Source organism: Massilia sp. TWP1-3-3 (genome assembly GCF_049897805.1).
Classification (GTDB): Bacteria; Pseudomonadota; Gammaproteobacteria; order Burkholderiales; family Burkholderiaceae_D; genus Telluria_A.
In genome coordinates this window covers 1-47,197 of sequence record NZ_JAFCWX010000037.1, presented here as the reverse complement: position 1 = coordinate 47,197, position 47,197 = coordinate 1, and the positions used below count along the sequence as shown (strand labels likewise).

40 protein-coding genes are annotated in these 47,197 nt (G+C 62.3%); 23 read left to right on the top strand and 17 right to left on the bottom strand.

What is annotated here, in order from left to right; genetic code table 11:
* Positions 1-215: 215 nt before the first annotated feature.
* Both ACP7D4_RS24840 and ACP7D4_RS24835 read left to right on the top strand, forming a co-directional pair.
* A complete protein-coding gene (locus tag ACP7D4_RS24840; protein WP_426211915.1) occupies positions 216-2,270 on the top strand; it encodes a putative bifunctional diguanylate cyclase/phosphodiesterase in 2,055 nt (684 codons plus the stop codon).
* A gap of 204 nt (positions 2,271-2,474) precedes the next feature.
* The gene (locus ACP7D4_RS24835) at positions 2,475-3,905 is read left to right on the top strand and encodes an ATPase domain-containing protein (RefSeq protein WP_426211913.1); all 1,431 of its coding nucleotides are present in this window, start codon (positions 2,475-2,477) and stop codon (positions 3,903-3,905) included.
* Positions 3,906-4,002: 97 nt separating this feature from the next.
* Here ACP7D4_RS24835 and ACP7D4_RS24830 read toward each other — a convergent pair whose 3' ends face one another.
* Positions 4,003-4,305: a hypothetical protein gene (locus tag ACP7D4_RS24830; protein WP_426211911.1), complete on the bottom strand. Its 303-nt coding sequence runs from the start codon at positions 4,303-4,305 to the stop codon at positions 4,003-4,005.
* Between the two features lie 8 nt (positions 4,306-4,313).
* Here ACP7D4_RS24830 and ACP7D4_RS24825 point away from each other — a divergent pair, with 8 nt between their 5' ends.
* From ACP7D4_RS24825 to tal, 5 genes are all read left to right on the top strand, one after another.
* Positions 4,314-5,108, top strand: a complete 795-nt coding sequence (locus tag ACP7D4_RS24825) for a sensor histidine kinase (protein ID WP_426211909.1) — start codon at positions 4,314-4,316, stop codon at positions 5,106-5,108.
* Positions 5,109-5,228: 120 nt separating this feature from the next.
* On the top strand, positions 5,229-6,698 hold the full coding sequence (zwf, locus tag ACP7D4_RS24820) for a glucose-6-phosphate dehydrogenase (RefSeq protein WP_426211907.1): 1,470 nt from the start codon (positions 5,229-5,231) through the stop codon (positions 6,696-6,698).
* A gap of 4 nt (positions 6,699-6,702) precedes the next feature.
* Complete coding sequence (locus ACP7D4_RS24815; protein WP_426104582.1) at positions 6,703-7,557, top strand: SIS domain-containing protein; 855 nt, start codon at positions 6,703-6,705, stop codon at positions 7,555-7,557.
* A 48-nt stretch (positions 7,558-7,605) separates the two neighbouring features.
* Positions 7,606-8,106 carry a GAF domain-containing protein gene (locus ACP7D4_RS24810; protein ID WP_426104584.1) on the top strand — a complete coding sequence of 167 codons (501 nt, stop codon included), beginning with the start codon at positions 7,606-7,608 and terminating at the stop codon, positions 8,104-8,106.
* 235 nt (positions 8,107-8,341) lie between these two features.
* Positions 8,342-9,274, top strand: a complete 933-nt coding sequence (gene tal / locus ACP7D4_RS24805; protein ID WP_426104586.1) for a transaldolase — start codon at positions 8,342-8,344, stop codon at positions 9,272-9,274.
* Between the two features lie 418 nt (positions 9,275-9,692).
* On the opposite strand, the gene ACP7D4_RS24800 is transcribed toward tal, so the two are convergent.
* Positions 9,693-10,304 (bottom strand): TetR family transcriptional regulator, encoded by a 612-nt coding sequence (locus ACP7D4_RS24800; RefSeq protein ID WP_426104587.1) that lies wholly within the window; start codon positions 10,302-10,304, stop codon positions 9,693-9,695.
* A gap of 156 nt (positions 10,305-10,460) precedes the next feature.
* Between ACP7D4_RS24800 and ACP7D4_RS24795 the strand changes: the two genes are divergently transcribed.
* From ACP7D4_RS24795 to ACP7D4_RS24780, 4 genes are all read left to right on the top strand, one after another.
* Positions 10,461-11,705 carry an efflux RND transporter periplasmic adaptor subunit gene (locus ACP7D4_RS24795; RefSeq protein ID WP_426211905.1) on the top strand — a complete coding sequence of 415 codons (1,245 nt, stop codon included), beginning with the start codon at positions 10,461-10,463 and terminating at the stop codon, positions 11,703-11,705.
* Positions 11,706-11,720: 15 nt separating this feature from the next.
* Complete coding sequence (locus ACP7D4_RS24790) at positions 11,721-14,882, top strand: efflux RND transporter permease subunit (protein WP_426211904.1); 3,162 nt, start codon at positions 11,721-11,723, stop codon at positions 14,880-14,882.
* Positions 14,875-16,263 carry an efflux transporter outer membrane subunit gene (locus tag ACP7D4_RS24785; RefSeq protein ID WP_426104591.1) on the top strand — a complete coding sequence of 463 codons (1,389 nt, stop codon included), beginning with the start codon at positions 14,875-14,877 and terminating at the stop codon, positions 16,261-16,263. The genes ACP7D4_RS24790 and ACP7D4_RS24785 overlap by 8 nt, the downstream gene beginning before the upstream one ends.
* A gap of 84 nt (positions 16,264-16,347) precedes the next feature.
* Positions 16,348-17,313, top strand: a complete 966-nt coding sequence (locus tag ACP7D4_RS24780) for a M28 family peptidase (protein WP_426211902.1) — start codon at positions 16,348-16,350, stop codon at positions 17,311-17,313.
* Between the two features lie 269 nt (positions 17,314-17,582).
* Here the strand turns inward: ACP7D4_RS24780 and hemW are convergent, their stop codons facing one another.
* Both hemW and rdgB read right to left on the bottom strand, forming a co-directional pair.
* Positions 17,583-18,821, bottom strand: a complete 1,239-nt coding sequence (hemW, locus tag ACP7D4_RS24775) for a radical SAM family heme chaperone HemW (protein WP_426104594.1) — start codon at positions 18,819-18,821, stop codon at positions 17,583-17,585.
* Positions 18,818-19,402, bottom strand: coding sequence for an RdgB/HAM1 family non-canonical purine NTP pyrophosphatase (gene rdgB, locus ACP7D4_RS24770; protein WP_426104596.1), 585 nt, complete (start codon positions 19,400-19,402; stop codon positions 18,818-18,820). The genes hemW and rdgB overlap by 4 nt, the downstream gene beginning before the upstream one ends.
* A gap of 162 nt (positions 19,403-19,564) precedes the next feature.
* Here rdgB and ACP7D4_RS24765 point away from each other — a divergent pair, with 162 nt between their 5' ends.
* Positions 19,565-20,494, top strand: a complete 930-nt coding sequence (locus tag ACP7D4_RS24765; protein ID WP_426211901.1) for a DUF3616 domain-containing protein — start codon at positions 19,565-19,567, stop codon at positions 20,492-20,494.
* A gap of 20 nt (positions 20,495-20,514) precedes the next feature.
* Here the strand turns inward: ACP7D4_RS24765 and ACP7D4_RS24760 are convergent, their stop codons facing one another.
* Positions 20,515-20,841, bottom strand: a complete 327-nt coding sequence (locus ACP7D4_RS24760) for a hypothetical protein (protein ID WP_426104599.1) — start codon at positions 20,839-20,841, stop codon at positions 20,515-20,517.
* Between the two features lie 3 nt (positions 20,842-20,844).
* The gene (locus ACP7D4_RS24755) at positions 20,845-21,087 is read right to left on the bottom strand and encodes a hypothetical protein (RefSeq protein ID WP_426104600.1); all 243 of its coding nucleotides are present in this window, start codon (positions 21,085-21,087) and stop codon (positions 20,845-20,847) included.
* A 92-nt stretch (positions 21,088-21,179) separates the two neighbouring features.
* Here ACP7D4_RS24755 and ACP7D4_RS24750 point away from each other — a divergent pair, with 92 nt between their 5' ends.
* Positions 21,180-21,554, top strand: coding sequence for a winged helix-turn-helix transcriptional regulator (locus tag ACP7D4_RS24750; protein ID WP_426104601.1), 375 nt, complete (start codon positions 21,180-21,182; stop codon positions 21,552-21,554).
* 131 nt (positions 21,555-21,685) lie between these two features.
* Here ACP7D4_RS24750 and ACP7D4_RS24745 read toward each other — a convergent pair whose 3' ends face one another.
* The 5 genes from ACP7D4_RS24745 to ACP7D4_RS24725 form a co-directional block, all read right to left on the bottom strand.
* Positions 21,686-22,726 (bottom strand): hypothetical protein, encoded by a 1,041-nt coding sequence (locus tag ACP7D4_RS24745; RefSeq protein WP_426104602.1) that lies wholly within the window; start codon positions 22,724-22,726, stop codon positions 21,686-21,688.
* A 110-nt stretch (positions 22,727-22,836) separates the two neighbouring features.
* Positions 22,837-23,340: a hypothetical protein gene (locus ACP7D4_RS24740; protein WP_426211899.1), complete on the bottom strand. Its 504-nt coding sequence runs from the start codon at positions 23,338-23,340 to the stop codon at positions 22,837-22,839.
* A gap of 34 nt (positions 23,341-23,374) precedes the next feature.
* Complete coding sequence (gene rph, locus ACP7D4_RS24735) at positions 23,375-24,103, bottom strand: ribonuclease PH (protein WP_426104605.1); 729 nt, start codon at positions 24,101-24,103, stop codon at positions 23,375-23,377.
* A 16-nt stretch (positions 24,104-24,119) separates the two neighbouring features.
* Complete coding sequence (locus ACP7D4_RS24730) at positions 24,120-25,070, bottom strand: PP2C family protein-serine/threonine phosphatase (protein WP_426104606.1); 951 nt, start codon at positions 25,068-25,070, stop codon at positions 24,120-24,122.
* Between the two features lie 16 nt (positions 25,071-25,086).
* Complete coding sequence (locus tag ACP7D4_RS24725; protein ID WP_426104607.1) at positions 25,087-26,079, bottom strand: serine/threonine protein kinase; 993 nt, start codon at positions 26,077-26,079, stop codon at positions 25,087-25,089.
* A 107-nt stretch (positions 26,080-26,186) separates the two neighbouring features.
* On the opposite strand from ACP7D4_RS24725, the gene ACP7D4_RS24720 reads away from it, so the two are divergent.
* From ACP7D4_RS24720 to ACP7D4_RS24695, 6 genes are all read left to right on the top strand, one after another.
* Positions 26,187-27,074 (top strand): YicC/YloC family endoribonuclease, encoded by an 888-nt coding sequence (locus tag ACP7D4_RS24720; protein ID WP_426104608.1) that lies wholly within the window; start codon positions 26,187-26,189, stop codon positions 27,072-27,074.
* Positions 27,075-27,323: 249 nt separating this feature from the next.
* A complete protein-coding gene (locus ACP7D4_RS24715) occupies positions 27,324-28,862 on the top strand; it encodes a M64 family metallopeptidase (RefSeq protein WP_426211897.1) in 1,539 nt (512 codons plus the stop codon).
* Between the two features lie 130 nt (positions 28,863-28,992).
* A complete protein-coding gene (locus tag ACP7D4_RS24710) occupies positions 28,993-30,480 on the top strand; it encodes a family 43 glycosylhydrolase (RefSeq protein ID WP_426211895.1) in 1,488 nt (495 codons plus the stop codon).
* A gap of 87 nt (positions 30,481-30,567) precedes the next feature.
* A complete protein-coding gene (gmk, locus tag ACP7D4_RS24705; protein ID WP_426211893.1) occupies positions 30,568-31,212 on the top strand; it encodes a guanylate kinase in 645 nt (214 codons plus the stop codon).
* Between the two features lie 32 nt (positions 31,213-31,244).
* Positions 31,245-31,448: a DNA-directed RNA polymerase subunit omega gene (gene rpoZ / locus ACP7D4_RS24700; protein ID WP_295997292.1), complete on the top strand. Its 204-nt coding sequence runs from the start codon at positions 31,245-31,247 to the stop codon at positions 31,446-31,448.
* Between the two features lie 52 nt (positions 31,449-31,500).
* Entirely contained in the window at positions 31,501-33,741 is a 2,241-nt protein-coding gene (locus tag ACP7D4_RS24695) for a RelA/SpoT family protein (protein ID WP_426104614.1), read from the top strand.
* A gap of 188 nt (positions 33,742-33,929) precedes the next feature.
* On the opposite strand, the gene ACP7D4_RS24690 is transcribed toward ACP7D4_RS24695, so the two are convergent.
* From ACP7D4_RS24690 to greB, 3 genes are all read right to left on the bottom strand, one after another.
* Positions 33,930-35,978, bottom strand: a complete 2,049-nt coding sequence (locus ACP7D4_RS24690) for a TonB-dependent receptor (protein ID WP_426211891.1) — start codon at positions 35,976-35,978, stop codon at positions 33,930-33,932.
* 62 nt (positions 35,979-36,040) lie between these two features.
* Entirely contained in the window at positions 36,041-37,390 is a 1,350-nt protein-coding gene (locus tag ACP7D4_RS24685; RefSeq protein ID WP_426211889.1) for a DUF3422 family protein, read from the bottom strand.
* 27 nt (positions 37,391-37,417) lie between these two features.
* A complete protein-coding gene (gene greB, locus ACP7D4_RS24680) occupies positions 37,418-37,984 on the bottom strand; it encodes a transcription elongation factor GreB (protein ID WP_426104620.1) in 567 nt (188 codons plus the stop codon).
* A gap of 87 nt (positions 37,985-38,071) precedes the next feature.
* Here greB and ACP7D4_RS24675 point away from each other — a divergent pair, with 87 nt between their 5' ends.
* From ACP7D4_RS24675 to ACP7D4_RS24660, 4 genes are all read left to right on the top strand, one after another.
* A complete protein-coding gene (locus ACP7D4_RS24675) occupies positions 38,072-38,668 on the top strand; it encodes a hypothetical protein (protein ID WP_426211887.1) in 597 nt (198 codons plus the stop codon).
* A gap of 193 nt (positions 38,669-38,861) precedes the next feature.
* The gene (locus ACP7D4_RS24670) at positions 38,862-39,992 is read left to right on the top strand and encodes an ATP-binding protein (RefSeq protein WP_426211885.1); all 1,131 of its coding nucleotides are present in this window, start codon (positions 38,862-38,864) and stop codon (positions 39,990-39,992) included.
* On the top strand, positions 39,989-40,636 hold the full coding sequence (locus ACP7D4_RS24665; protein ID WP_426211884.1) for a response regulator: 648 nt from the start codon (positions 39,989-39,991) through the stop codon (positions 40,634-40,636). The genes ACP7D4_RS24670 and ACP7D4_RS24665 overlap by 4 nt, the downstream gene beginning before the upstream one ends.
* A gap of 88 nt (positions 40,637-40,724) precedes the next feature.
* A complete protein-coding gene (locus ACP7D4_RS24660) occupies positions 40,725-42,311 on the top strand; it encodes a GGDEF domain-containing protein (RefSeq protein ID WP_426211882.1) in 1,587 nt (528 codons plus the stop codon).
* A 447-nt stretch (positions 42,312-42,758) separates the two neighbouring features.
* Here ACP7D4_RS24660 and ACP7D4_RS24655 read toward each other — a convergent pair whose 3' ends face one another.
* The 3 genes from ACP7D4_RS24655 to ACP7D4_RS24645 form a co-directional block, all read right to left on the bottom strand.
* Entirely contained in the window at positions 42,759-45,020 is a 2,262-nt protein-coding gene (locus ACP7D4_RS24655) for a TonB-dependent receptor (RefSeq protein ID WP_426211881.1), read from the bottom strand.
* A 138-nt stretch (positions 45,021-45,158) separates the two neighbouring features.
* Positions 45,159-45,527: a DUF2946 domain-containing protein gene (locus tag ACP7D4_RS24650; protein WP_426104632.1), complete on the bottom strand. Its 369-nt coding sequence runs from the start codon at positions 45,525-45,527 to the stop codon at positions 45,159-45,161.
* A gap of 53 nt (positions 45,528-45,580) precedes the next feature.
* Positions 45,581-46,978, bottom strand: a complete 1,398-nt coding sequence (locus tag ACP7D4_RS24645) for a PQQ-dependent sugar dehydrogenase (RefSeq protein ID WP_426211879.1) — start codon at positions 46,976-46,978, stop codon at positions 45,581-45,583.
* Positions 46,979-47,197: the final 219 nt, after the last annotated feature.

Sequence of the window (47,197 nt, the reverse complement as noted above, 5' to 3'; positions counted from 1 at the left end):
GCCGGGAAGACCTATCGCCATCGAGAGAATCGTTCGAAGCCCAGGAAGCCCGGCGTAAAACCACACAAGAAGATGACTCAGAAAAACTGTTGAAATGTCTTAACTTGGGTGGATTGGGCGCAAACCCCACGCTTTCGACCTTGCGCGCTACAATGTTTTGCAGCAGCGCACAATCCCGAGGAGTTGCCAATGAGCGCGTCACGTCGCAACCCGTCATGAGCACCAGCCCACGCCTTCCCGATGAGACGCTGGTGCATATCGCCGGGCGCATCGCTCACCTGGGCGGCTGGATTGTGGATTTGCTGAGCGACCGAATGTTCTGGTCCAACGAAGTGTGCGATATCCTCGAGGTCCCGCATGGCGCCTCGCCCACCGTGGCTGAGGCGATCGCCTACCACCCGCCCGAGTGGCGCGCGCGTGCCAGACAATTGTTTGACGGCTGCGCCAACGATGGCATTGGTTTTGACGAAGAGATGCAGGTCATCAGCGCAAGCGGCGTACGAAAATGGGTACGGATAACGGCGGAAGCCGTCTCTGGCGCCGAGGGCGCGGTCACCCGCGTGCAGGGTGGGTTCCAGGACATCACCGAGGCCAAACACGCCGACAGCGACCGCCGCATTCTTGCCACGCGCCTGACCACGACGCTCGAGAGCATCACCGACGCCGTCGTCATGCTCGACCGCGAATGGCGCTTCACGTTCATCAACGGTACCGCTGAACGGCTGTTGCAATGCACGCGCGAGGAAGTGCTGGGCATGAACATCTGGGACCGCTTCCCGGAGGCGGTGGACGGTCCCTACTTCATTCAATACCACCGCGCCATGCGCGAGAACTGCTCGGTCGCCTTTGTCGAACACTACGCTCCGCTCAAGCTGTGGACCGAAATCCGCGCCTATCCGTCCGAGGAAGGCCTGGCCGTCTACATCCTCGATATCAGCGAGCGCAAGGCGAGCGAAGCGAAAATCCACACGCTGGCCTACTTCGACAAGCTCACCGGCCTGCCCAACCGCGAACTGCTGGTCACGCATGTCGAGCAAGCGATCGCCGCCAACCACGCCGCAGGGCGCTACCGGGCCCTGTTGATTATCGACCTGGACAACTTCAAGAGCATCAACGACACGCGCGGGCACGACAAGGGCGACCTGCTGCTGCAGATGGTCGCGCAGCGCGTGTGCGCGGCGGTCGGCACGGCCGATATCGTGGCCCGCTTTGGCGGCGACGAATTCGTGATCCTGCTCGACGACCTGGGCGCCGAGCGCGAGTTGGCGCAGCAGCGCGCCACAGCCGCCGCCGGCGCGCTGCTCGGGTGCTTTAACGGTGGCTTCGAGATCGCCGGCATTGACCAGTACAGTACCGCCAGCATCGGCGTCACCCTGTTCGACGGCGAGGCGGTTAGCCTGGACACCTTGCTGCAGCGCGCTGACCTTGCCATGTACCAGGCCAAGGGCGCCGGGCGCAACGCCTACGCGCTGTATTCGCCCGAGCTGCAGTCGCGCCTGCACGACCGCGTGGCGCTTGAGGCGGACCTGCGCCAAGGCCTCTCGTCGGGCCACTTTCTGCTGCACTACCAGCCGCTGGCCGAAGTGGACGGACGCATGACGGGGGTCGAGGCGCTGGTGCGCTGGAACCACCCCACGCGCGGAATGGTGCCGCCCAACGACTTTATTGCGCCGGCCGAAGAAAGCGGCTTGATCCTGCCGCTGGGCCAGTGGGTGATGCGCACCGCGTGCGAACTGCTGGCGCGCTGGGCCGGCGCGCCCGCCAGCGCCCACCTGACGATGGCGGTCAACGTCAGCGCCCACCAGCTGCACCGGCCCGATTTTGTCGCCCAGGTGCTCGACGTGCTGGCCGCCACCGGCGCGCCGCCCGAGCGCCTCAAGCTGGAGCTGACCGAGAGCCTGTTGGTCAACGACGTTGAAGGCACCATCGCCAAGATGGACCAGCTCAAGCTGGCTGGAGTGCGCTTTTCGCTGGACGATTTCGGTACCGGTTACTCGTCGCTGTCGTATTTGCACCGCCTGCCGCTCAGCCAGCTCAAGATCGACAAGAGTTTTGTGCGCGACGCACTCGGCGGCCAGCAAGGCGCGGCCATTGCCCACACCATCCTGGCGCTGGGCAAGGCGCTCAGGCTGACGGTGCTCGCTGAAGGGGTGGAGACGCCTGAACAGCTGGCCTTCATTGCCTGTGCCGGCTGCAGCGAATACCAGGGGTATTTGTACAGCCGGCCGCTGACCGAGGCGGCGCTGGCGGAATTTATTGCCGCCCGCTGAGCAAGCTGACATCGGCAACGCCCGCAGCATCGACACATCTCGCCAAGTAAGGCTCCTTGTGGGATGCGTGCTTCCATGCTGCCCGCAACCGCACCGCGAATGCCACCAACCGTTGCCAATCTACAACCCTTACGTACGCGAGCGAACAAACAAAACTGCTAAACTTCCAATGCAAATTTAAGCTTGCTACTTCAAAGGAATGATGTGGACACGCTGGTCAAGACGGGTATCACCGGGTTGGATGAAGTACTGCGCGGCGGCCTGCCGCGCCAGAATAACCTGCTGGTTGAAGGCGCGCCCGGCGCCAGCAAGACCACCCTTGGCCTCGGCTTCATCCATGCCGGGGCCGCGCTGTACAACGAGCCGGGCGCGATCGTCTCGTTCGAACTCGATGCCGCCAAGCTGCTGCGCGCGATAGGCGCCAAGCGCCTGCTGATCGACGGCCTGACCCCGCTGCGCCTGTACGCCGAGGTGCACGAGCTGCCGTTTCGCGAAGACCTGCACCTGCTCATCGAAGGCATCAACCGGCTGGGCGTGACCACGCTCATGACGGCCGAGCGCGACGAAACGCTGGGCACCGTGCCGGCCCACGAGCGCTTTGTGTTCGACACCATCATCTCGCTCACGCGCCAGGAACAGAACCGGCGCGTGCAGCGCCGCCTGACGGTACTCAAGTCGCGCGGCCAGGACTTCATCGGCGGCAGCCACACCATGCGCATCGAAGGCGGCAAGGGCATCCACGTGTACCGCCGCGCTCAGTCGCGCCCGCTCAACTCGCCCGACCAGCCCACCTCGAACGAGCGCGTGTCGATCGGTTCAGCGCCGATCGACGAGATGATGGACGGCGGCTTGTACAAGGGATCGGTCACCATGCTGAGCGGCATATCCGGCACCGGCAAGACGGTGCTCAGCGTGCAGTTCCTGGACGCTTGCATCAAGGCCGGCCACAAGACGCTTCTGGTCAGCCTCGACGAGCACCCGCGTCAGCTGATGCGCAACGCCGCCTCGCTCGGCTTCGACCTCGAAGGCATGCTCGCGCGCGGCGAGCTGTTCATCCATTACGAGTCGCCGCTCGAACTGGAACTGGACGTGCACTTCGACCGCGTCATCAAGCTGGTCGAGCAGGAAGGCATCGACTGCGTGGTGTTTGACTCGTGCGCGGTGTACGAGATGACCAGCCCGGCCGAAGTGGCCGACTACCTGTACGCGGTGGCAACTTTTTTTAAGGACCGCCTGGCGACGATCTTCACGAACTATGAAAGCCCGGAGCTGTTGGGCCTGTCGCAGATCAGCCAGGAGCTCAAGGGCTCGCACCTGGTCGACAACATCATCTTGCTCAATTACGTCGAGATTTCGACCGTACTGAGGCGCGCGATCACCATTCCCAGGGTGCGCGGCAGCCGCAACCGGCAGATTACGCGCGAATACGTGATCGGCGAAGGCGGCCTGCTGCTGCTCGACGAGAACGCCGGCCATGCCGACCCGGCCGGCGTGGTGCCGCAGCTGCCGTTTTCGTCCTACTACGGCTTGCTGTCGCGCTCCCCGTCACGCCAGAGTCCCCTGATCGACGAAGCGGTCGCGCATGGCGACAAGATGCCGGAATCGGTCGAGCTGCCGACTGCAGCGTCGTCGTGATCAGCGTCGCGCTGCCCGAGGATAAGGGACACGACTGGGACAGCTGGCGCCAGCCGCTCGACCAATTTGCGCAGGCCACCGGACTGACGGTGTCGGCCTACGACATGGACGGCGCGCGCCGGATTGGCCCGCTGACGGCGTCGCGCAGCGCGCAGCTGCTTGCTACCGGCTCCCTGTGGCACGAGGACGGCGCCGGCACGGCGCTCGAGCGGCGCCTGGTGCGCGCGCCGGCCGGTGCCGTCCTGCACGGCATGCGGGTGTGCGCCATGCCCCTCACGCACTTCGGCCAGGTATACGGTGTGCTGGTGTACGGCTGGAGCTTTGGCGACTTCAGTTCGCCCATCGAGTGCGAACAGATCGGCGCCCAGGCGGGCGTGTCGGGGCAGGCGCTGTGGAACAAGGTGCGCCTTGAGCCGCCGGTCTCAAACGCGCGTGGCGGCCTACACGGCGCTGCTGCAAACGCTGGTGAACACCACCGACCGCCAGCGCGAAACGATCGAGGAACTCAATCGCGTCAGCCGCACCCGCGACCTGTTCCTGGCCACCGTCTCGCACGAAATGCGCACGCCCCTGTCGGCCCTGTCGATGCGGGTCGAAGTGCTGCTCAAGACCGTCAAGGATTTGCCCAAGCCGGTTGAAAGCGCGCTGCTGGCCATGCGCGTGCACGTACGCCAGGAAGCGGGCATGATCGACGACCTGATCGACGCGGCGCGCACCTTGACCGGGCAAATGTCGGTCAACCGCACGCGCGCCTCGCTCGGGGGCATCGTGCGCGACGCGGTATCGACCATCGAAGTGCAGGCGCATGAAAAAGCGATCGCCTTCAGCGTGGCGCCGTCCGACCAAGGCGACAGCATTGTGGTGTACGCCGACACCCACCGCCTGCAGCAAGTGCTGTGGAATTTGCTGCTCAATGCGATCAAGTTCACGCCGCCGGGCGGCGCGATCCAGATCAGGTTGGTGCAAAGCAATGGTCACGTCGAGATCGACGTGACCGACAATGGCCAGGGCATCGCCGCGCGCGACCTGGCGCACGTGTTTGGCGCCTTCACGCTGCAGCGGGAGGGCAACACCACCGGCCTCGGACTGGGCCTGTACATCGCGCGGCGCATCGTCGAACTGCACGACGGTACACTGACCGCGGCCAGCGCCGGCAAGAACCAGGGCACCACCTTCACCCTCCGTCTGCCCCTGTTTTTGTAGGGCGGATGCAAGCCGCCACAGCGCCGCGAGGACAGCTTTCGTAGTAAAATTACTTGCAAACGCTTCATTTATGTAGTAAATTTACATTACTCCAGCACCCAACTATTGCGAGAACTTACCATGGCCCTTACCGATTTCGACCTCGTTCTTTTTGGCGGCAGCGGCGACCTGTCGATGCGCAAACTGCTGCCCGCGATGTTCGCGCGCGACGTCGCCAACGACTTGCCGGCCAGCGCCCGCATCATCTGCGTGGGCCGCCACGACTGGTCGCAGGAAGAATTCCTGTCCACCGTCGAGAGCACATCCAAGCCGCACATCAAGACCGCGCCGAATGCCAACGGCTGGGCCAAGTTCATCCAGCGCATCGTCTATGTGTCGCTGAACGCGACCGACCCGGCCACCTATGGCCCGCTGGTCGAAGCGCTGCGCAAGGACGACGCCGTCACGCGCGTGTATTACCTGGCCACCCCGCCCCACTTGTTCGCGCAAATTTGCGACAACCTCGACAGCGCCGGCCTGGCCACGCCCAATTCGCGCGTGGTGCTTGAAAAGCCGCTGGGGCGCGACCTCGCATCGGCCAAGCAGATCAATCTTGAAGTCGGCAAAGTGTTTGCCGAATCGCAGATCTACCGGATCGACCATTACCTGGGCAAGGAAACCGTGCAGAACTTGCTGGCTCTGCGCTTCGGGAACATTCTGTTCGAGCCGCTGTGGCGCCGCGAATGGATTTCCGACGTGCAGATCACGATCGCCGAAAAAATCGGCGTGGGCAACCGCATGGGTTACTACGACACGTCCGGCGCGCTGCGCGACATGCTGCAAAACCACCTGCTGCAGCTACTGTGCATCGTGGCCATGGAGCCGCCCACGTCCATTTCGCCCGACGCCGTGCGCGACGCCAAGCTGCAGGTACTGCGTTCACTCAAGCGCTTCACCCCGACCACGCTGGCGCAAAACATCGTGCGCGGCCAGTATCGCGCCGGCCATGTGGATGGCAAGGCCGTGCCGAGCTACCGCGAAGAGCCCGATGCGCCGCAAAAGTCGAGCACCGAAACGTTCGTCGCCATCAAGGCAGAAATTGACACCTGGCGCTGGGCGGGCGTGCCGTTCTACCTGCGCACCGGCAAACGCATGGCCGACAGCCTGGCCGAAATCGTGGTGCGCTTCAAGCAGATCCCGCACTCGATTTTCAATCAGCCCACCAGCAGCTTTCAGCCCAACAGCCTGGTAATCCGCCTGCAGCCGGACGAAGGCTTGTCGCTGAACCTGATGGCCAAAACGCCGGGCGACAGCATGCGCTTGAAGCAAGCCGAACTCGAACTCGACTTCCGCGAGCAGTTCAAGACGCCGCGCATGGATGCGTACGAGCGCTTGCTGCTCGACGTGCTGCGCGGGCAGCTGACGCTGTTCATGCGGGGCGACGAACTGGAAGCGGCGTGGGAATGGGTTGAGCCGATCCTGGACCATTGGGAAGAAGACGACAGCGTGCCGATTCCGTATTCGGCCGGTACCTGGGGCCCTGCCGCGGCCAGCGCACTGATCGGCCGCGACGGCCTGCAGTGGCGCGAAGAAGCCTTGCCGGAAGACTGAACCCGTGCTGCTCGACTCGATCCGCACCCAGCTCGACTCGCTCTCCAAGTCGGAGAAAAAAGTCGCGCAGGCGGTGCTTGACCATCCCGGCGCCACGGTCAGCCAGAACATCACCGCGCTGGCCAAAAGCGCGCAAGTGTCCGAGCCGACCGTGGTGCGCTTTTGCCGCACGCTGGGCTACGACGGCTGGCACGAATTCAAGCTGAAACTGGCGCAAGGGCTGGCGCTGGCCATGCCCGGGGTGAACGAGCAGCCGGCGCAGGACGACCTGGCTTCGGACCTGGTCAACAAGATTTGCAGCCGCTCGATCAACACCTTGCTCGACTTGCGCAACAACTTGAATCCGGAAGCGGTGCAGCGCGCGCTCGACATTTTGTCGCGCGCGAACAAGATCGAGTTTTACGGACAGGGCACGTCGGGCATTGTCGCCGCCGACGCCCAGCACAAGTTCTTTCGCTCGGGCGTGCCGACGGTGGCCTATGCCGACCCGAACATCCACAGTATTGCCGCCGCCCTGCTGCACAGCGGCGACGCGGTGGTGGCCATTTCCCAGCGCGGCAACAGCCCGGCGCTGGTCCGCTCGGTCAAGCTGGCGCGGCGTGGCGGGGCCGACGTGATCGTGCTGGCGCCATCGGGCACGCCGCTGGCCGATTTGGCGACGGTCCTCATTCCCATCGACCTGGTTTTTAACACCGACCCGTACACGCCCATTTCGGCGCGCCTGGCCTACCTGGTTGTCATTGACGTGCTGGCGGTCGGCCTGGCCTTGCAACGCGGCCCCGAATTCAGGAAAAAAATGCAGAACGCCCAAAAAGCGCTGCAGGAATTCGACATGCAGTTCGATTCCTTCATCGGCTAGACTAGCGTGCTTGTAAAATAGCGGTCTCGCTACTTTACTGCTCACGCCATGTATATCACTCCCGCCGCTGCACTGAAACCCGATTACGCACTGCTGCGCCGCCAGGTCGAGAGCATTCTCGACGGCGAGCGCGACCTGGTCGCCAACGCCGCGCAATTTTCTGCCTTCATCTACGACACCATCGCCGAACTGAACTGGGCAGGTTTTTACCTGGCCAAGCCCAGCAAAAAGGGCGAAGGCCAGGACTTGCTGGTTGGCCCGTTCCAGGGCAAGCTGGCGTGCGCGCGCATCCCGTTCGGACGCGGCGTGTGCGGTGCGGCCGCGCAGCAGCGCAAGACCCAGCTGGTGCCCGACGTGCACGCTTTTCCCGGGCACATTGCCTGCGATTCGGCATCGAACGCCGAAATTGTCATCCCCCTCATCAAGGATGGCACGCTGCTGGGCGTGTTCGACATCGACAGCCCGCTGCTCAACCGCTTCAGCGAAGAAGACCAGGCCGGCCTTGAGTCGCTGGTGGACGCCTTTATCAACGCGACCGACTTCGGCTGACATGCGCGGGGGCGCGCCGAGAGTACAATGGTTTTCCTGACCTTATTTCCCATCCTGTCACCTACCAAGTGTCCCGAGTCGGAAGTTCGTTGTATAAATATTCCGACAATCCCCACGATGCTGCGTCAAAAATGCTCGCAAGGCCCCGGCCTTGCTCCGCTTTTGTTCCTTGCCTCATAGCGATTTCGGAACATTTATAATCAACGAACTTCCAACTCAGGACACTAGCGCGCACATGAACCAGCTCGAACAACTTAAGCAATTCACCACCGTCGTTGCCGACACGGGCGACTTCCAATCCATCAAACAGTTCACGCCGCAGGACGCGACGACCAATCCGTCGCTGATTCTGAAAGCGGTGCAAAAGCCTGAATACAAGCACTTGCTCGACCATGCCGTCAAGGAGTATCCCGGCATGTCGATTGACGACGTGATCGACCGCGTGCTGGTCGCTTTTGGCATGGAAATTTTGAAGATCATTCCGGGGCGCGTCTCGACCGAGGTGGACGCGGCCTTGTCGTTCGATACCGAGGCCACTGTCGCCAAGGGGCGCGAGCTGATCGCGCTGTACGAGGCTGCCGGCGCGGGACGCGAACGCGTGCTGATCAAGATCGCTTCCACCTGGGAAGGCATTCGCGCTGCGGAAATTTTGCAGAACGAGGGCATCCGCTGCAACATGACCTTGCTGTTTGCATTGCCGCAGGCAATTGCCTGCGCCGAAGCAGGTGCGCAGCTGATCTCGCCATTTGTTGGCCGCATCTATGATTACTACAAAAAGTCGACTGGCATCGATTACATGGGCGCGGAAGACCCGGGCGTGCAGTCGGTCAAGCGGATTTACGCTTACTACCGCAAGTTCGGCTACCAGACCGAAGTGATGGGTGCAAGTTTTCGCAATACGTCGCAGATTCTGGAATTGGCCGGCTGCGACTTGCTGACCATCAGCCCGGACTTGCTGCAAAAACTGGCGGAGACCGAAGGTACGGTCGAGCGCAAGCTCAGCAATGATGCAGACGCGGCGTCGATCAAGGAAGTGGCGCTGGATGAGAAAACCTTCCGCTTCATGATGAATGAAGACGCCATGGCCACCGAGAAGCTGGCCGAAGGCATTCGGGCCTTCTGTGCCGATTCCGGTAAGCTCAAGCAAATTATTGCCGGGATGCGGTGACGGGTACACACTGAGCGAGCAATCCACATCGTCCTCGCGCACGCGGGGACCCATAGAACCGACGAGTCACAGTTTCATTTACACGAGCTGGTCACTGTAACTCATTGACTCGAACAGAACTATTAGCATCCGTTCTATGGGTACCCGCCTGCGCGAGTACGATGTTGTTCTCGTTTTCGAGCGCGCAAACTTCGCAATTTCTGTCGCGCCGACTAATCTCAACGCGTTTTACTCCACCCTCTTTGGGAGGACCATGTGGTATAGGTTTTCAGATCGGCAAATGTCGCGATTGTGTGCAATATCCTCGTCCGCAAGGACGAAATGGCGGCATGCATTCTCCGGCGTTCCTGAGAACGAGGTGGTGCCACGCACACTCCCGCGTTCCTGAGACCCATGTAGCGCACTCTCCCGTATTCCCTCACACCCGCAAGCCGTCCAGGTGCGTCCCCACAATCTCCCCACCCAGCTTCACCAAATCAAACGGCGGACCGATCAGCCAATTCCTGATCAAGCCTTCCACCAGCACCCACAGCCCCAGCGCCACCGCATTCGGCCTGGCGTCCGGCTTGACCTGCCCCTTCTTGATCCCGATCCGCACCCGGCTTTCGGCGCGCCGGATCCAGTCGGCCTGGTTGAGCGAGCGCCGTTCGCGCACCACCGTCATCTCATCGGTATATTCCAGCTTCAACGTGGCGATTTCAAACGTGCGGCGCGCTTTCGGGTCTTCCACTGTCAAACGGAAAACCCGCTCGGCATACTCGCGCAGGTCGCCCAACGGGTCGCTGCTGTTGGGCTGATCGAGCAGCTGCATGGCCGATTCGAGCGGCATGGACGCGCATTCCATCATGGCGTTGAACATCGCGCCCTTGTCCTCGAAATGCCAGTAAATCGCCCCTCGCGTCACGCCCGCCGCAGTTGCGATATGCTGCAACGTGGTACCCGATACGCCGCGCTCGGCAAATAGCGCCGCAGCAGCCTCGAGGATGCTGCGGCGCGTTGCCAGCGCGTCCTCTTTCGTCTTGCGAACCATTACTTCTCCAAACTTTAGGCACCGAAAACAATAAACATACATTCGTGATAGTATATTACGAATCATATAAAGCAGTGTTTAGTTGAATCACGCCGTCAAATTGCTGTGCCGTAAATACAACTAATCGCTATTATCAATCAAAAGGATGTCCACGTAATGCGCCACGCTTCCCTCCTCATTCCGCCTCCGACTCCGACCCCGCCCCCGACCGTCAAGCGGATCGCCGCCACCACGCTCGCCGCGCTGCTGCTCCTTTCCGCCTGCGGCGACAAGACTGCTGGCGCCCCCGGGCCAGGCGGCCCAGGCGGCCCCAAGCCACCCCCGGAAGTAGGCGTCGTCACGGCCAAGCTGCAAGCGGTGGTGCTGCAGACGGAGTTGCCCGGCCGCGTGGAGCCGGTGCGCGTTGCCCAGGTGCGCGCCCGCGTCAACGGCGTGGTGCTCAAGCGCTTGTTTACCGAAGGCAGCGAAGTCAAGGCCGGCCAGTCGTTGTTCCAGATCGACCCGGGGCCGTACGCCGCTGCGCTCAACAGCGCGCGCGCCAACCTCGGCAAGTCCCAGGCCAACCTGACCCAGGCGGCGGCCCAGGCCGCGCGCTACAAGCCGCTGGTCGAGGCCAATGCCGTCAGCAAGCAAGAGTACGTGAACGTGGTCGCGGCGCAAAAAACGGCCGAAGCCGATGTGGCCGCCGCGCGCGCGCAAGTGCAGATTGCGCACATCAATGCCGGCTACGCCAACGTGACGGCGCCTATTGCCGGGCGCATCGGGCGCGCGCTGGTGACCGAAGGCGCGCTCGTCTCGGCCGCTGAAGCCACCCAGCTCGCACTGATCCAGCAAACCAGCACCGTCTACGTCAACTTCACCCAGTCGGCCTCGGAACTGCAGCGTTTGCGCAAAGCTTCCGGCCAAAAGTCCCTTGCCGGCGGCACCACCCCGGTCACCATCATGCTTGACGACGGTTCCGAATTGCCGCAAAAGGGCAAGCTGCTGTTTTCCGACGTCAGCGTCGATCCGACCTCGGGCCAGGTCACGCTGCGCGCCGAGGTACCGAACAGTGATGGCACCTTGTTGCCGGGCCAGTACGTACGGGCCCGCATTGCGCAATCGTCCTTGCCGGCCGCCATGCTGGTGCCGCAACAAGCCGTGACCCGCGGTACCCAGGGCGACACCGTCATCATCGTCGGTCCCGACGGCAAACCCGGCCCGCGCCCGATCAAGATTTCTACCCAGCAGGGAAGCAACTGGGTCGTTCTCGACGGCATCAAGGAAGGCGAACTGGTCGTCGTCGACGGCTTCCAGAAAATGCAGGCGCCCAACATGACGGTCAAGCCGGTGCCGTGGACCGCGACCGCCCCTGCCGCTGCCCCTGCCGCTGCCGCCGCCCCTGCCGCCGCCACCAAATAAAGACAGGACTTCTCCATGGCTCGCTTTTTTATTGAACGCCCCATCTTTGCGTGGGTGATCGCGCTGTTCATCATGGTGATGGGCGCCGTGGCAATCACGCAATTGCCTATTGCGCAGTATCCGGCTGTTGCACCACCGGCAATCGTCATCAATGCCGCCTACCCGGGCGCGTCCGCACAAACGCTGGAAGACTCCGTCATCAGCGTCATCGAACGCGAAATGAACGGTTCGCCCGGCTTGATCTACATGGAATCGAACAGCCAGGCCAACGGCACCGGCACCATTACGCTCAGCTTCCAGACCGGCACCAATCCCGACCTGGCCCAGGTGGACGTGCAAAACCGGCTGGCGCGCGCCACCCCGCGCCTGCCGCAGGCCGTGGTGCAGCAGGGCGTGCGCGTAGACAAGGCGCGCTCGAACTTCCTGATGTTTACCATCCTGTCGTCGGACGACCCGAAATGGGATCCGATCGCGCTGGGCGACTATGCGTCGCGCACCGTGTTGCCGGAAATCCAGCGCATTCCCGGCGTCGGCCAGGCGCAATTGTTCGGCACCGAGCGCGCCATGCGCGTGTGGATCGATCCGGCCAAGCTGGTCGGCTTCAACCTGTCGCCAACCGACGTCAACAATGCAATCCGCCAGCAAAATGCGCAAGTCTCGTCCGGCACCATCGGCGACTTGCCTAACGTGGGCGGGCAATTGATTACGGCTACCGTCGTGGTCACGGGCCAGCTGAGCAATGTCGAACAATTCGGCAATATCGTACTGCGCGCCAATCCGGACGGCTCGACCGTGCGCCTGAAGGACGTAGCCCGCATTGAAATCGGCGGCCAGAGCTACGCCACGTCCGCGCGCCTGAACGGCAAGCCCTCGACCGGCATCGGCATCCAGCTCGCGCCGTCCGGCAACGCCCTGGAAACAGCCAAGCTGGTGCGTGAGCGCATGACCCAATTGTCCAAGTACTTCCCGACCGGCATGACCTACGCGGTCCCCTTCGACAGCTCCGCTTTTGTGGATATTTCGATCCGCCAAGTGGTAGAAACGCTGATCGAAGCGGTGATCCTGGTGTTCCTGGTCATGTACTTGTTCTTGCAAAATTTCCGCTACACCTTGATTCCCACCATCGTGGTGCCGGTTGCCCTGCTCGGTTCGCTGGCCACGCTGCTTGCGCTCGGCTTTTCCATCAATGTGCTGACCATGTTCGGCATGGTGCTGGTGATCGGCATCGTCGTCGATGACGCCATCGTTGTCGTCGAGAACGTCGAGCGCATCATGAGCGAAGAAGGCTTGTCGCCGCTGGAAGCCACGCGTAAAGCAATGGGCCAGATTTCCGGCGCCATCATCGGCGTGACCGTGGTGCTCATTTCCGTGTTCGTGCCGCTGGCGTTTTTTGGCGGTGCAGTAGGCAACATCTATCGCCAGTTCTCGGCCGTCATGGTGTCGTCGATCCTGTTCTCGGCCTTTATGGCGCTCTCGCTCACCCCCGCCCTGTGCGCGCACTTCCTCAAGCCGGTTGAAGCGGGCCACCATCATGCCAAGACCGGTTTATTTGGGTGGTTCAACCGCGGCTTTACCAAAACGGCCAAGAACTACGAAGGTTTTGTTGCCAAGACACTGCGCCACACGGGGCGCGCAATGATCGTGTTCGTGGCCGTGATTGCGGTCGTGGGCTTGCTGTTCGTGCGCATGCCGAACGCTTTCCTGCCGGCCGAAGACCAGGGCTACATCATCGCCAACTTCCAGCTGCCGCCGGGCGCCACGCTCGAGCGCACCGGCAAGGCGCTGCGCGAAGCGGAAGACTTCATCCTCAAGCAGCCTGAAGTGGCCAGCATGGTGGGCGTGCAAGGCTTCAGCTTTTCCGGTTCCGGCCAGAATATGGCGCTGGGATTTATTACGCTCAAGAACTGGAAAGAGCGCAATGGCGCCGGCCACAGCGCACAAGACATTGCCGGGCGCATTTCCGGACGCATGTCGACCGTGCGCGACGCCTTCATCTTCGCGATCAGCCCGCCGCCAATTCCCGAACTGGGCAGCAGCACCGGCTTTTCTTTCCGCCTGCAAGACCGCGGCGGCTTAGGTCATGACGCCCTGTTGGCTGCTCGCAATCAATTGCTCGGCATGGCGTCGCAAAGCGCCGTGCTGGCAGGCGTGCGTCCGGAAGGACTGGAAGACGCGCCGCAAGTGCAGCTCGATATCGACCGCGACAAGGCCAATGCGCTGGGCGTGTCGTTTGACGCCGTCAATGCCGCCATTTCGACCTCGCTCGGATCGAGCTACATCAATGACTTCCCGAACGCCGGCCGCTTGCAGCGCGTGGTGGTCCAGGCCGACGCGCCGAACCGCATGCAGCCTGAAGACTTGCTCAAGCTGAGCGCCGTCAATACGCGTGGGCAGCAGGTGCCCTTGTCGGCCTTTGCCACCACGCGCTGGATTACCGGCCCCATGCAGACGGTGCGCTACAACGGCTACCCGACCATGCGCATTGCCGGCGACGCCGCCAAAGGGCGCAGTACCGGCGACGCGCTGGTTGAAATGGAACGCCTGGCGGCGCAGTTGCCGCCCGGTTTTGCTTTCGAATGGACCGGCCAGTCGCGCGAAGAGAAACTGTCCGGCTCGACTGTCTTCATCTTGCTCGGCTTTGCCTTGCTGGCCGTGTTCCTGTCGCTCGCGGCGCTGTATGAAAGCTGGTCGATCCCGGTCTCGGTGCTGATGGTGGTGCCGCTGGGCGTTTTGGGCGCGCTGCTGGCGGCCAGCAGCCGCGGGTTTTCCAATGACATTTACTTCAAGGTGGGCTTAATTACCATCATTGGCCTGGGCGCCAAGAACGCCGTGCTGATCATTGAATTTGCCAAGGACTTGCAGGCGCAAGGCAAGTCCGCCGCCGAAGCCGTGATCGAAGCGTGCCACCTGCGCTTCCGTCCGATCCTGATGACCTCGTTTGCCTTTATCCTCGGCGTATTGCCGCTGGTCGTGGCCAGCGGCGCCGGATCGGCCAGCCAGCGCGCCATCGGTACCGGGGTGATGGGCGGCATGGTCACGGCCACCGCCCTGGGCATCTTCTTTGTACCGGTGTTCTTCGTACTGGTACGCAAATTGTTTAAGGGAAGCGAGCGCCAGCGCAAGAAATATGCGCACGAAGAAGCCGCCGCTCCTGCTGTCGAGGTCAATCATGGTTAAGCGCTCTGTTCTCACCGCCGCGCCGCTGGCGCTGGCCCTGGCCCTGACCGGCTGCATGTCGCTCGCGCCCAAGTACCAGCGCCCCGCCGCACTCGTTGCACCCAGCTTCCCCATCGCCGGCGCTGCGTCCAGCCAGGCGGCGGACTCGATCGCGTGGCAAGGTTTTTTTGCCGATGCGCGCCTGAAGCAATTGATTGGTCTGGCGTTGACGAATAACCGCGACTTGCGCGTGGCCATCCTCAACATCGAACAGGCGCGCGCCCAGTTCCAGATTCGTCGCGCCGATCTGCTGCCCTCGGTCGGCCTGGGGGTGTCGGGCAGCCGCGCGCCCGGTCCAAATGACAGTACCACCAGCAACTACAGCGCGGGGTTCGCCGTCAGCTCCTTCGAGCTCGACTTGTTCGGGCGCGTTCGCAGCCTGAACAATGCAGCGCTGGCGCAGTTTCTTGCCACCGAAGAAGCACGCAAGGCCACCCACATCAGCCTGATTGCCTCGGTCGCCAACGCTTACCTGGCCACGCTGGCCGACGACGAATTGCTGGCCCTGACGCAAAAGACGCTGGAAGCGCGCGGCGAATCGCTGCGCCTGATCCAGCTCAAGTACGACAATGGCGTGGTGTCCAAGCTGGACTTGCAGCAGGGCTTGTCGCTGGTCGACAGCGCCCGCGTCACGCTGGCCCAGCAACAACGCCAGCGCGCGCAAGACCTCAATTTACTCACGCTGCTAATCGGACAAACCTTGCCCGCCAACCCCGCGCCCGGCAACACGCTGGCGGCAACGGCACTGAGCGAATTGCCGTCCGGATTGCCGTCCGACTTGCTAACCGTGCGGCCCGACATTCGCGCCGCCGAGCAGCAACTGATTGCCGCCAACGCCAATATCGGCGCCGCGCGCGCCGCGTTTTTCCCGCGCATTTCGCTGACGGGCAGCGCGGGCAGCGCCAGCGGCGAGCTGAGCGGCTTGTTCAAGAGCGGCTCGTTCGGCTGGTCGTTCGCGCCGCAAATGGTGTTGCCGATTTTCGATTATGGCCGCAACCAGGCCAACCTCGGCAGCGCGCGCGCGGGGCGTGACATCGCCGTCGCCCAATACGAAAAGACGATCCAGTCGGCATTTCGGGAAGTCGCCGATGCGCTGGCCGGGCAAGCGACCTACGGCGAACAATTGCGCGCGCAGCGTTCGGTGGCCGAGGCCGAGCAGGAGCGTTTCAATCTGTCGGACTTGCGCTATCGCAGCGGCGCCGCCAGCTATCTGGACTTGCTCGATGCGCAGCGTTCGCTGTTCAGCGCGCAACAGGCGGCGGTGCAGGCCAATTTGGCGCGCTTGCAAAACCAGGTCACGCTGTATCGCGTCCTTGGTGGGGGCTGGACGGGGACGCAATAAGCACCGGCGGCGCGGGCGGCTTCGCCCTCGCCGCCCTGAACTAATCGCTGGCGCAGCAGTCCTATCCTTCAACGAGGACTGTTCATGCCACCCCATTTCATCAAATTAATCTTTATCCTGGCCGTGCTAGTGATCGCCACCATGGCGGCCGCACCCACCCCGCCATCGCTGGACGCGCGGCTCGCCCACCATGTGGGTCGGGTCGCCACGGTCGAACACAACACCGGCAAACCAGCCGCGCTCGAAGACGCCGCCACCTATATCGAAACCACCCTCGCCGCGCTGGGCTACAACGTCAGGCGCCAGCAATACGGCTATAACGGCCAGACGGTGCGCAACCTTGAAGTGTCCCTCATCAACAGTGCCGGGCGCAAGGCGCCGGACCGCATCTTCATCATCGGTGCGCATTACGACTCGGCGCCCGGCGCGCCTGGCGCCAACGACAATGGCAGCGGCAGCGGCACGGCCGCCGTGCTCGAACTGGCGCGCATGCTCAAGGGCATCCACCTCAGCCAGGGCACGGAATTGAAGTTCGTATTTTTCGTCAACGAGGAACCTCCCTACTTTGGCGGCCGCGGCATGGGCAGCTGGCAGCACGCCAGCGATTTACGCGCGCGCGGCCAGCCGGTGGCGGCGGCGCTGATATTGGAAACCGTCGGCTATTATTCGCAGGCCGGGGGCAGCCAGCGCTATCCGCCGGGACTGGAAAATCGCTACCCAAACACGGGCAATTTTATTGCTTTTGTGGGGACGCAAGCGTCGTCGGAACTGGTGCGCAAGGCCTTGGCCGCGTTTAAGGCCGCGTCCCCATTCCCGGCCGAGGGGTTGGCGGCGGCATCGTATGTGGAGGGCGTGACGTGGTCCGACCATACTTCCTATAACCGTCATGGCTACCCGGCCATCATGATTACCGACACGGCTTTCCTGCGCTATCCCTACTATCACACGGCCGACGACACACGGGACAAGCTCGATTACCCGAGCATGGCGCGGGTGGTGGAAGGGTTGGCGAAAGTGATCGAGGGGATTGCGGCGCCGGTTCGCATGTAAAAGGTGTTGATATCATTGGGCTGTCCGACACCGCAAGCAAAGCTTCCCCTACATCGCGCGAACCAAGCTTCCCCTTCATCGCGCGAACAAAGCTCCGGCTACATCGTCCTCGCGCGGGGACCCATGGAACCGTTGCTCTGTTGAACCGTTCCTTGGGTCCCCGCATGCGCGAGGACGATGTGCTGCTGCTGCACCGTCGCCCCTTCTGCAAGCCGCGTACGGGAGGGCGATGTGGAAGGTTCGTCAGCCATTGCCTGCAAGTTCAACAACTACTCGCTTAAAAACATTTGCTGCAAGTCGTTCAAAAAGCGCAACCCCAATTCGGTTGGCCGGATCATTCGGTGGTCCCGGTACAGCAAGCCTTTCGCCTCGGCCTCATTAAGCGTCTTGTCGACTGCATTGATGCCCATTCCCGTACGCTCGCCAAACAGGTTGGGCGAAAATCCGCCCGTCAGGCGCAGCGTATTGAGCATGAATTCAAAGCCCATGTCGTCGCGCCCGATCTCATGCTCCTCCTGCACCGGATTGCCCGCGCGCGCCGCCTCCATGTAGGCCTTTGGCTGCTTGAACCGCGCCTGGCGCAACACCCTGTGCGGAAATGAAATCTTGGAATGCGCCCCGGCGCCAATGCCCAGGTAATCACCGAATTCCCAATAATTCAGGTTGTGCCGCGCGCGCCGTCCGGGCTGCGCATACGCCGATACCTCATACTGCTCGAAGCCGGCCACGCGGGTTTCGCTGGCGATCATGTCCTGCATGTCCGCACTGGCGTCGTCGTCCGGCAAGGACGGCGGATACTTGGCAAACAGTGTATTGGGCTCCATCGTCAAGTGGTAGAGCGACAAGTGCGGCGGCGCGAACGACAAAGCCGTCTCCAGGTCTTGCTTGGCTTCGCCCAGCGTTTGCGACGGCAGCGCATACATCAAGTCCAGGTTGAAATTGTCGAAGTTGGCGTGCGCAATCTCGACGGCGCGCCGCGCTTCATTGTCGTCGTGAATGCGTCCCAACGCCATCAAGTGGCGCGGGTTAAAACTCTGAATGCCGATTGACAGGCGATTGATGCCGCTGGCGCGAAAGGACTTGAATTTTTCAGCCTCAAAGGTTCCGGGATTGGCTTCCATCGTCACTTCGCACGCGCCGTCGAGCGGCAGTAAGGTGCGCACATCCGACATCAAGCGGTCCAGTCCCTTGGCCGACATCAAGCTGGGCGTGCCTCCCCCAATAAAGATCGTGTAAATCTTGCGGCCCCAGATCAGCGGCAGCGACTGCTCCAAATCGAGCCGCACGGCGTCCAGGTATTCCTCTTCGGGAAACGCGCCCTTCGCTTCGTGCGAATTGAAGTCGCAATACGGGCACTTGCGCACGCACCATGGAAAATGAATGTACAGCGACAGCGGCGGCAGCGCCGACAGGTTCAGCGCGCCCGGCTGCAGGTACTGCAAGGCACTGGCGGCTGGCGAACGCGGTGCCGGCTGGGGCTCCCCGCTGATGACTTTGATGGGAATCATTTCAGCTTTTCAACAAGTGCGCGCAAGGCTTGGCCGCGGTGCGACAAGGCATTTTTTTCCGCCGGCGACAATTGCGCCACACACTTGCCCAGCGACGGAATGAAAAAATGCGGATCGTAGCCGAAGCCATTCGTTCCCCGCGCCAGCGGCGTAATTTCACCGTCCCAGCGGCCGTCCGCGATCACCGGCTGCGGGTCGTCCGCGTGGCGCACATAGACCAGCACGCAATAGTAATAAGCCGACTTGTCGGCATGCACCTCAAGATCGGCAATGACCTTGGCATTGTTGCGCGCGTCGGACTTGGGCTCGCCGGCGAAGCGCGCCGACCAGACGCCCGGCTTACCGCCGAAGGCATTGACGCACACGCCGCTATCGTCGGCCAGCGCCGGCAGGCCCGTCAAGCGCGACGCATGGCGCGCCTTTTCCAGCGCGTTCTCGACAAAGGTGGCAAACGGCTCGTCCGCTTCAGGCACGTCGAACTCGCCTTGCGGATGCAGGGTAAAGCCGATAGGGCTGAGAAGTTCGCTGAATTCCTTCAGTTTTCCCGCATTGTTGGAAGCGAGGATCAGGCGTTGGGTCATGTGGCGTTCTCTGGTGGCGATAAGGCAGCCGACATTTTAAGCCCTAACGGGCGCCGGCCAGCGATAAACCAGGCAAGGCATTGTCTGGATGTATGTTCGTAACGCGCCCTGCGGCCCGGGAAGCAGGCGCACCGGCATCCGAAAAATCAGTATCATCTGTGGATGAACAGTCCTTTGCCCACCCCGCCGCCACCGATTTTTTCCGCGCACTCCCCATTCGAGGATGCATTTGTTTATTACGGCATGTGCGACGCTTCCGCCGCGGCGGCGCTTGGCACCGATCTCTTCGTCGTGGCCAATGACGAGCGCAACGAACTCCTGGTTTACCGGCGCGGCGTGGCCCGCCCCGTGGCCGAAGTCGATCTCTCCCCGTTCCTGGGCACTAAAAAAGATCAGGAATCGGACCTCGAAGGCGCAGCGACAATTGGCGAGCGCATCTACTGGATTTCGTCGCACGGGCGCAACAAAAAAGGCAATCACCAGGAAGGCAGGCACCGGTTCTTTGCCACGCAATTGCGCAACGGCGTCGTGGTACCGATGGGACAGCCCTACGCCGGCTTGCTGGCCGACCTGGTCGCCGCGCCCCATCTGCAGCGCTATGCGTTTGCCCAGGCTTCTGGCCTTTCGCCGGAAGCGGACAGTGCGTTCAACATCGAAGGCCTGGCCGCCACCTTGCAAGGAGGCGTACTGATTGGCCTGCGCAATCCCGCTCCGCGCGGCATGGCGCTGATCATCCCGCTGCTCAATCCAGCGCAGATCATCGACGGCGCAGCAGCCGTGTTCGGCGAAGCGATCGAACTGGACCTGGACGGCCTGGCCATTCGCAGCATTGATCTGGTGGCGGACACCTACGTCATCGTGGCCGGCGCCCCGGCAGACCGGGGCCGTTTTGCGCTTTACCGCTGGTCGGGCGACGCAAGCGACCAGCCTGTTGCAGTGGCGCACGCCGACTTCGCCACGCTGCGCCCCGAAGCCATATTCGCCATTCCCGGCACCAGTTCGCTGCAGATCCTGAGCGACGACGGCGGCAAGCACGTCAAGGACACGCCGCAGCGCGATCAAGCATTCAAAAGCGTGACGCTCACCCTCTGATTCGCCCCTTTTGCACCACCCTATGGCGCAGGACTGGTGGCTTGCTCGCCGGCGAAACGGGGAGCAAATGCTTCCAGTTCCACCCTGGTCGCGTTGGTCATGAATAAGACCGCGTGATAGTTGCCAACCAGGGCAATCAGTTCCAAAATCTGCGCTGAAGAATAATGCTCAGCCAATTGATCCCATAGCCCATCCGAGATCGTTGACGTGTCATGCAGCTCGTCCACGGCCAGTAGCAACAGCGCTTCGTGCGCCGGCAAGCCGCTGCCCGCCGGCGCGTTCGCCAGCGTTGCCGCCACGTCGGCCGGGCTCAACGCCGCGGCTTTAGAGAACAAGGCAACATGCACGCCCTATTCATATTCCGATCCGCAGCGGGCGCATGTTCTAAGGATGACCAGCTCGCGAGTGCGTTGATCAATGGAACCCTTGTCCAGCAGATTGCCCGCGAACATGCGTTGCAACACGCGCGGATTGTTTGCCTGCGTACGAAACAACTTGAGCGGCTCCAGGCCAGGCGGCAAGTAGCGGGCGAACGTGTCGGCGATGGCAGCTTCAAAGGGTGCGTCGAGCGGGGCGATTCTGGCGGCGGCCATGGGATTCTCCTGTAGGGATACGACTGATATAATCAGAAATGCTACGAATAGTGTAGCACGACGCTACGCAATATGTAGCAACAGGAGAATTGATGAGTGTTCCAAAACCAGGCCAACCGGTACGCGGCTCCCACACCGGGCGTCCCATCATGGCCTTGCTGGACCTGCTGGGACGGCGCTGGGCAATGCGCATCATTTGGGAGTTGCGCGGCGCTCCGCTGACGTTTCGACAATTGCGCGAACGCTGCGACGCGATGTCGCCCACGGTCCTCAACCAGCGCCTGCACGAATTGCGCGACACCAGCATCGTTGAAACGGCAGCGTCGGGCGGATATTCCCTGAGCCCGGCCGGGGTGAGCTTGCTGCAGGCAATGATGCCTTTACTGAAATGGTCGGAAGACTGGCAGCAGATGCTTGGCGAAACTGGGAATGAGAACGCCGTGACAGAAGAGCAGTCGCGGGCTTGACGATCATCGTTCCAAGGTCAACTCGCCGCTAACATCGCAAGCAGATTCTGCAGTCGGACCACCTCAAAGGGCCCAGACGGGGTGAAGTCTCGTATCGGAAGGGTCGACGGCATCGATCCGTACCTTGAAAATTATTGGGTTAGCGCAGGCCCCGTATACTGCAACACCAAGCCTTTCGGCCCGATCGCCCACCCGGCTGTCGGCGAAGCAAATCCAACCGTGTTGACTGCGGTAAGATCGAGCACTTTCCAGCTCTTGCCGCCATCGCGCGAAAAACCCGATCCGGCCAACCCGGCCGCCACGAAGCTGTTGGGCGCGCCCGGCACGGGCATCACGACCGACATGAAGCCTTCCGGCAAGATCGCCGCCGGCGCCCATGTCGTGCCACCATCCTCGGTGCGCACGCCGTTCAGCGTTGCCAGCTTCGTTTCCTTGTAATCGCCGCCCACGGCCATGCCGGTGCGCGGATTTAGAAAGCCCAGCGAGAACACACCCTTGGTCGGCGCACCAGCCGGAATCGCTACTGTCGCGGCCTGCCACGTCGCGCCGCGGTCGGACGAATGGAACACGCGCGATGTCTTCGCCCCGCCGCTGCCGATCCACACGTCGCCTTTGCCGGCGACCGTCAGGCAGGTGCCGCTGGCGGCAAACGCGCCCTCGGCTTCCAATGCTTCCAGGCCGCTGCCGCGTACTTCGTTCCAGTTTGCACCGCCGTCGGCTGTGACGAGCACCTGGAACTTGCCTTTGACCGGATCGCCGAACAGAATGCCATTGTTCGCATCCCAGAAACTCATCGCATCCCAGAAGCCTTCGGCATACTGGTTCGTTGCCTGCAAGTGCCATGAGGCGCCGCCGTCCGAGGTGCGGTAGATGCGCGAGGCGTCGCCGGGGCCGGCACTCATGATGACCGCGTTCTTCTCGTCGAACGCGTGGAGGTCGCGGAAATCAAGTTTCTCTGCATTGGCGACATTGATCACTTGCCAGCGCACGCCATCGACGGTGCGCAGCACCGTGCCTTGCGTACCGCTGGCCCACGCCACTTTGTCGCTGACGACCGACAGGCCACGCAACGAGGCTGTGGTGCCACTGGCTTGCTGGCGCCACGCCGTTTGCGCCGCAGCACTGCCGCACAGCAGCGACATGATGAACAAGGAGATGATCGACTGACGCATCGTGGTTCGCTTCCAAAAGTTGGCGCCGGGAAAGGCCGCGCCAGCACGGCCCCGCAATAGCAGTGGCCTGTTGCAAAAGTGAAGAAAATTGTTTTGGCTACTAAGCAATATCAGGGAATCAAAACCCGCAAATTCCCCATGATCTGCTTGAACAATGCTGCCGCGGCGTCATTGCCCGGCTCACACACCAGCGTGAAATTGAATATCTTGCGCGATGTAACGTAGCCGAGGTAAAGATACACTTGCTTGTCCGGCAATTGCGCGCTGAGATGCATTTCCAGGGCGCCGCCGCCGGAGAAGGCCTTGATACTGCGGTTCAGTACCGTGACACCGGTACTAACTTTGGTCAGCGCCGCGTGCCGACTGTCGAGGCAGTGTTCGGCAAGGGCTGGCGCCTTCGCTTCGGCAATCTCATACAGATCGGCACTGACGGTAATCGTCGCCTTGTCCTGCTCCGAGTGAAAATTGCAGGCATTCTTTTCGGACGTGGGCGCTTGCAGCCAGTGAGCCGGTAAATTTAGCCGGAATTCGCTGTAGGCATGCTCAACAAGCGCGGCATCCGCTTTCGGCTGCGGCGGCTCTGGCGGCAAGGAAAAAGAATAGGGAAATTTCAAGGCAGCCTTCCGAGGTAGTGGAGTACGGTTGCGCTTAAATACCCAGCGCCTGCTTCTGCAACTTGATAATGTCCGCGATGCCACCCTGCGCCAAATCGAGCAAGCGGTTCATGCCGGCGCGATCGAATGCCGCGCCTTCGGCCGTTCCCTGTACTTCAATAAAATGGCCGGCATCGGTCATCACCACATTCATGTCGGTGTCGCAGCCCGAGTCTTCGATGTAATCGAGGTCCAGCACCGGCATGCCCTGATACACGCCCACTGAAATGGCGGCCACAAAACTGTTGACCGGCACCGCGCCGATCGCGCCCTTGTGCACCAGTTGATGGAAGGCGTCATAGGCTGCCACCATCGCCCCGGTAATGGACGCGGTGCGCGTGCCGCCGTCTGCCTGCAGCACGTCGCAGTCGATCTGCAAGGTACGCTCGCCAAAGGCATTCAAATCAAACGCGGCGCGCAGCGAGCGGCCGATCAGGCGCTGGATTTCCTGCGTGCGGCCCGACTGCTTGCCGCGCGCCGCCTCGCGGTCCATGCGGGTGTGCGTGGAACGCGGCAGCATGCCGTATTCGGCCGTCATCCAGCCCTGCCCTTTGCCCTTTAAAAAGCCCGGCACCTTGTCCTCGATGCTGGCCGTGCAAATGACCTTGGTGTCGCCGCATTCAATCAGCACCGAACCCTCGGCATGCTTGGTGTACTGGCGCGTGATGCGCATTGCGCGCAACTGGTCAACCGCGCGCCCGCTCGGGCGTGTAACAAACGTCATGGAAAGCCTTATTTAATTATTTAATAATCTGGGAGGATTTTTCGATCGCGCCGCGAATCTCGGCAATCGCTTTTTCAATTTCGTCGTCATTGAAGGCGTCCACTTCGCTCGGGTTTTCCGGTTCGGTATTGGCCTGGATGGTGGTGCTGACCAGGTTATCGGGCAGCATCATGGTCGAGATCACGGTGGCCATGCCGTCGGCACTCGAGACCGCCGTTTCCACTTCCGGCGAGCCTTGCCACATGATTGCCAGCGCGGTCGCGTTATCGCCCTTGTCGCCGGCAATCGCGGTGGCGGTCGCGATCATGTCGGGAATGGCGCGCACGATGGTCTGGGTCGACAGGCGGTGCACCAGGTCTTCGTCCGACAGCATCGACCATAGCCCGTCCGAGCACAGCATCAGCACGTCGCCCGACTGCAGGCTCGCGGGGCGCGCGATATCGACCTTGGGCAGCGACGAGGCGCCGATGCAGTTGTACAGCTTGTTGCGGTCCGGATGGCTGGAGCGCTCCGACGGGTCGGCCATGCCTTTGTCGATCAGGTGCTCGATGTGCGAATGGTCGCGCGTGCGGCCCAGGATCTGGCCGCGCCGCAGCCAGTACAGGCGCGAGTCGCCGCAATGGGCCCAGGTGGCGATATTGTGCTGGATCAGGCACGCCACCGCCGTGGTGCGCGGCGTGTCGGGTAAATTGTTGGCGGCGCGGTAGCGGTGAATTTCGTGGTGCGCTTCCATGAACGCTTCTTCGAGAAAGCGCTCCGGCTTTTTGACATACGGCGTCGCGTTTTTCTGGAACAGGTTCGACATCGCCTGCATGAAAATCGAGGCCGCCACTTCGCCGCGCAAATGGCCGCCCATGCCGTCGGCCAGCACCAGCAAGAGCGCGTCGCGCGTAAAGCTGTAGCCCATGCGGTCCTGGTTGACCTTGCGCCCGCCGATCTGGCTTTCCTGATATACGGAAAATTGCATTATATTGACTCTCTCATCAGGTGTTCCTATCGTCAGGCGTTTTGCGCCCCATGCCCATGCGGTCAATCAGGCCGCGCCAGCCGCCAAGCACCTTGTCCGTGGCGCTCGCATCGGCCGCTTTTGGCACGCGCGGCATCGCCAGTTCCTTTTGCAGCGAAAACAAGCTTTGCGGACGCGCCAGCGGATCGAGTTCCAGGCACCATTTCACCATCTTGATCAGCTCGGGCGAATAGTTCGCTTCCAGCTTCAGGTAGTAACCCGGCATCTTGTCTTCGATCTTGCGCTGGTCGGCCGCCTGCGGGGGCGACGCGGCCATGCAGGCGAACATCGAAGCGCCGATACTGTAAATATCGGACCAAGGTCCCAGTGCCGCCGTTTTGGAATACAGGTCGGGCGGCGCAAAACCGGGTGTATACATGGGCGTGAGCTTGGGCACGTCGGCATTGAAGGTCTGGCGCGCGGCGCCAAAATCGAGCACGATCGGGGTGCCATCGGTACGCAAATAAATGTTGGCCGGCTTTAAATCGAGATGCAGCAGCTTGTTGGTGTGCACTTCGCGCAAGCCCGCGCACACGCCAATAAAGATCTGGCGGATGAACGCTTCATTGAGCCGGCTGCCCTTGGCGCCCAGGCGCGCGATTTGCTCCTGCAGCGAATGGCCTGATTCATATGCCATCACCATGTAGACCGTTTCGTTGCCACGAAAGAAATTTAGTACGCGTACCACGTTCGGGTGCGAAATGCGGGCCAGCGCCCTGCCCTCTTCAAAAAAGCACTTCAAGCCAATCCGGAACACCGCCAGATTAGGCTTGGAAATGACGGGCACGAGTTCGCCCGGCTGCCGCAACGCCAGGGCGCTGGGAAGGTATTCCTTGATCGCGACAGCATTCCCGTCGACGTCATAAGCGAGATATACAATACTGAACCCACCGGACGCAATTTTCTTTACAATGCGATATCCGGCAATTTCAAGCCCATCGGGCAATGGAGCGTTATTTTGTGCAGCCATAGGGTTCCTTGCTTAACACGGCGATTGTGTGGATAAAACTGTGCTTTGTAAAGCTAAGATAAAAGTGCAAACGATAAATACCGGGGACTCCATTGAGCATTTCTAGCATGACAGGTTACGCGGTTGCCACGAGCGAAGGCGCGGCTGGCACCCTTACGATCGAAATCAAGAGCGTCAACTCGCGCTTTCTCGATCTGCAGTTTCGCATTAATGATGAGCTGCGCGCCCTGGAGCCCGATCTGCGCGCGGCCATTATGGCCGCAATCACGCGCGGCAAGGTCGAAGCGCGCCTGAGTTTCGGGCGCAAGGTGGCCGGTGCGTCGCAGGTGCTCAACGCGGGCCTGCTGGTCGACCTGGCGCGCCTGCAGGCCGAGGTGACCAAGCACTTTGTTTCGGCTCCCACCATGACGGTGGCCGAACTGCTGCGCTGGCCCGGCGTCATTGAGGAAGCGCAAGTGGGCCAGGAGTCGCTGCAGGCCGACGTTGCCGCCTTGACCATCAAGACCATAGCCGCCTTTGTCGACAGCCGCCGCCGCGAAGGCGCCGCGCTCGAAACGATGCTCGTCTCGCGCATCGATGCGATGGACGTCATCGTCAAGCGCATCACGCCGCTCATTCCGCAAGTCATTTCGCAATTCCAGCAAAAAGCCATCGAACGCATGCAAGACGCGCTCGGACTGGCCGGGCACGGCACGCCGTCGACCTTGACGCGTCAGGAAGCGTTCGAAAGGATCCGCCAGGAAGTCACGCTGTACGGCATCCGGATCGACGTTTCCGAGGAATTGTCGCGCCTGACGGCGCATTTGACCGAAACGCGGCATATCCTCAAAAAAGGCGGCCAGGTTGGCAAAAGGCTCGATTTCATGATGCAGGAATTGAACCGGGAAGCCAACACCCTGGGCGCCAAGGCCTCCGTCAAGGAACTGGCCGATGCGTCGATGGAACTGAAACTGCTCATCGAGCAGATGCGCGAACAGGTGCAAAACCTGGAGTAGCGCGGTGCAGGCAAGCCGGTCGCGTTGACGCATCGGCTTGCTCGCAGCTATCTGCCGCCCGGCAGCGCCTTCCAGCTTCTCTGGTGCGGCCAAGCAACAGTCAATCTTTCCGTCCCGCCGATACCACCCATTCAAAAGTTTCATTTAAGACATTGTCACGTGTTAGTATCGCCATGCTTATAAAGCAATCTTAGGCGAATAGCATGTTTTACAGTCGTCTACACGAACCTTGAAGAATGGAAGATACGAATGAACGGATTTAAATTAGCAGGTCTCACGGCCGCCATGCTGCTGACCTCGCAGCTCGCGCTGGCCGACAACCTGTCGCTGCGCCTGAACTATGCGCAAGGCAAGACCGGTGTAGCATTTCAGGCCACCCACGTCGAAACCGGTAACTTTGCCATCACGCCCAAGCGCGAACACATTGCCGGCCCCAGCTGGCGCCTGGTGAGCCGCAACAGCAAAGGCGTGATCGTCTATGAAACCGAGATCGCCAACAACCTGACTTTCCAAGCGGAAGGCTTCGACCCGAAAACCGGACAGATCGCCGCCGCCCGGACCGTTCAGCTCAATGCGGGTGTGCTGGAAGTGTCCATCCCTTACGGTACCGACGTCGCCAGTATCGAAGTGCTGCCCTCGAACAAGGATCTGGCCGCCTTGGCAAAAGGTGCAAGCGCGCCCGCCGCGCTGGCCAAGTTCGACCGCAATGCGATCAATGGCGCCAAGCTCAAAACGAAGGCCGAGCGACTCAATATGCTGGCCGCGACTGCGGCCGCCGGCGGCACGCCGACCGTCGCCACCATTGTCGACAGCGGGCCGCCGGCACAGCGCATGGATATCGTGCTGCTCGCCGAAGGCTATACGGCCGCCGAGATGGGCAAGTGGCAAATGGATGCGAACCGGATTGCGACAGGCATGCTGAACGATCCAGTGTTCAACAATGCGCGCGCCGGCATCAGCATTCGCCGGGTCGACGTGGCCAGCGTCGAATCGGGCGCCGACGAACCGGACAAGGGCATCTACCGCAGCACGGCCTTTGACGCCACCTACAACTGCGGCGGCGTAGAGCGCTCGATTTGCCTCGACGATAGCAAGGTGCTCGGCGCGGTCAGTTCCGTGCTCGCGCCCGATGCGCGCGACTTCATCGTCATCGTCGTCAACTCGGCGCGCTTTGGCGGCGCCGCCACGATGGGCGTTTCCGCGCGCGTGGCCTCGGACAGCGGCTCGGAGATCGACATGGCCTTGCATGAAATGGGCCATTCGGCATTTTTGCTGGCCGACGAATATGACCTTGGCAACTGCGCCGCCGGCGAACCGGCGGAGCCGGACGTGACACGCAATTTGTCGCGCACCCAAGCCAAATGGGGCAGCAAGATTGCCGGCAGCACGCCCGTCCCCACCCCGATTAACGCGCTGCCGAACGGCACGGTCGGGATGTTTGTTGGCGGCAAATACTGCACAACTGGCATCTATCGCCCGACGGAAAACTCGAAAATGCGCACGCTGGGCCTTCCTTGGCACGCGGTCAACGAAGCCGTACTGAACTCGGTCATCAACAAGTACTATACGGCTTGCCCTAGCCAGTTTTATACCCGCGCGATCGACCCCACTTACGGCGACTCGTGCAGACTGAACGATACCCACGACGGCACCAGCTGTGCTTTCCAGCCGTGGGACACGGCATCGAACCTGCAGGCGGCCGGCTGGACGATTCTCGGCAACACGTGCAAGACCTTCGCGGGTGGCCGCCTGACAACTGTCAGCCTGTTCGTGAAACCAAGGCCGTAATCGGCAGCAAGGCCCGCCGCGATACTTTTTTGCGGCGGGCCGATATAAAAGATCATATTAGACACAGCGTGGGTGCTCCCGGATACTCGTTTGCACGGCCAACCGCGGCCGCAACCGACCGGAGCATGCCATGCACCCACGCCCTACCCGTCGCGGTCACCCCATCAAGGCCGTTTTCTCCATCGGCGTCGCAGCAGCGCTTTTCCTGAGCGCGCCCGCCCAGGCAGCCTCAACGACCTTCATCAACCCGGTCGGGCCGGCCACGCGTTCATCGGCCGACCCGCACGTGGTGCGCCATAGCGACGGAATCTATTACTTCGTTTCCACGTCGCCAGGCTGGGACAGGCTGGAAATTGCCAAGTCCCCAACGCTTTCCGGCATTGGCGTGAGCACGCCCAGGACGGTGTTCGTCAAATCAGGGGCGTGCAGCGGCGCCAGCTGTACCTCCAAGGACTTGTGGGCGCCGGAACTGCACTTCATTGACGGCGCCTGGTATCTGTATTTTTCGGCCGCCGGCAGCGATGACCAGCACCGCGTCTTCGTCATGAAAAACACCAGCGCCGACCCGACCACGGGCAGTTTTGGCGCGCCCGTCAAAGTCGCCGACAGCGACGACAGCTGGGCAATCGACCAGACGGTGGCCCGCATCAACGGCCAGCTCTACATGGCCTGGTCCGATATTTCGGGCGGCGGACCGCAACGCATCAAGATCGCCAAAATGAGCAGTCCGAGCACACTCATTGGCCGCGGCGCGATCATCGCGACGCCCACGTACACATGGGAAACCTCGGGCGCGCCCGTCAATGAAGCGCCGCAATTCATCGTCCACAACAGCAAGGTGCATATGACGTTCTCGGCCAGCGGCTGCTGGACCGACGACTACAAGCTTGGCTTGCTAAGCGCCAACCTGACGGCCGACCTGACGCTGGCCGGCAACTGGAGCAAGGCTGCCGCGCCAATCCTGCAAAAGGGCAATGGCGCTTTCGGTCCCGGCCATAACGGCTTTGCCAAGTCGCCCGATGGCAGCGAAGACTGGATCGTCTACCACGCCAATCCGGCCAGTGGCCAGGGCTGCGGCAATGGGCGCACGACCCGCATCCAGAAAATCACCTGGAATGGCGACACGCCGGTGATCGACGCCCCCGTCGCAGCCGGCCTTCCGCTCGGCCGTCCGGCCGGCGAAGGCAGCGGCACCATCTGGTACCGCATCCGCAACCAGGCCAGCGGCAAGGTCATGAGCATCGACCGCGCCGGCCCCGCGCAAGGCGCTGCGATATGGCAATGGACCAACGTGAACAATACCGACCAGCAATGGTCGCTTGACCCGGCCGGCGCCGGGTACGTCAAGCTGACGTCGCGCTTCAACGGCCAGGTAGCCGATGTTTACAACTTCAGCACGGCGCCAGGCGTGCAGCTCAAGTCCTATCCCGACATTGGCAGCACCAATCAGCACTGGCTCCTGGTACCCGGCGCAAGCCAGCATGTTGGCGTGCGCAACCGCAACGGTGGACTGATGCTCGACAATCGGGACGGCAACCTGGCCGACGGCGGCATCGTCCAGCAATGGACCGATAACGGCCTGGCGCCGCAGCGCTGGCTGTTCGAGCGCATCAATTAGGGTGATGAAGGGGGCCATCAAGCTGTCGCGGCAGCATCAGATTTTGGTAGAATGCCCTATCGCATGGGCCTTCGCCAGAAAGAAAATATGCCACTTACCCCCGCCTTCGCCGGCAGCCTGTTCATCGTCGCCGCCCCGTCCGGCGCCGGCAAGTCCACCCTGGTCAACGCCTTGCTGGCGCAGGAACCGGGCATCGGCTTGTCCATTTCCACCACCACGCGCGCCCCGCGTCCTGGGGAAACGGACGGCGTGCAATACCACTTCACCACCGCCGACGACTTTGTCGCGCGCTCAGGCCGCGGCGAATTTCTGGAATGGGCCGAAGTTTTCGGCAACTACTACGGCACTTCGCGCGTCATCATCGAACAGGAAATGACGGCCGGCACCGATATCCTGTTGGAAATCGACTGGCAAGGCGCCCGCCAGGTCAAAAAGCAATTTCCCCAGGCGGTAGGCATCTTTATTTTGCCGCCATCGATTGCCGCTTTGTCCGAGCGCCTGCACAAGCGCGGCCAGGATGAGGAAAACGTGATCGAGCGCCGTCTGCTGGCCGCCGGGGGTGAGATCTCTCACGCTCCGGAGTTCGACTATGTTATTATCAATGAAGAGTTCAACGTCGCCTTGTCGGAGATGAGCGCGATTGTCAGAGCGTCACGCAGCCGGGTTGCCCAACAGGCTGCGCGCAACGCCTCGCTATTTGCCCAACTGGGTATCCATGCGCAACAGCCGTGACGTCTCACACCATTGTTTAATTAGGAGTAAAGATGGCCCGCATTACAATTGAAGATTGCTTGAAAAGTATCCCTAACCGCTTTCAACTGACCCTGGCCGCGACCTATCGCGCTCGTCAGTTGCTGCAGGGTCACACGCCAAAGGTTGACGCAAAAGACAAGCCAACCGTCGTTGCACTGCGCGAAATCGCAGCGGGCAAAGTCGGTATCGAGATGCTCAAAAAGGTCCCGATGTAATTGTTGTAGCCTGTTTCAGAGTGTTCACCCGTAATTCTGGTAGGCTTTAAGTATGAACCTTACTCCGGATACGACACTCCCAGGCACGCCCAAGACCCGCGCATCGCGCGTCGGGTCCAAGCAGGAACCTGTCCCGCCCGCCCCTGTGCCGGGCGTGGCATCGGTTACCTTGCTGTCGGCCAAGCTGGCCGAGTATCTCACTCCCTCCGAACTGAAAAAGGTCAAGGAAGCGTATCGTTTTTCCGACGAGATGCATCTGGGCCAGGTCCGCAAGTCGGGCGAACCGTATATTTCCCATCCCATCGCCGTGGCCGAAATTTGTGCCGACTGGAAGCTTGACGCCCAGGCCATCATGGCCGCGCTGCTGCACGATGTGATGGAAGACCAGGATGTCAAAAAGGATGAGCTCACCGAGCGCTTCGGTTCGCCCGTCGCCACCCTCGTCGACGGCCTGTCCAAGCTGGAAAAAATCGAATTTCAAAGCCTGATCGAAGCGCAGGCCGAAAACTTTCGCAAAATGCTGCTGGCCATGGCGTCGGACGTGCGCGTCATCCTCATCAAGCTGGCCGACCGCCTGCACAATATGCGCACGCTCGACCATATGCCGGCGTCCAAAAAGCGCCGCATTGCTTCCGAGACCATGGAAGTGTATGTGCCCATTGCGCACCGCCTGGGCTTGAACAATATTTACCGTGAGCTGCAAGACCTCGCGTTTTCGCACCTGTATCCGGTGCGCTATCGCACGCTGGCCAAGGCGGTCAAGGCGGCGCGCGGCAACCGGCGCGAAGTGGTCAAGAAAATCCTCGAATCGGTCAAGAACACGCTGCAAGTGGCCGAGCTGCAGGCCGAAGTGTACGGCCGCGAAAAGACCCTGTACGGCATTTACAAGAAAATGCGCAGCAAGCGCCTGTCGTTTTCGCAGGTGCTCGACGTGTACGGCTTTCGGGTCGTGGTCGACAGCTTCGCCAATTGTTACGTTGCGCTGGGCACGCTGCACGGGTTGTACAAGCCGATGCCGGGCAAGTTCAAGGATTACATCGCCATTCGCAAGCTAAATGGCTATCAGTCGCTGCACACCACCCTGATCGGCCCCTACGGCACGCCGGTCGAATTCCAGATCCGTACCCAGGAAATGCACCGCACCGCCGAATCGGGCGTGGCCGCGCACTGGCTGTATAAAAACGGCGACTCCAATCTGTCGGACTTGCAGCAGCGCACCCACGCCTGGCTGCAGTCGCTGCTCGACATCCAGCAGCAGACGGGCGACTCGGCCGAGTTTCTCGAGCACGTCAAGGTCGACCTGTTCCCCGACTCCGTGTACGTGTTCACGCCCAAGTCCAAGATCATTGCCCTGCCGCGCGGCGCCACCGCGCTCGACTTTGCCTACACCATCCACACCGGCATTGGCGACCATACCGTCTCGGTCAAGATCAACCACGAAGCAGCATCGCTGCGCACTGAACTGCGCAACGGCGACATCGTGGAAATCGTCACCGATCCAGGCTCGCGGCCAAGCCCGACCTGGCTGGCCTTTGTCCGCACCGGCAAGGCCCGTTCGGCGATTCGGCATCACCTGCGCACCATTAACCTGAACGAATCGGTGGAACTGGGCCAGGAGCTGCTGTCGCAGGCGCTCACCGCGCTCAGCATCCGTCCGGACCTGCCTGAGAGTACGATTGAAAAGCTGCTCAACGAATCGTCGGCCAAGTCGATGGACGAACTGTACGCGGACATCGGCATCGGCAAGCGCATGGCAGCGCTGGTGGCGCGCCACATTTTTGGGCTGATCGACGACGATCTGGCGGCCATGCCGTCCAGCTTGCACCAGACGCCGGGCGAACTCGATCCCGTGACGATCTACGGCAGCGAAGGCGTCTCGGTACAGCTGGCGCCATGCTGCCTGCCCATTCCCGGCGACCAGGTCACCGGTCAGCTGCGCCGCGACCAGGGGTTGATCGTGCACACGGGCGACTGCAGCAGCGCCAAGCGCGTGCGCAGCAAGGAGCCTGACCGCTGGATTCCCGTCCAGTGGGGCACGGAACTCAATCGGCGCTTCGATTGCCGCATCCGGTTGCTGATCAACAATGAAAAAGGCATTCTGGCGCGCGTGGCGGCCGAGATTGGCGAGTCGGACGCGAACATTTCCTACGTGGGCATGGACGAGGATGAAGAACACGTGATGACGCAGCTGCGCTTTACGATCCAGGTGAAGGACCGGGTGCACCTGGCGCACCTGATCCGCAACCTGCGCGGCGTGACGGGCGTGACGCGCGTCGAGCGCGAGCGGAACTAGACTCGCAACACTGCCCCCCCGTCGTCCTCGCGCACGCGGGGACCCATAGAACCGACGAGTCATGTGCTCCTTGAATCAATTGGTTACTGTAACTAATTAATTTGAAAGGAGCGATGGGCATCCGTTCCATGGGTCCCCGCGTTCGCGAGGACGATGTTGGGAAGAGCCGCTGCTGCGTAGTTGCCCCGCTAAAATGCGGAACTGAGCGTCACCCGAAATGAACGCGATTCCACCGGATGGAAATGTACGCCTTCGCTGGCGAGCGCCTCGCCCCTCAGGCGCGACGCATAAAAATAATCGACCGCCGAATCGCGCCGGTTGCCCAGGTTGAACCCTTCCAGCTCAATTTTCGTGTGCGCGCTGAGGCGGTAGCCGATGCGCCCATTGATGGTCGATGTCGCGTTCGAGCGCACGGTGTTGTCCTCGATGAGCGGTCGCGGCCCGAAATAGCGCCACTGCAGCGCGCCGTACCACGGCCCCACATGGTCGAGCGCCAGCGCCAGCGACGCCACGCCCTCCACCGCGCCCGGAATGTGCTCGCCCGCAAGGTCGCGATCGGCAAAGCGCGCCCGCGCAAAAGACACGTCCGCGTCCACCGTCACGTACTTGTTCGGCTTGTAGTAATTGGAGAATTCAAAGCCGGTGCGCCGGCTCGGCCGCCCCGCGTCGGTGGTGCCCGCGTCACCCACGAACACCAGCTCGGAATCGAAGTCCAGCCGGTACAGCGACAGCGAACTTTGCAGCCCTTTGACAAACTCGCTGCGCACGCCCAGCTCCATGCCGACCGCCTTCACCAGCGGCGTCACGCGCTCAACCGCGGCGCCGCTTTTCGGGTCGATCGCGATGGTGGTGCCGCGCGCGTCGTTGCTGTGAAAGCCATTGCCCGCATTCACATACAACTCGGTCCTGGCCCACGGCCCGAAGATCAGGCTGAGCACAGGGCTGGCGCGCGTCGCGCTGCTGCGCCCGGAATTGGCCGCCAGGTCGCTCTCGACGTCAAAACGGTAGTGGTCCAGGCGCACGCCGGCCACCGAGCGCAGCTTCGGCGTCCAGCGCGTCGTTAGCTCGCCAAACAGCGCGCCGCTGGTCTCGACGATATGGTCTTCGCGCGTGGTGGCGCGGCGCGTGCGGGCAGTGGTGTCGTACAAGCCGTTATGGATATTGTCGTTCTGGAGCTGGATGCCGACCCGGTAATTGTCCCAGCGGTGCTCGGCATTGAACGCGGCGGTCACGCGCCGGTCCGGCTGGCTGAACTGGTCGCCGTTGATCGGGTCATCCAAAAAATACGTGAAATTCGAAAACAGGTCGAGCCGGTTGGAGATCAGGTATGCGTTGACCTTGGTCGCGCCGGCATCCGAATCGGCGCGCCAGTTGCCAGAGAGGCTGTAGCGCTGCGAGGCGCCGCCATCGGTGCCGTCGACCGCGTCGAAGCGCCCCAGCCTGCCATCGTCCACGGCCCGTGCGGGAATCTGGTCGGTCGCCTGCCAGCGCGCCTTGTACGCCATGGCCGTCACGTTAAAGCCGTTGGCGGCGCTGCCTTCGCTGTAGCGCAATACGCCGTTGACCTTGTTGAAGTCGTCCCCGCGCGTAAACGGGCCATCGTTGTGGAACACTTCCAGCGCGTACAGCAGGTTGCCCTTGCCAACGGCCGGCGAGTGCGCCAGCAGCGCGCGCCGAAAGCCGTTCTGCCCCAGGCCCAGGGTGGCAATGCCATGGTCGAGCACTTCAGCGTAGCGCACCGCCAGCGCGCCGGCGGCGGCAAAGTCGCCCTCGTCGGCGTGGTACGGTCCCTTGCGGTAATCCAGCCGGTCGGTCAGTTCGGGAATCAGGAAATTGAGGTCGCTCCAGCCTTGGCCGTGGGCGTGGCTGCGCTGGTTGACCAGCATGCCGTCCACGGTGGTGCGCAAGTCGGTGCCGTGATCGAGGTTAAACCCGCGCAGATAAAACTGGTTGGCCTTGCCTTCGCCGCTATGCTGGCTGACGATCAGGCCGGGCACCGCTTCCAGCAGTTCGGCCGGCCGGTAGACGGTGCGCGCCTCGAGCTGCGCCTGCGTCACCACGCCGCTGTTGGCCGAATCGGCCACCCCGATCTGGCTGGTGCGCGAGGCGGTGATGACCACCCGGCCGGTACCGGCGTCGGGGTCGCCTTCGGCCGCCCCGGCGCGCGTAGCGCACAGCAGCAAGACAGCGGCAAAAACAGCGGTAAAAGCAGGGTCGCAGCGCAGGTTTGGCGTCATGGAGCGAATAGTGGTCAGTGGGGCAGCAAGGATTATTGCCCCCATGACCAGTTATTCGCAAGCTAAGCGCGTTTGGATTCAACCGCGTGGCTGCTCACCTTGTGGTGCATGCGCCGCAGCCCCAGCCAGACGGCCATCACCAGCACCGGAATCATGATGCCGGTAACCACATCCGGATTGACCGGCACGCCGGCCGCCTTGAGCGCCTTGCCCGCGTAGCTGACCAGGCCAATCGAATAATACGAAATGGCCACCACCGACAAGCCCTCGACCGCCTGCTGCAAGCGCAGCTGCTGGGCGGCGCGGGTATTGAGCGACTCCAGGATGCGCCGGTTCTGCTGCTCCTGCACGATGCCCACGCGCGTGCGCAGCAAGTCGTTGGTGCGCCCGATGCGCTCGGCCAGCGCCTCCTGGCGCCGCACCATCGACTCGCAGGTGTTCATCGCCGGGGCCAGGCGCCGGTCCATGAATTCGCGGATCGTCGGCACCCCGGGAATGCGCGTCTCGCGCAGCTCGTCGATGCGCGCCTGCACCAGCCGGTAATACGCTTTGGAGGCGGCGAAGCGATAGCTGTTTTCCATCGCCAACTTTTCCATGCGCGCCGCCAGCGCCGTGATCTTTTGCAGCAGGTGGCTCTCGTCATCCTCGCCGTGCGCAGCGTTGGGCGCGTCCACCCGGTCCGACATGTCCAGCGACAGGCGCGCCAGCTCGGTTTCAATGCCGTTCAAGACGGGCGCGGCCTGCTGCGCGCGCGGCAGGCCAAGCAGCGCCATCATGCGATAGGTTTCCACTTCCAGCACCCGCTGCACCAGCCGCCCCGCCTGCTGGTACTGCATGCCCGTGTCCTGCACCACCACGCGCCCAAAGCCGTCCGGCGCGATTGCAAAATCGGTCCACACCTTGGCGAAATTCTGGCTCTCGCTGCCCACCAGCAAGTTGCCGCCGAACTGCTGGCGCATCTCGGTCAGCGTGGCGCTCATGTGCTGCATGACCACATGGGTGGCCGCCATCAAGGTGCCGTCGAGCGAGTGCAGCCATTTTTCGGGCACATGGCGCAGCGCCACCTGGTCGAACAAGTGCTCGATGGCGGCGGCGCGCTCGCGCTGCTCGGCAAAGGTATAGGTGGCAAACTCGGTGTGCGACTCCCACTGCAGCCGGAACGGGCCAAAATCGTGGAAAAAATACTTGGCGTCGCGATGCGGGCTGGCCACGCCAAAATACTGGCACAGGGCAGCGAGCAGCTCGTGCTGAAAAGTGCCGTGGTCCGCGTCCACGCCCCGGTCCTCGCGGCTGTAGACGGCCAGGTGGGTCAGTGTTTCAGGGCCCATCAGGCGCAGCGAAGGGCGCGAATGCACCTCCGCGGCCAGGGGAATGCGCAAACGGTGATTCAGGCTGCTGTGGGCAATGGACATCGGGCGACTCGCTAGCTATGGGAATTCTTATTCTTCGGGGGGCGCCGGGTACGTCACGCTGAGCACTTCGAGCTCTTCGGGCCCGAGCGGCGTTTGCAGCGTGACCAGGTCGCCTTCCCTGGCTTTGGTCAGCGCACGCGCCACCGGCGACACCCAGCTGATCTTGCCCTTGAGCGGATCGAGCTCGTCGATGCCGACGATGGTCACGGCATGCTCGTCGCCCACCGCATTGCGGTAGGTGACGGTCGCGCCGAAGAAAATCTGATCCGTGCCATGGTGCACAGTCGGATCGACCACGGCGGCCGCATCCATGCGCTTGGTCAGGAAGCGGATGCGCCCGTCGATCTGGCGCAGGCGGCGCTTGCCGTAAATGTAGTCGCCGTTTTCGGAGCGGTCGCCGTTGGACGCGGCCCAGTGCACGACCTTGACGATCTCGGGGCGCTCCACGTCGATCAGGTGCAGCAGCTCGTCCTTGATGCGCTGGTAGCCGGCCGGCGTGATGTAGTTTTTCGCGCCGGCGGGAATGGCTTGCGCCAGCGCGAGCGCTTCCTCGTCTTCGTCGCCGTCCGCTTCTTTGACAAATGCTTTGTTCATGCGCCTTATTGTAACGACGCACGGGCATCCTGTCCGGGTGATACCGAAATGCCCCATATTGATGTTTTCACGTATCATGTTTTTAGAATGAAACGACCCTACCGCCTGCGCAAGCTGATCTTCGCGCCGCTGATTTACCTGGCGGCGCTGGTGCTGTTGATCGAGGAATGGTTCTGGGACATGGGCACGCGCCTGTTTCGCTTAATTGCCGCCTGGCCGCCGGTCGCCTCGCTCGAAGAGCGGATCCGCGCGCTGCGTCCCTATCCAGCGCTATGTCTGTTTGCACTGCCGGCGCTGCTGCTGTTTCCGATCAAGATACTGGCGCTGGTGGCCATTGCCAGCGGCCATGCGGTGGGCGGCGTGTGCGCGATCATCGTCGCCAAGCTGGGCGGCGCCGCCGCGGTGGCGCGGCTGTATGTGCTGACCCGTCCCAAGCTGCTCACGCTGGCGTGGTTCGCGCGCTGGCACGACGCGTTCATTGTCCTCAAGGACCGCTGGATCGGGCGTTTAAAGGACACCATTGCGTTTCGGCGCACCAGCATGGCGCTGGCCCGGATGCGCCGCCTGTGCCGCGAGCTGATGGCGCGCATCCGCTTGAAAATGAAGCGTGGGCGGCACCGCAGCCACCCGTCGCGCGTGCTGCGGCGCCTGATGGCGATGTGGCGCGCCAAACGCGGCCCGTAGGGCGCAAAAGCGCAGCGCAGTGCGCCCTGTTCCGCGTCGCGTTGACGCATGCATTGGCGCAATGCGCTGCGCTTTTGCGCCCTACGTGTGGCCCGCTTGCGCAATTTTCCCGCGATTTTCCCGCGACAGCGCCGCGCTTGATGGCGACGTGGATGCGCTCCCGGCTCGCGCGTTTTTCCCGTATGATTCCACGATGAATCCCGCGCCTCCCAATATCGCCGACCTGATGCAGGCCTTCGTCAGCAATACGCCGGGACTGGTGTATCAGTTCATCCTGCATGCCGACGGCAATGTCGAGTTTCCCTACCTGAGCGAAGGCTGCGCGGCCCTGCTGGGCCTGCCCGCGTCGGCATTGCAGGCCGCGCCCGGGCGCTTTCTGGAACTGATCGTGCCTGACGATCGCCGCGGCTATCTCGACGCCATGCACGCTTCGGCCACGGCGCTGTCCGGCTGGAACTGGGAAGGACGCATCTGGATCGACGAATACCAGGACCAGAAGTGGATCAACCTGCGCTCGACCCCGCGCATCCTGCCGCAACCGCCCGGCAGCGTGCACTGGGAAGGCATCATGACCAACATCACCTCCAGCAAGCTCGAGCAGCTCGAAGTGACGCGCTCGCGCGCCCGCCTGGCCGAACTGACCGCACACATCGAACAGGTGAAGGAACAGGAACGTACCCGCATCGCCCGCGAAATCCACGATGACCTGGGCGGCAACCTGACCGCCATCAAAATGGCGCTGATGATGCTGACCCAGCGCCTGCCCGCCGACCCGCAGTTGATCGAGCGCGCCGAATATGTCGACGCGCTGGTGGACCGCAGCATCGAGGCGGTGCACCGCATCTCGCTCGACCTGCGCCCGTCGATGCTCGACTTTGGCCTGGTCGCCGCGCTCGAGTGGCAAAGCCGCGAATTCGAAAAGCAGAACGGCATCTCGTGCGCGTTCAGCTCCAGCGAAAAGGAAATTGACCTCTCGCTCGACCACGCTACCGCGCTGTTTCGAATTTTCCAGGAAGCGCTGACCAATATCGCCAAGCACGCCAAAGCGAGCCAGGTAGTGGTGCGCCTGCAGCGCATGCGCCACCAGGTCTCGCTCACGATCGCCGACAATGGCGTGGGCATCGGCCAGGCCGACCGCATCAAGCCGGGTTCGTTCGGCCTGCGCGGCATGAACGAGCGCGCCCGGGCGCTGGGCGGGACGATGACGCTGGCCGCCGTCCCCGGCGGCGGCTCGGTGGTGACCATCAAAGTCAAGCTGACTTCGCCAAGACCGGTGATAATGGATCCCCCCTATGATCACACTGCGAGCAAAACGCAACAATGACTGACAAAGCGACCATCCGCGTCTTCATCGCCGACGACCACGCCATCGTGCGCGAGGGCCTCAAGCAAATTCTGGCCGAGTCGCCCGACATCATCCTGGCCGGCGAAGCGGAAAACGGCGTGGACGCCATCAAGCTGTTTCGCAAATCCAAATGCCATGTGATGCTGCTCGACATTTCCATGCCCGACCGCAGCGGCATCGACGTGCTCAAGCAAGTGAAAAAAGAAAACCCGGAAATCGCCGTGCTGATGCTCTCGATGCACCGCGAAGACCAGTACGCGATCCGCTCGCTCAAGGCGGGCGCCTCCGGCTACCTGACCAAGCAGAGCGCCCCCAAGGAACTGGTGACGGCCATCCGCCAGGTTGCCACTGGCCAAAAATACGTCAGCGCGGCACTGGCCCAGGAACTGGCCAATTCGATTGGGGACGACCATGAAACGGCGCTGCACGACACGCTGTCGGACCGCGAATACCAGACGCTGACGATGATCGCTTCCGGCAAGACCGTGAGCGCCATTGCCGAGGAACTGTCGCTGTCGGTCAAGACCATCAGCGAATACCGCGCCCGTCTCCTGGTCAAGATGAAACTCAAAAATAGCGCGGAGCTGACCCACTACGCGATCAAGAACCAGCTGATCGAATGAACCGGCGCGCCCTCGCCCGCGATCTAAATTATGCAGCAAGCATATCGTTGCTGATATACACTAATCGATCCTGACCAAGGCTCGTACCATGTCTACCATCAAACCGCCAGCGCCCCCGCCGGCCGAGAACCCCGCCGAGATCGCGCGCGAAGCCTTCCGCCGCCTTGCCACGCGCCGCCTGGCGCCGACGCCGCACAACTACACGATCATCTACAACGAAATTGCCGGCATTGTCGAGCCGCCGCCCGCCGCTGCGCCGCAGGCCGAACTTGACCCGGCCGTGGGCGACATGCTGGCCGCCTTTGCCACCAAGCTGCACGACAGCCCCGGCGAGCTGCACGAATATGGCCGCCGCTTCCAGCGCGCCGCCCGGGCGCGCGACTGGGACAGTTATTCGCGCGCGCTCGGTCAACTGGTGGACAAGCATTTCCGTAAAGCCAACTCGATCGAACTGGTGGGCGCTGCCGAGTCGCCCGAGTGTAAGCACATTCGCGACATGCTGGCGCGCACGCTCTCGTTTGCCGTTGCCGCACTGCTCGACGGCTCGCCGGCGCTGGTGGCCGAGGCCGAGTCGCTTGGCGCTGCCGTCAAGACCGCCACTAACGACGATGCGCTGGCCGAGACTGCCGTGCGTCTCAAGCAGCTGTGCTACCAGATCGAGATCAAGAATGGCGACGCGGCCGAACAGCAGGATTTGCTGATGCGCCTGTTCAAGCTGTTGCTGGAAAACGTGTGGAAACTGCTCGACGACGACAGCTGGATCCGCGGCCAGATCGAGGCCGTGCAAAACCTGATCGCCGGCCCGATCAACGCGCGCACGCTGGAAGACGCCACGCGCAGCCTGAAGGAAGTCATTTACAAGCAGGGCCAGCTCAAGCACAGCCTGTCGGATGTCAAAGGCACGGTCAAGAACATGATGATGACCTTCATCGACCGCTTGAGTTCGGTGGCGACCTCGACCGGTGACTTCCATGAAAAGATCGGCGGTTTCTCTGAACAGATCAGCCGCGCGGACAATATTGTGGACCTGAACAAGATTCTCGACGAAGTGCTGCGCGAAACGCGCGCCATCCAGACCGAGGCGCTGCAGTCGCGCGACCGCATGATCCTGGCGCGCCAGGAAGTGCAGGAAGCCGAGCAGCGCATTCACTCCCTGGAGGCAAAGCTGCAGCATATGAGCGAGCTGGTGCGTGAAGACCAGTTGACGGGCAGCCTGAACCGGCGCGGCCTGGACGACGTGTTCGAGCGCGAGACGGCCCGCTCGGACCGGCGCGGCACGCCTTTGTGCGTTGCCCTGCTGGACCTGGATGACTTCAAGCGCCTGAACGACACCTATGGCCACCAGGCCGGCGACAGCGCGCTCAAGCACCTGGTCAAGATCGTCAAGGAAACGCTGCGCTCGATGGATGTGATTGCACGTTTCGGCGGCGAGGAATTCTTGATTTTGCTGCCAGAAACCACGGTGGAGGCGGCGGCGCAGACGATGACGCGGCTGCAGCGGGAGCTGACCAAGCATTTTTTCCTGCATGAGAATGAGAAGGTGCTGATCACGTTCTCGGCCGGCGTGGCGCTGCGCCAGCCGAACGAGGAGCAGTCGGCTTTGGTCAAGCGCGCCGACCTGGCCATGTATGAAGCGAAAAAGTCGGGCAAGAACCGGGTGGTGGTGGCGCCGTAGCCGCGCCGCATCAAGCCGCGAGTCGTCGTACCGCCGCGTTCGAGGCTGTTGCAGAAGGGGTGATGGTGCAGCAGCACTACATCGTCCTCGCGAAACGCGGGGACCCATAGAACCGACGAGTCCAGTTTTCCCGGGGGCGAGCCGGTCACTGTAAGCTATTGAGCTGAATAGAAGTATTGGCATCCGTTCTATGGGTCCCCGCGTACGAGGTCGTAGCAGAAGGAGCAGCAGTGCCGCAGAGTTACATCGTCCTCGCGAAACGCGGGGACCCATAGAACTGACGAGTCATGTTTCCCTTGAATCGCGCTGCTTGCTGTAACGAATTGATTCGAATCGAACTATTGGCATCCGTTCTATAGGTCCCCGCGTTTGCGAGGACGACGTGACTTTGGTTTTCGAGTTCCCAAAAGTCGCGATTTTTTTGGTTCGCGAGGATGATGTTTCACGCTACCAGTCGTACTTCAACTCCCCAACAAAGGTGCGCTTCGGATACGGGTGAAACGCCCAATACGTATAGTTATTCAGATTATCCACCCCCAGCGCCGCACTCCACTGCTTGTCCAGCCGCGCCCTGATCCGCGCATCGACCACGAAAAACTTGCTGAACCCTTGAAACGCAAACCCATTCGTATCGCTGTTATCAAGCTGCCCATATTGCCGTCCGCTATACCGCGCCGCCACACTGTACGACACGCGCTCGCCCTGCCGGTAGCTGGCCACGGCACTGGCGCGCCACTGCGGCACGCGCGGCTGGCGCTTGCCCACGCTGGCGGCAAACCCGCCATTGGCCGCAATCACCGAATCGGTCCACGTCAGACTGCCGTTCAACGCCAGCCCCGCAATCCATATACCGTCGCGCTGCCACGCCAGCTCCACCCCCCGGGTATGGATCGCGTCGACATTTTGCACGGTCGACACGCTCGCCGTCAGCGCCTGCGCGTACAAGGCATCGCGCGTGCGCTCGACAAACAGCGTGGCGCGCAGCGTGCCTTTGTCGGTCGCTTGCTCGGCGCTCAGTTCACCCGTCCACGATCGCTCCGGCCGCAAGGCCGGATCGGTATTGACAATCGCGTCGCCCACGATCGCCCCCTGGTACAGTTCGCCCACGGTGGGCATGCGCAGCGCGCGCCCGGCGGACGCCTTGAGCGTCCACTGCGGCGCCAGCCGGTACGCCAGCGCCGCCTTCGGTGAAACGTGCTGCTCGCGCCGCTCCACGCCGAACGGGACAATCACGCTGGCGTTACCCAGTTCGCCACCGTAGGCGCGCCAGCGCTCGTAGCGTGCGCCCAGCGTCGTCTTCCAGTAGTCCGAGATGGTCCAGGTCTGCTGCGCGAACAGGCTCTTCAACGCCGTATTCCCGTTCGACGCGGACAGGCGCGCGCCCGCCGCGCCGAGCGCCCAGTCGTCCGTGCCGCTCACCAGCGAACGCAAGTGATAGTCGTCCTGCTGGTAGCCGAATTCGATCACCTGCCCCGCCGGGCGCCACACGCCGCGCAAGTTCAGGGTGCGCCATCCGGTGCCGTTCAGGTCGGTTATGCGCCCCGCTGCGCCGGGAAACGAAGCCGTTGGCGCGCGCAGCACGTCCTTGCGGTAGTCGTACAGTCCCGCCGCCGCTTCCCAGTCGAACAGGCCGCGCGTGGTGGTCTTGAGCGAGACGCCTTGCATCCGGTGCTCCATCACATTCACGCTGGGCGCGAACGCGGCGCTCGGCGCGTTCAGGCGGTACTGCCGGGCGTCGATCACCACGTTGCCGGCATACACTGGTTGACCAGCCGCATCGCGCAGATAACTCTGGACGGCGCCGTCGGCATCGTTCTTCCACAGGCCAAAGGTGTAGCTGGCACGCAAAGTCGGGCTCAGGTCGTACGCGAGCTTGAGCTTGGCGTGGTCTTGCACCGTGTGGTAGCTGGTGGTGGTGCCCAGCAGCCACCACGGTTGCCCTTTTGGATTGTTGCCGGCGATGGCGCCGCGTACGACCGGCGTTGCGGGCGTGGGCGCGGCGCCCTCGGCCAGCGTGCGGGTGGCAAACGACAGCGGCTGGCCGTTGCTGTCGAGCCGGTTGGCGTTGATCCACCAGGCCAGCTTGCCGTTCTTGTTGCCGATCGATGCACTGGCCTGCTTGCCCGCCACCCGCTCGCCACTGCCGTACAGATCGAATTTCTGGGTTGCGTAGCCCAGCTTGGCGTGCATTTCCAGGTGGGTGGGCAAGCGCGTGACATAGTCGACCACGGCGCCCACCGAGTTGCCCGCGTAAGCGGCCGAAAACGGTCCGTACAGCACATCGACGCGTTCAATTTCCTCGGGCGTGACCAAGCCCCAGCGCGGCGTGAAACCGGCGCCATTGCCCAAATAGTTCGACAGCAGGATGCCGTCCGCGTAGACCATGGAACGGGCGCTGTTGCCGCTGCCCGAGGCGCGGGTCGACAGCACGGCGTGGTTGTAGTCGCCGATAAAACGTTTGCGCACCAGCAGGCTGGGCAGGTACTTGAGCGCGTCTTCGCTGTCGGTGGCGTTGATGGTCGCTTCGATCCGGCGCGCGCTAATGCCTTCCATGGTGGTGGGAATCTGGGCCGGCAGCGAAGTGGGCCGTCCGCCGCTGATGACGACGGTGTCCGGTACGCGCGGTGCGCCGACAATGTGCTGCGCCAGCGCGACAGGCGCGCAGGCCGCCAGCAGGGCTGCGCCCATGCTTGGGTAGTGATGGTTCATGTGTTTTTTCCAGCCTTGGGTCAAGACGAATGTCGGAAGGACGGCGCCAGCGCATCGCCCGCCGACAGGGTCGACAGGGTCGACAAGGCAGACGCAGCTTTAGCGCCGCGACGCGCTTGCGCGCATCAGCGTCGGTACTCAGGCGTGGACTGGGGGAGCGCGCGATTGCGCGAGCGTCCAGATGGCCAATGGGCTTGGCGACTGGAAAAACAGGGAAGGATGGGTGTCGCGCCCTTTCAGCAGCGGCATGCTTGAGGCAGTGCCCGGCAGCAAGGCGATGGCTGGTGCGTGGGTGGCGCAGAACGGGCAGTGTTCCAGGTGGACCGATACCTGCTGGGCATCGGCGCCGTCTGCCTTGACCATCTTGACGCCCGCTGCGCTGCAGATCTCGGTCCAGGTATCACCACGCGACGCGGCCATGGCTTGCGCCGCCGACGGCGCCAGCGCCGCAAACAGCATCGCGAAACAGGCGATCCATGCGGCAAAGCGTCGAGTGATTGTGTTCATGACCATAAGGCAAATTATACCAGTGCCCGCGCTTGCCTTCGCCCCCCCTTTGCCTACTTCTTCGCCGCCGGCGGCGCCTTGTACGTCACCCGGTAAATGCGGCCCCGGTGATCATCCGACACCAGCATCGAACCGTCCGCCAGGAAAGCGATGTCGACGGGACGGCCGACCACTTCACCATTCTGGATGAAGCCATCGATGAACACGGTGTCGCTCACCATCTTGTTTTCATGCAAGGTGACCAGCGCCACGCGGTAGCCGCTCTTTTGCGCGCGGTTCCACGAGCCGTGTTCGGCCACGAACAGCTGGTTCTTGTACTGCGCCGGAAACTGGCTCCCCGTGTTGAATGCCAGGCCAAGCGCGGCCACGTGCGGCCCCAGCTTGGCGACGGGCTCTTCAAACTCCGCGCACTTGCGCCCCGCCGCAAATTCGGGATCCGGCACCACGCCGCCTGCGCAATACGGAAAGCCGAAATGCATGCCCGCCTTGGGCGCGACGTGCAGCTTGTCGGACGGCAGATTGTCGCCCAGCATGTCGCGCCCATTGTCGGTGAACCACAATTGCCCCGTCGTGGGGTGGAACGCGAACCCGACCGTGTTGCGGATGCCGCGCGCGTATTCTTCCAGGCTTGATCCGTCCGGATTCATCCGGTGGATCTTCGAGTATGGCTCGTTTTCCTTGTTGCACACATTGCACGGCGCGCCGACGGGTATGTAGAGCTTGCCGTCAGGCCCGGCCTTGATGACTTTTCCGCCGTGCCACTTGTCACTCGGTAGCGAAACCTTGAGCACATTGACCTTCGGGCTTTTATCATAGGTGCTGTCAATATTGTCAAAGCGAATCACGCGCGACACTTCCCCCACGTACAGCGCACCGTTCAGCCAAGCCACGCCAATCGGTGTATCGAGCCCTTCGGCGACGGTGACGACCTTGTCGATCACGTTGTCGCGTTTGCTGCTGACCAGCGCGACAACTTTGCCGGCAGCGCCAGAGCCCACATACACAATGCCGGAAGGCGAAACAGCCATGCTGCGCGCGGCGTTCACCTTGTCGGCAAAGACCGTCATGCTGAAACCAGGCGGCAACGTGAAGTTGGCAAGTTCCGGGTACGACGCCGCCGCCGCTGGCGCGGCACTGACGGGCGTGAGCAAATAATCGGCAATCGATGCCAAGTCCGCCGGCGCCAGTATTGCCTTAAAGGAGGGCATGCCGGCCGTGAGCGAACCGGCGGCGATGAAACCGGCCAGCGCCGCCTTGTTCGGCTTGACCTTGACCCAGGTGGCGTCAGCCAGGTTGGGGCCGATGGCGCCTTCGCGCTGGGCGCCGTGGCAGGCTGCGCAGTTTTGCTGGTACAGCGCGGCGCCGCTTGCCGCGTGCGCGAGCGGCGCTGCACAGGCCGCAGCGATGGATAAGGCGAGCAGCAATTTTTTCATTGGGTGTGTCGTTTGCATGTCAATAAGTCAGTATCACCAGGGAAACCGCCTGGCGCGGCAGCTGCATTGTGATGATCGTACTGCCATTTCGCACTTTCAGTTTTTTTGGCGTACCTAATGTAGTGCGTCAAACAGATTGAAGCTTATTAAGTTTGGCACGAGCGCGCGTGACTTTGGCAAGAATGTCGGTCGCTTTCGCGGTCCATATATACGGTTTCGGTGCCATATTATGTTTTG

Excerpts from the sequence above, each read along its gene's own strand:
- ACP7D4_RS24840 (WP_426211915.1), top strand. The coding sequence starts at position 216 with ATGAGCACCAGCCCACGCCTTCCCGATGAGACGCTGGTGCATATCGCC.
- zwf (WP_426211907.1), top strand. The coding sequence starts at position 5,229 with ATGGCCCTTACCGATTTCGACCTCGTTCTTTTTGGCGGCAGCGGCGAC.
- ACP7D4_RS24810 (WP_426104584.1), top strand. The coding sequence starts at position 7,606 with ATGTATATCACTCCCGCCGCTGCACTGAAACCCGATTACGCACTGCTG.
- tal (WP_426104586.1), top strand. The coding sequence starts at position 8,342 with ATGAACCAGCTCGAACAACTTAAGCAATTCACCACCGTCGTTGCCGAC.
- ACP7D4_RS24800 (WP_426104587.1), bottom strand. The coding sequence starts at position 10,304 with ATGGTTCGCAAGACGAAAGAGGACGCGCTGGCAACGCGCCGCAGCATC.
- ACP7D4_RS24795 (WP_426211905.1), top strand. The coding sequence starts at position 10,461 with ATGCGCCACGCTTCCCTCCTCATTCCGCCTCCGACTCCGACCCCGCCC.
- ACP7D4_RS24790 (WP_426211904.1), top strand. The coding sequence starts at position 11,721 with ATGGCTCGCTTTTTTATTGAACGCCCCATCTTTGCGTGGGTGATCGCG.
- ACP7D4_RS24785 (WP_426104591.1), top strand. The coding sequence starts at position 14,875 with ATGGTTAAGCGCTCTGTTCTCACCGCCGCGCCGCTGGCGCTGGCCCTG.
- ACP7D4_RS24780 (WP_426211902.1), top strand. The coding sequence starts at position 16,348 with ATGCCACCCCATTTCATCAAATTAATCTTTATCCTGGCCGTGCTAGTG.
- hemW (WP_426104594.1), bottom strand. The coding sequence starts at position 18,821 with ATGATTCCCATCAAAGTCATCAGCGGGGAGCCCCAGCCGGCACCGCGT.
- rdgB (WP_426104596.1), bottom strand. The coding sequence starts at position 19,402 with ATGACCCAACGCCTGATCCTCGCTTCCAACAATGCGGGAAAACTGAAG.
- ACP7D4_RS24765 (WP_426211901.1), top strand. The coding sequence starts at position 19,565 with ATGAACAGTCCTTTGCCCACCCCGCCGCCACCGATTTTTTCCGCGCAC.
- ACP7D4_RS24755 (WP_426104600.1), bottom strand. The coding sequence starts at position 21,087 with ATGGCCGCCGCCAGAATCGCCCCGCTCGACGCACCCTTTGAAGCTGCC.
- ACP7D4_RS24750 (WP_426104601.1), top strand. The coding sequence starts at position 21,180 with ATGAGTGTTCCAAAACCAGGCCAACCGGTACGCGGCTCCCACACCGGG.
- ACP7D4_RS24745 (WP_426104602.1), bottom strand. The coding sequence starts at position 22,726 with ATGCGTCAGTCGATCATCTCCTTGTTCATCATGTCGCTGCTGTGCGGC.
- rph (WP_426104605.1), bottom strand. The coding sequence starts at position 24,103 with ATGACGTTTGTTACACGCCCGAGCGGGCGCGCGGTTGACCAGTTGCGC.
- ACP7D4_RS24730 (WP_426104606.1), bottom strand. The coding sequence starts at position 25,070 with ATGCAATTTTCCGTATATCAGGAAAGCCAGATCGGCGGGCGCAAGGTC.
- ACP7D4_RS24725 (WP_426104607.1), bottom strand. The coding sequence starts at position 26,079 with ATGGCTGCACAAAATAACGCTCCATTGCCCGATGGGCTTGAAATTGCC.
- ACP7D4_RS24720 (WP_426104608.1), top strand. The coding sequence starts at position 26,187 with ATGACAGGTTACGCGGTTGCCACGAGCGAAGGCGCGGCTGGCACCCTT.
- ACP7D4_RS24715 (WP_426211897.1), top strand. The coding sequence starts at position 27,324 with ATGAACGGATTTAAATTAGCAGGTCTCACGGCCGCCATGCTGCTGACC.
- ACP7D4_RS24710 (WP_426211895.1), top strand. The coding sequence starts at position 28,993 with ATGCACCCACGCCCTACCCGTCGCGGTCACCCCATCAAGGCCGTTTTC.
- gmk (WP_426211893.1), top strand. The coding sequence starts at position 30,568 with ATGCCACTTACCCCCGCCTTCGCCGGCAGCCTGTTCATCGTCGCCGCC.
- rpoZ (WP_295997292.1), top strand. The coding sequence starts at position 31,245 with ATGGCCCGCATTACAATTGAAGATTGCTTGAAAAGTATCCCTAACCGC.
- ACP7D4_RS24695 (WP_426104614.1), top strand. The coding sequence starts at position 31,501 with ATGAACCTTACTCCGGATACGACACTCCCAGGCACGCCCAAGACCCGC.
- ACP7D4_RS24690 (WP_426211891.1), bottom strand. The coding sequence starts at position 35,978 with ATGACGCCAAACCTGCGCTGCGACCCTGCTTTTACCGCTGTTTTTGCC.
- ACP7D4_RS24685 (WP_426211889.1), bottom strand. The coding sequence starts at position 37,390 with ATGTCCATTGCCCACAGCAGCCTGAATCACCGTTTGCGCATTCCCCTG.
- greB (WP_426104620.1), bottom strand. The coding sequence starts at position 37,984 with ATGAACAAAGCATTTGTCAAAGAAGCGGACGGCGACGAAGACGAGGAA.
- ACP7D4_RS24675 (WP_426211887.1), top strand. The coding sequence starts at position 38,072 with ATGAAACGACCCTACCGCCTGCGCAAGCTGATCTTCGCGCCGCTGATT.
- ACP7D4_RS24670 (WP_426211885.1), top strand. The coding sequence starts at position 38,862 with ATGAATCCCGCGCCTCCCAATATCGCCGACCTGATGCAGGCCTTCGTC.
- ACP7D4_RS24665 (WP_426211884.1), top strand. The coding sequence starts at position 39,989 with ATGACTGACAAAGCGACCATCCGCGTCTTCATCGCCGACGACCACGCC.
- ACP7D4_RS24660 (WP_426211882.1), top strand. The coding sequence starts at position 40,725 with ATGTCTACCATCAAACCGCCAGCGCCCCCGCCGGCCGAGAACCCCGCC.
- ACP7D4_RS24655 (WP_426211881.1), bottom strand. The coding sequence starts at position 45,020 with ATGAACCATCACTACCCAAGCATGGGCGCAGCCCTGCTGGCGGCCTGC.
- ACP7D4_RS24650 (WP_426104632.1), bottom strand. The coding sequence starts at position 45,527 with ATGAACACAATCACTCGACGCTTTGCCGCATGGATCGCCTGTTTCGCG.
- ACP7D4_RS24645 (WP_426211879.1), bottom strand. The coding sequence starts at position 46,978 with ATGCAAACGACACACCCAATGAAAAAATTGCTGCTCGCCTTATCCATC.